Origin of the sequence: Amycolatopsis sp. NPDC005232 (assembly GCF_040607795.1) — a bacterium.
GTDB lineage: Bacteria > Actinomycetota > Actinomycetes > Mycobacteriales > Pseudonocardiaceae > Amycolatopsis.
In genome coordinates, this window is the sequence record NZ_JBEXHL010000005.1 from 57,672 (window position 1) to 115,342 (window position 57,671).

Sequence of the window (57,671 nt, forward strand, 5' to 3'; positions counted from 1 at the left end):
TCAGGAGAGCTCGAGCAGGAGCGTAGCCACGACCATCACGGCCGCCGTCGCGCCGTGGACGGAGAACGCGATCGCCCGGCTTCCCTTGTGGCGCAGGATGATCAGCATGTCGCCCACGGGGATGAACGCCTCGGCGAGCAGGATCCAGCCGAGGACGTGCGGGCCGCCCGCGAGCATCGCCGCGCCCACCACCAGCCCGGACGCGATGTCGCGCACGCCCTTGATGTGGAAGAACGCCGTCGTGCCGGTCGGGATCGTGGCGAGGCCGAAGCCGGCGGCGGTCTTCTCCGGAGCCAGCAGGTAGCTCAGTCCCACGTAGATGATGCCGATCGCGACGATTCCGGCGATGACGTAGGCGGTGACGATCACAGGGCCCTCCAGTGAATCTAGCGGTGCTAGGAACACTGACAACGCTAACTTGTGGACGCTAGTTTGTCTAGCAGTGCTAGAGTCGCTGCTCGCGAACCAGCGACTGCGCAAGGAGCGCGATCGAGCGGACCGGGAACAGACGCCTTCGCGAAGCTGCTCGCGGTGATCGAACCGGTGGTGGGGGACCAGCATCGGGGAACGCTGGCCGAGGTGTTCTGGGGTGCTTTGCACGGCCTGGTCACCCTCGATCGCGGGCACCGGCTGAGCCCGGGTCACCGGGAAGAGCGGCTGGCCGTGCTGATGTCGCGCTTCGGCGGCTGAGCGGCCCGCCGGACCCGTTGCCGGACCCCAGCGAACAGCCCGGCAGAGCCGCCTCACCGGCCGTGCCGGGCGGCGGGCAGAATGAACGCCGATCACGCAGAGCAGGACGAACGCGAGGAGAGTTTCGGTGACGGGAGCCCTACGTGGTGTGGTCGCGCTGGACGGCCCGTCGGGAACCGGCAAGACCACGGTCGCGCGCAAGCTCGCCGACCGGCTCGGTGCGGGCTACCTCGACACGGGCGCGATGTACCGGCTCGTGACCCTCGCTGTGCTGCGCGCGGGCACCGACCCGGCCGACACCGACGCCGTCGGCCACCTCGCCCACGACGTGCACTTCAGCATCGGCACCAGTCCCGAGCGCCCCGAGGTCCGCCTCGGCGACGAGGACGTGGCCGCCGACATCCGCGGGCCCGAGGTCACGCAGGCCGTGTCGGCCGTCTCCGCGGTGCCGCAGGTGCGCGAGCTGCTCGTGTCGCGGCAGCGCCGGATCATCGCCGACGTGCTCGCCGACACCGGCGGCATCGTCGTGGAAGGCCGCGACATCGGCACGGTCGTGGCGCCCGAGTCGCCGCTCAAGGTCTACCTCACCGCGTCGGCCGACGTCCGCGCCGCGCGCCGCAGCGGGCAGGACAGCGCCGCCGGGCGCGACACGAGCGTCGAGGCGGCGCGCGAGTCCGTCGAACGCCGGGACCGCCTCGACTCCACGCGGGCGACGTCGCCGCTGCGCGCGGCCGAGGACGCCGTGCCGGTCGACACCTCGGAGCTGTCCATCGACCAGGTGATCGTGGCGCTCGCCGAGCTGGCTTGCCGCCGCGGCCTGCTCGACGACTGCCCCGCCGAAGCCGAGGTCGAGGCGCGGGCATGACCGGTGGCGCTCTCCCCGAGGGTGCGATCGGCCTCCTGCACGACGCCGGTCGTGTCTTCGGGCGGTACCATCTGCGATCGGTCTTCCGGATCCGCGTGCACGGGCGCGACCGGATGCCCGACGCCGGCCCGGTCGTGGTGATCGCCAACCACAGCTCCATGATCGAGCCGCAGCTGATTTTCGGAATGCTGCCGCGGCGTTCGGCGTTCCTGGTCAAGGCCGAGATGTTCAAGGGCGCGGCGGGGTGGTTCCTGCGGGCGATCGGCCAGATCCCGGTCAAGCGGGGCGAGATCGACCGCACACCGCTGATGACGGCGGTCGGCGTGCTGAAGGCCGGCGGGGTCGTCGGCATCTTCCCCGAGGGCACCCGGGGCGCCGGCGACGTCGGCGTGGCCGAGAAGGGTGCGGCGTGGCTGGTGCGCGCCGCCGGGGCGACCGTGCTGCCGGTCGCAACGCGGGGCACGTTGAAGCCCGCGGGCGGGAAGCGGCGCTGGCGCCCGCGCGTGGACATCCTCGTGGGGGAGCCGTTCACGCCGAAGGTGGGCCCGGGCCGGACCGGCCTGGAAGAGGGCACCGAGGAGCTGCGCCTGCAGCTCGCGGGGCTCGTGAAGACTTTGGACGATTGGCGCGCCGAGAACCGAATCGGCTCGCCGTAGGTGAAGTGGGAACACGATGACAGGGTTTGACGGCGCCGCTGACGCCGGGTTCGAAGGTGCCGGAGAGATCGACGGCACCTGGTCCGACGAGACCGAGTTCGCCGCGCTCGACGCGCAGATCGAGGCCGAGGGCGCCGCCGAGCAGGCGAACCTCGCGCAGCCGGTGCTGGCCGTGGTGGGCAGGCCCAACGTGGGCAAGTCCACGCTGGTCAACCGCATCCTCGGCCGGCGCGAGGCCGTGGTGCAGGACGTGCCGGGCGTGACGCGCGACCGCGTCGCCTACGACGCCTACTGGGGCGGCCGGCGGTTCACGCTCGTCGACACCGGCGGCTGGGAGCCCGACGCGACCGGCCTGCAGGCCTCCGTGGCCGCGCAGGCGGAGATCGCGATGCAGACGGCCGACGCCGTGCTGCTCGTGCTCGACGCGTCCGTGGGCGCCACGACCACCGACGAGGCCGTGGCGCGCGTGCTGCGGCGCTCGAAGAAGCCGGTGCTGCTGGCCGCCAACAAGGTGGACGACGACCGGCTGCTCGCCGACACCGCGTCGTTGTGGCGCCTCGGCCTCGGCGAACCGTACCCGGTCAGCGCCCTGCACGGGCGCAGCTCGGGCGACCTGCTCGACGCGATCATCGAGGCCCTGCCCACCGCGCCGCGCGAAGCCGGCACCGTGAGCACCGGCCCGCGCCGCGTCGCGCTCGTCGGCAAGCCGAACGTGGGCAAGTCGAGCCTGCTCAACAAGCTCTCGGGCGAGCAGCGCTCGGTGGTCGACTCGGTCGCCGGCACCACCGTCGACCCGGTCGACTCTCTGGTCGACCTCGACGGCGAGATCTGGCGGTTCGTGGACACGGCGGGCCTGCGCAAGCGCGTGAACTCCGCCAACGGCGCCGAGTACTACGCCTCCCTGCGCACCAAGACGGCGATCGACGCGGCCGAGGTCGCGATCGTGATGCTCGACGCCGGCGAGCCGTTGTCCGAACAGGACCTGCGGGTGCTCACGATGGTCGTCGAGGCGGGCCGCTCGCTCGTGCTCGCCTTCAACAAGTGGGACCTCGTGGACGAGGACCGCCGCCACGCGATGGTGCGCGAGCTCGACCGCGGCCTGGTCCGCGTGCCGTGGGCGGAGAAGGTGAACATCTCCGCGCTCACCGGCCGGTCCGTGCGCAAGCTCGCGCCGGCGCTGCGGACGGCGCTGAAGTCGTGGGACCAGCGCGTGCCCACCGGCCAGCTCAACGGGTGGCTGTCGGACCTCATCGCCGCCACGCCGCCGCCGGTGCGCAGCGGTAAGCAGCCGAAGGTGCTCTTCGCCACGCAGGCCGGCATCCGCCCGCCGACGCTCGTGCTTTTCACCACCGGTTTCCTCGAGGCCGGTTACCGACGGTTCATCGAACGCAAGTTCCGCGAGCGGTTCGGCTTCGAGGGCAGTCCCGTCCGGGTGAACGTCCGCGTGCGCGAGAAGAAGGCGAAACCCAAGGTCGGGGGCAAGGCCGCGAAGACCCGCTGACCTCGTCGGACGCGGTTCGGACGTGCCGGGGGAGATCGCTTCCCCGGCGCGTTTTCGCGCTCTGTCACCGAATGCGGAACCGGTGACGTCCGACACTCGACCGTGACCCTTGCGCTATCTGACGTTCACCTCCGCGTATGGTGGATGGCTGCACCGGGCGCCTCATTCGGAGAGCCAGCCCGAATGACGCTCGCGGAAGGTGAGTGATGGGCTTGCTCGCCCACGGTACGATCCCTTACGGCCTTTTTTCGAAACCCGCGACTACGCGGCGTGACGGGGTGGCCCGGTGACCCTCACCGCCGACCACGCCCACACCACCGAACTCGCCCTCGCCGCCGACGAGGCAACCACCGCACTGGCCTGTGTCGCCGAGGTGACCCACGCTCCCTCCGACACCCCGATCGCCGACCGCGCCCTGTTCTGGTCCGGCCTCGGCGCCAGCGAGCGCACGCTGCTCCGGATCCTCACGGAGACGGCCGAGCAGCACCCCAACGCCGCCGCCATCGACGACGGCACCACCACCCTGACCTACCGCCGGCTGCTCGAGGAGATCGAGACCTACGGCCGCCGCCTGCGGGCACACGGCGTCGGCCTCGGAGACCGCGTCGGCGTCCGCGTCTCGTCCGGCACGGCCGAGCTCTACGTCGCGATCCTCGCCACCCTGTCCGTCGGCGCCGCCTACGTGCCGGTCGACGCGGACGACCCCGAAGAGCGCGCGGAGCTCGTGTTCGGCGAAGCCGGCGTGGCCGCGATCGTCACCGACGGCACCATCACCGTCGCCGGCACCCCGGGCGGCCTTGACGGCCGCCCCGGCCCGGCCGACGACGCGTGGATCATCTTCACCTCCGGGTCCACCGGCAAGCCCAAGGGCGTCGCCGTCACGCACGCGTCCGCCGCGGCCTTCGTCGACGCCGAGGCCGAGCTGTTCCTCACCGAGGAGCCCATCGGCCCCGGCGACCGCGTGCTCGCGGGCCTGAGCGTCGCGTTCGACGCCTCCTGCGAGGAGATGTGGCTCGCGTGGCGCCACGGCGCCTGCCTGGTGCCCGCGCCGCGCGCGCTGGTGCGCACCGGTGTGGACCTCGGCCCGTGGCTGGTCGCGCAGCGCATCACCGTCGTCTCCACCGTGCCGACGCTGGCCGCGCTGTGGCCCGCCGACGCGCTCGAGGACGTGCGCCTGCTCATCTTCGGCGGCGAAGCGTGCCCGCCGGAGCTGGCCGAGCGCGTGGCTGTGGAAGGCCGCGAAGTCTGGAACACCTACGGCCCCACCGAGGCCACCGTCGTCGCCTGCGCCGCGCAGATGACCGGCGAAGGCCCGGTGCGCATCGGCCTGCCCCTCGTGGGCTGGCAGCTGGCCGTGGTCAACGAGGCGGGCGACCCGGTCGCCATGGGCGAGACCGGTGAGCTCGTGATCGGCGGCGTCGGTCTCGCGCGCTACCTCGACGCGGAGAAGGACGCCCAGAAGTTCGCGCCGCTGCCCTCGCTGGGCTGGCAGCGCGCCTACCGCAGCGGGGACATGGTCCGCGCCGAGCACGAGGGCCTGCTGTTCCTCGGCCGGCTCGACGAGCAGGTGAAGCTCGGCGGCCGCCGCATCGAGCTGGGTGAGGTCGACGCCGCGCTGCAGTCGCTGCCCGGCGTGCAGGGCGCGGCCGCCGCGGTCCGCCGCACCAAGGCCGGCAACCAGGTCCTCGTCGGGTACGTCGTGCCGAGCGCCGGCGCCACCTTCGATGCGGACGACGCCGCCACGCGGCTGCGCGAGCAGCTGCCGGCCGCGCTGGTGCCGCTGCTCGCGGTGATCGACGACCTGCCCACGCGCACCTCGGGCAAGGTCGACCGCGCCGCGCTGCCGTGGCCGCTGTCCACTGTGGACGCCGGGGCCGCCGGCCTGTCCGCCACCGAGGCGTGGCTGGCCGAGGGCTGGTCGGAGATCCTCGGCGTGTCCGTGACGAACCCGAAAGCCGACTTCTTCACCCACGGCGGCGGCAGCCTCACCGCCGCGCAGCTCATCGCGCGCATCCGCACCCGCCACCCCGAGGTGTCGGTCAACGACATCTACCAGCACCCGAGGCTCGGGTCGCTGGCCACGATGCTCGACAAGCTCAGCGGCCAGGAGACCGAACGCCGCGACATTGCGCCGACGCCGCGCCGCGCGGGCGTGGTCCAGACGCTGCTGATGCTCCCGCTCATGGGTCTGGTCGGCCTGCGCTGGGCGTCGCTCGCCGCGGTGGCCTCCAACGTGCTGTCGCTGCTCGGGTTCTCCTGGGCGCCGACGCTGAACTGGGCGTGGCTCGTGCTGGCGTGGCTGGTGCTGTTCAGCCCCGCCGGCCGCATCGCGATCGCCGCGGGCGGTGCGCGCGTGCTGCTGTCGGGCGTGCGCCCGGGCAGCTACCCGCGTGGCGGCCGCGTGCACCTGCGCCTGTGGACGGCCGAGAAGCTCGCGGAGTTCAGCGGCGCGGACAGCGTCGCCGGTGCTTCGTGGATGACGACGTACGCCAAGGCACTCGGTGCCCGGGTGGCCAAGGATGTGGACCTGCACTCGCCGCCGCCGGTCACCGGCTTCCTGAAGCTGGGCCGCGGCGCCGCCGTGGAGCCCGAGGTGGACCTGACCGGCCACTGGGTCGACGGCGACCTCGTGCACATCGGCAAGATCCGGATCGGTGCTGAGGCCCGCGTCGGTTCGCGCAGCACGCTGTTCCCGGGCGCCCGCATCGGCAAGGGCGCGGAGATCGCCGCCGGTTCGACCGTGCGCGGTGCCGTGCCGGCCGGGCAGCGCTGGGCGGGTTCGCCGGCGGTCCGCTCGGGCAAGGACGCCAAGGACGCGCTGAAGTGGCCGGGCAGCCGCCCGCCGCGCTCGCGCTTCTGGGGGACCGTGTACGGCCTGACCTCGGTCGTACTCGGTTTCCTGCCGGGCATCGCGGCCCTGCCGGGCGTGGCCGTGCTCGGCTCGGCGATCTGGGGCGCGCCGACGTTGTCGGCCGCCGTGACGCAAGCGCTGATCTTCAGCCCGGTCGCCACCGTCGCCTACTTCCTCACCTACGCGCTGCTGGTGCTGTCCGGCGTGCGGCTGCTGGGCGTCGGCATGGTCGAGGGCTACCACCCGGTCCACGGCCGCGTCGCGTGGCAGGTGTGGGCCACCGAGCGCCTCATGGGGATGGCCCGCGAAGGCCTGTTCCCCTTGTACGCCAGCCTGTTCACGCCGGTGTGGCTGCGGCTGCTCGGCGCGAAGGTCGGCCGCAACGTCGAGGCGTCGACCGTGCTCGCGCTGCCGAAGATGACCAAGGTCGACAGCGGCGCGTTCCTCGCCGACGACACGATGGTCGCGACCTACGAGCTGGGGCACGGCTGGCTGCACGTCGCCCCGGCGCGCATCGGCAAGCAGGCGTTCCTCGGCAACTCCGGCATGACCGCGGCGGGCCGTTCGGTCCCGAAGCGCGGCCTCGTGGGCGTGCTGTCCTCGACGCCGCTGAAGGCCAAGAAGGGCTCGTCCTACCTCGGCATGCCGCCGCTCCCGGTCCGCCGGGCGGTCGGCGACGCCGACACCAGCCGCACCTACACCCCGGCGCTGCACCTCAAGGCCGCGCGGGCGTTCGTGGAGCTGCTGCGGATCGTGCCGGTGATGTGTGGGGTCGCCCTCACCGTGGGCGTCGCGTTCTCGCTGCTGGCGATCGCGTCGCTCTGGGGGTTCGGCATCGCCGCGCTGCTGGCCGGACCGGTGCTGCTGGCCGCCGGTGTCGTCGCCGCGCTCACCGCCACCGTGGTGAAGTGGCTGCTGGTCGGGAAGTTCCGCGCGATCGAGCACCCGTTGTGGAGCTCCTTCGTGTGGCGCAACGAGCTGGCCGACACCTTCGTCGAGACGCTCGCCGTGCCGTGGCTCATCGGTTCGGTCGGCGGCACGCCGCTGCTCACCGCCTGGCTGCGCACCATGGGCGTGAAGATCGGGCGCGGTGTGTGGTTGGAGACGTACTGGCTGCCGGAGTCGGACCTCGTCCGCCTCGGCGACGGCGCGACGATCAACCGCGGCTGCGTGGTGCAGACACACCTGTTCCACGACCGGATCATGAGCATGTCCCGGGTGGAGCTGGACGAAGGCGCCACGCTCGGCCCGCACGGCATCGTGCTGCCGGGCGCGAGCATCGGCGCGCGCACCACCGTGGGTCCGGGTTCGCTCGTCACGCGCGGCGACGCGGTGCCGGCCGACACGCGCTGGCTCGGCAACCCGATCTCGACCTGGCGTCGGTGAGCCCGGGACCGTTGCGGCGCGCCAAGATCCGCGCGATCCTGCTGGAAGACGATTACCTCACGGAAAGCGGGGTTGTGCTCGCGTGACCTCGAAGGCTGCCGCGCCGGCACCCGGCGCGGAAACCTCCGCAGACTCGTACCTCCCCGGTCACGGCAACGGCGGCTACCACGTCCGCCACTACGACCTGGACCTCGACTACCGCGTGGGGCCCAACCGGCTCAGCGGTACCGCGGTGCTCACCTGTGTGGCGACGCAGGCTCTGTCGCGGCTGACGCTCGACCTCGGCGAGTTCCGCGTCTCGCGGGTGTTCGTCGACGGCCGGCCGGCGAAGTTCGTCCGGCGCGGGCTGAAGCTCCAGGTGAAGCCCGTCCGGTCGATGGCGGCTGACACAGAGTTCCATGTCGAGGTCCGCTACCTCGGCAACCCGCGGCCGGTGCCGAGCCGCTGGGGCGACATCGGGTGGGACGAACTCACCGACGGCGCGCTCGTCGCGAGCCAGCCGATCGGCGCCCCGTCGTGGTTCCCGTGCAACGACCACCCGGCCGACAAGGCGACCTACCGCGTCACGGTGACGACCTCGTCGTCGTACCTGGTCGCGGTGACGGGGAACCTCGTGTCGCGCTACCAGTCGGCGAGCACCGCGACCTGGGTGTTCGAGCGGCCGGAGCCGACGGCGACGTACCTGATGAGCGTGCAGGTCGGGCGCTACGACGACATCGAGCTCGTGGCCGGGGCCGGCTCAGGCTGGTTCTCGCACCCCGAGGCGCGGGCGTCCCGGCTGCGCCTCGGGTTCGGGCGCGCCAGCAGCGTCGAGTCCGTGGTGTCGACCGTGCCGCAGCGGGCCGCGGTGCCGCCGCGGCTGCGCAAGGCGTTCGGGCGCGACTTCGGCCGCCAGGGCCGGATGATGGACGTGTTGCAGCGCCTCTTCGGGCCGTACCCGTTCGGCGAGTACGTGGTGGTCGTGACCGACGACGAGCTCGACGACCCGATCGAGGCGCAGGGGATGTCCATCTTCGGCGCCAACCACGTCGACGGCCGGCGCACCTACGAGCGCCTGGTCGTGCACGAGCTCGCGCACCAGTGGTTCGGCAACAGCCTCACCGTCGCCGACTGGCGCCACATCTGGCTCAACGAGGGCTTCGCGACATACGCGGAGTGGCTGTGGTCGGAGGAGTCCGGCGGTCAGTCGGCGGAGTCGCTGGCGCGGATGTGGCACGCGCGCATGAAGGTCAGGCCGGCCGACGTGCGCATCAGCGACCCGGGTGTGGGGCGGATGTTCGACGAGCGCGTGTACAAACGCGGCGCGCTCACGCTGCACGCCCTGCGCGGCGAGATCGGCGACCCGGCGTTCTTCGCGCTCGTCAAGGCGTGGACCTCGGAACACCGCCACGCCACGGTGAGCACCGAGGAGTTCGTCGCGTCGGCCGAGGCCTACGCGGCTCGCTCCCTGCGGCCGTTCTTCACAGCTTGGCTGGAGACACCTGCGCTGCCGGAGCTGTAACCCCGTTCCCGGCGCGAGCCGGGGCGGGCAGAATGGCGGCCTGACGAAGGGGGCGTCCATGACGTGGCCGCAGCAGCCCGGTCCGCCACGGCGAAGTGGCACCAGCGCGTGGGTGGTGTTCGGCGCGGTGGTGGTGGTCGTGGTCGCTTTCGGGGTGACCGCGTTCGTCGCCCCGGGGTTCCTTCGCCCGACGCGCACGGTGTCGGGAGTCGGACAGGTCGTGCCGGGCGCTTCCGTGGCGGCTCCGCCGTCTTCGGACGCCGCCGCGCCGTCGGCGGGCGACGCGCCCCCGGTCTCCATCCCGACCGCGCGCACGGCGGAACCGCATCGCCCGCAACCGCTGGCCGACCCGTCGAGCTGCAGCTACCCGGCCGACCCGAACGGGCCCGCAGCCAAATCCGCGACGCCGCCCGCCGACGGGCCGGAGCCCGCGAGCGGCACCGTCGGCGCGACCCTGGCCACGACGGCCGGGGACATCGGGCTGACGCTGGACCGCGCGCTCGCGCCGTGCACGGTGGCGAGTTTCGTGACGCTGGCCAAGGAGGGCTTCTACACGGGGACCAGCTGCCACCGGCTCGGTACGACCGATCTGCAGATGCTGCAGTGCGGCGACCCCGCCGGCGACGGCACGGGCGGGCCCGGGTACACGGTGCCGGACGAGTTCTTCCCGCAGCTGGCCTACGGCCGCGGCCTGGTCGCGTTGGCCAACACGGGCCAGCCCACCTCCGGCGGCAGCCAGTTCTTCCTGATGTTCGGCGACACGCCGATCCCGCCGACGTACACGGTGTTCGGCACTGTCTCCGACGCCGGGCTCACCGTTCTGGACAAGGTCGCGCGTGGTGGTGTGGACACTTCGTCGGCGGGCGCGTACGGCGACGGCACGGGACGGCCGCGGATCCCCGTCACCTTCACGGCGGTGTCGGTCCAAGGCTGAGCAGCGCGGGGTTGGCGGTCCGGAGCCGAGCACCCGGCGTCACCCCGGCCATCACGCGGACGGCGGCTGCGGCCCCGCTCGCCGGGACGGCAGGCTCTCCCGATGGCTTCCGTCAGGCGGCAACGGCATCTGAACCAGGCGCTCATGGGCATCCCGCGAAGGGCGGAGTCGTCGGACCGGGCCACGCTGACGCGGACTTTCGTGGCGGCCGGGTCGTTTTCGGCGATGCTGCACTCGACCGACCACCAAGTGCTCTACGGCCGCCGCGGCGCGGGCAAGACGCATGCGTTGCTGTACCTCAGTGATCTCGTGGACCGCACCGGCGACGTCGCGGTCTATGTCGACCTGCGCACGCTCGGCAGTGCCGGCGGGTTGTACTCGGACGGCGGAACGTCGGCGGCTGTCCGGGGGACGCAGCTGCTCGTGGACACGATCGAGGCGGTGCACGAGGAACTGCTGACCGTGGCTGTGGAGCGCGAGCTGGGCAACCCGGACACGCTGTTGCCGGCGCTCGACGCGCTCGCCGAGGCGGCCACGGCGGTCGAGGTGGTGGGGGAGGTGGAGCGCGAGACGCGGGCGAGTGCGTCGGAGGAAGCGGCCCTCGGCGTCGAGGTCGGCCTGCCGCCCGCGGCGCGGATCTCGCTGGGGCACAAGCGTTCCGCCGGCCGCGAGAGCCGGCTACGACGCACCGGTACGGAGCGCCACCACGTGGTGTTCGGCCCGCTGGGGCGCGCACTGCGCGCGGTGATCCGGGCGCTGGAAGGCCGGCGGCTGTGGTTGCTGCTCGACGAGTGGAGCGCGCTTCCGTTGCAGCTGCAGCCGTTGCTGGCTGACCTGCTGCGCCGCACGTTCCTGCCGACGGCCGGCGTCACCGTGAAGATCGCCGCCATCGAACGGCGGTCGCGGTTTCGCGAGCGGCTCGCCGACGGAGATCACCTCGGCATCGAGGTCGGCGCCGACGCCGCCTCGGCTGTGAGCCTCGACGACATCATGATCCTCGACGACGCCCGCACCCGCGCGCTGGAGTTCTTCGCGCAGCTGTTCCACAACCACGCCGCCGTCCGGCTGGTCGCCACACTCCCGGCGCCGCCGCCCGACGCCGAGGCGTTCGTCGCGGAAACCTTCCGCGGCACCGCGTTCGCCGAGCTCGTGCGAGCGGCCGAAGGCGTGCCGCGCGACGCGATCAACATCGCGGCCCTGGCCGCCCAGCACGCGCACGACCAGCCACTCGGGCTGCGCGAGGTCCGCCTCGCTGCCCGCGACTGGTACCTGCGCGACAAGCACAGCGCCATCAGCGCCGACGAGGCGGCCACGACATTGCTGCGCCTGCTCGTCGACGAGGTCGTCGGCCGGCGCCGCTCGCGCACCTTCCTGCTCGACCGCTCGCCGGGCCCGCGCCACGCCGTGATCGCCGACCTCTACGACGCGCGGCTGCTTCACGTCCTGCGCCGCGGGCTCGCCGATCCGCACCGGCCCGGCACGCTGTACGACGGCTTCGCCATCGACTACGGCTGTTATGTGGCTCTGCTGCTGGGCAAAGACGCCGCCCGCCGCCCGCACGCGCGCGGTTCGTGGCTCACGCTGCCGAAGGGCGTGCCGCCCGACGGGTTCAACCTCGCGCACGAAGCCGTGGATCTCGAGGCCCTGTAACGCGGTCCGCCCGCGAAGCCACCGAAGTGACCCGCGGGCGGACAGCGCGCACTGGGCTCAGGCGCGGGACAGCACCGTCTTCAACGCGGACAGCAGCGCCGTCGTCGCTTCGGGTTCCGCGGCGCCGGTCGAGTGGCGCCAGGCCACATAGCCGTCCGGGCGGACCAGCAGCACGCCGGCTTCGTCGATCTCGCTAGCGCGGGTCCAGTCACCGTAGGAGTCGCGGGCGCCCTCGGCGCCGACGGTCACCACGCGCAGGTCCAGGCCGAGCTCCGCGGCCGCCTTCTCCGCGGCGACGCGCCAGGACTCGCCCGACAGACCCGTGACGACGCTCCAGCGGCCGTGGCCCACGAGGTCCAAAGTGGACACGCGGCGGCCGTGCGAGCCGACGAGCCACACGTGCGGGATCTTCGCGCCCGGCGTGGTCGTGGCCTGGTGGAACAGCTCCGGGTCGCGGCCGGACACCGGGGCTGTGTCGCCCGAGCCGTCCGGGATCACGGCGGTCGAGGCGTAGCGCTGGTCCAGCTCCACACCGTGGGCGTTGAACTCGTAGTGCTTGAGCTCGATGGCCTTCTCCAGCTGGCGGCGCTTGCGCGCCCCGTCCTCGGTCGGCGCCTCGCACGCGGCCAGGCCGGCGGCGATGGCGTCGGCGTCGGTGTCGCCGGTGATGCCGAGCGTCTCGAAGATCGGGCCGAACTGGTCGCGGGAGAGGTTCGCGCGGTCCACGATCTGTTTGCCGACCGGCGCGCGCTCGGCCGAGTAGCTCTCCAGCAGCTCCTCGCCCGCTTCGCCGCGCACGACCATCGCGAGCTTCCACGCGAGGTTGTACGAGTCCTGGACGGACGTGTTCGAGCCGAGGCCGTTGGACGGCGGGTGCCGGTGCACGGCGTCGCCGGCGCAGAACACGCGGCCGCTGGAGTACTGCGTGGCGTAGCTGTGGTTGACCGTCCACAGTGAGGTCGAGGTGATCTCGACTTCCAGCTCCGGGTCGCCGATGAGGTCGCGCACGATCCGCGTCGCCTCTTCCGGGTCGACCTCCGGCGGCGCCTGCGCGATGTCGTAGCCCCACACGAGCAGCCACTTGTTCCACGGCCGCACCATGCGGACCAGGCCCATGCCGATGCCGCCCAGGTGCGCGCCCGGCCGCATGACCCAGTAGAGCACGCTCGGGCGGTGGGCCACGTACTTGCCGAGGTCGGCGGTGAACGTGATGTTCATGCTGCCGGCCTTGCCCGTCTCACCGGCGATCGGCAGCCCCGCCTGCTCCGCGACCCGGCTGCGCGCGCCGTCGGCGCCGATGAGGTACCGGGCCCGCAGCGTGAACTCGTCGCCGCGTACGCGGTCGAGGAAGCGCGCGGTGACGCCGTCGGCGTCCTGGGTGAAGTCGAGGAACTCCGTGTCCAGGCGCAGTTTCGCGCCGCGCTCGGCGGCGTTGGTCGCGAGGATCGGCTCCAGGTAGGTCTGGGGCAGGTCGATCATGTGGCACGGGCTCGCCGCGCCGTACTCGGTCGCCGAGCGGTCGCCGGTGCCCCAGCTCGCGATGCGGCCGATCTCGTTGCCGGCCAGCGACGTGCACAGCACGGTGTCGCCCATCAGCTCCGGCGGCGTGCCCTGCGCCAGAGCCTGCTCCTCGATGCCGAGGTCGCGCAGGACCTCCATGGCGCGCTGGTTGGTGATGTGGGCGCGCGGCGTGTTCGCCGTCCAGCCGTACTTGGTGGCCAGCACCGTGCGCACGCCGTAGGTGGCGAGCAGCAAGGCCGCGGTTCCCCCGGCCGGCCCGCTGCCGACCACGATGACGTCGGTGTCGTACTCGTTCATGGTGGGAGTCCTCGTCAGTGCGCGGGGGCGGGGGAGATGCGGAACGTGAAGTCGAGGCGGCGCCAGCCGTGCTCGGGCTCGCGGCCGTCGGGCGCGGCACCGGACTGCTCGGCGAAGTCGACGATCAGCCCGTCCTTGACACCGAACACCGTATCGGAGTCGAGGTAGTCGCCGCCCCGGACGAACAGCTGCGTCACGAGCGTGCGGAAGCCCGGCTTGGCGATCATGAAGTGCACGTGGGGCGCGCGGTACGGGTGGCGCTCGACCGCGTCGAGCATGTGCCCGACCGGGCCGTCGGCCGGGATCGGGTAGGCCGAGGGCACGATGGTCCAGAACTTGAGCCGGCCTTCGGCGTCGGTGCGGAAGCGGGCGCGCAGGACCGGGCCGTCGACGTCGGGGAGCTGCACGTCGTAGAAGCCGTCCTCATTGGACTGCCACACGTCGACGATGGCGTCGGCGACGGGGGCGCCGTGCGTGTCGGTGACGGTGACGTCGGTCCACAGGGGAGTGCCGGGCAGCCCGTCGGCGAGGTCGGCGCCTTGCGCGGTCTCGGGCGGGCCCTGGACGTAGAACGGCCCGAGTACCGCCGACGGGGTGGTGTCGGGGGTGCGGGAGTTGGTGAGGACGTCGACCACACTGGACACGCCGAGGGTGTCGGACAGCAGGATGAACTCCTGGCGCTTGTCGTCGGAGATCTGGCCGGTGCGGGTCAGGAACCCGATGGCGTACTCCCACTCCTCCTGGGTGAGGTCGGTGCGGACCACGTAGGAGTGCAGGGTGCGGACGAGTTCCTGGAGGAGTTCGCGCAGGCGGGTGTCCGGCGTGGCGGCGAAGCTCTCCACGACCTCCGTCGTCAGGCTGCGCAGGTCGGGCTTGCTGCCTTCGGCGGGTGCGGGGCGGGTGCCGGCCCAGGCCTGGCGCAGCAGGTCTTCGATGCCGTCGCGGGTGACGTCGCGCGGGTTCGGATACGGCTTGGCCGTGGCGATCTCGGCGGCTGTGGCGATGTCGTTCTCGGTGAACCCGAGCTCGCCCAGTGAGTGCGGGACGGGCAGGCTCGCGATGAGGTCGTAGACGCCGGTCGCGGCGTCGGGTGTGCCGAGCACTTCGGCGATGCGGCGCATCGCGTCGGGGGCGCCGGTGGTGTTGTAGGCCATGGCGTAGGGCAGGACCACGGTGTGGGTTTCGGAGTGCGGCAAGTTGAAGCTGCCGCCGAGGGTGTGGCACAGCTTGTGGTGCAGGGCCATGCCGACCGAACCGAGGCAGGTGCCGGCCAGCCAGGCGGCGCGCAGGGCTTCGCTGCGGGCGTCCACATCGGACGGGTCGGCGGCGATGCGGGGGAGCGCGGAGGCGAGCAGCCGGATCGCTTCGAGGGCGAACTGGTCGACGATCGGGTTGGCGTCGGGCGAGTAGAGGGCCTCGACGGCGTGGGCCATGGCGTTGATGCCGCTGGTGAGCGACACCTGCACGGGCAGTTTCAGGGTGAGGTCCACGTCGTAGACGACGACCTCGGGCTGCACCTTGGGTGTGGTTTGCGTGGTCTTGCGTCCGTCGGCCGTTTCGCCGAGCACCGGGGTCATCTCCGAGCCGGCGTAGGTCGTGGGCACGATGATCTGCGGCAGATCCGTACGCAACGCGATCGCCTTCGCCAGACCGGTCGTCGAGCCGCCGCCGATGGCGAGGACGCAGTCGACGTCGTTCTCGGTCACGACCTTGATCGCGCGCTCGGTCACGTCCACCGGTGTGTGCATCGCGGCTTCGTCGAAGCGGGCGGCGAGCAGCGAGCCGAGCGAGTCGGCGACGCGGTCCGCAGGCCCGGCCAGCGGCGGGCTGCCCAGCAGCAGGACGCGGGTCGCGCCGAGGCGGCGCACCTCGTCGGGCAGCGAGGCGAGGGTGCCGCTGCCGAAGACGACCCGGGCCGGGTTCGCGGTGTAGCTGAACATCGTTGGTCCTTCCACGCGGGTGCTTCGAGTATCCGGATGTCGCCGCCCGGTTTCCTGCACGTTCCTGCCGCGCAGGCAGCACGAAACGTGCGCGTCACCCCGAGGGGCGCTTATCCCTCGCGCCGCAGGGCCGCCGGAGTGGTGCCGAGCTGCGTACGCAATACCCGCGTGAGGTGCTCCTGGTGCGAGAAGCCGCAGCCGGCCGCGATGTCGGCGATCGGGTCGCTGGAGGTGCGCAGCAGCAGCCGGGCCTGCTCGACGCGCAGCTTCAGCAGGTACTGGTGCGGCGGCAGGCCGGTGCGGGCCTTGAAGCGGCGGGCGAACCGGCTCACGCTCAGCCCGGTCACGGCCGCCAGCTCGGGCAGGCCCAGCGGTTCCGCGAGCCGCTCGGCCATCAGGTCGCGCACGCGGTCGAACTGCCGGTCCGACAGCGCGGCGGGCGCCGCCGGGACCGGCTCGGCGGTGGTGCCCCCGGCACGGTGGCGGCGGGCGAGGTGGGTGGCCACGAGGGCGCACAGCTGGTCGGCGTACGTGCGAGCACTCGGCTCCCAGTCGCGGACCACGCCGTCGAGGGAGAGCAGGAGCTGCTCCAGCAGCGGGTCGACGGTGCCGAGCTCCTCCGAGAGCCGGATCGGCGTGTCGGTGCCCGCGGCCTCCTGCACGGCCGAGTCGGCGACGTACACGTGCAGCGTGTCGAGCTCGCCGCCCAGCTCCACGGACAGGTCCGCGTGCGAAGGCTGCAGGAACAGGCCACCGGCCGGCACACGCCGGCTCTGCTCTCCCGGCGCACCGACCCGGCGGCGGACCGTCACGGGACCGGCCAGGTGCAGGATGAGCTGGTGGGTCGGGGCCGCGGCGAACAGGCCGCGGTGGGGCCGTTCGTGCTGCTTCGACAGGTAGAGGTGCTCCCAGCCGAGACCGGCGCTGGTGCGTTCGGGGCGGATCCAGGGCAGCGCGAGGATGCCGTTGGTGTCGGCGGCCGAAAGCTCACCCACCCGCGTCCTCCTCGTCACGCCGTCTCCGAACACCACGAGTGTAGGCGCCTGCGTGGCTGCACCGGACGCGCGAAGGCCCGCCGGGCAGCTCGGGTTCCCGGAGTGGTCGCGACACCCCGGTTCAGGGGATGCAATGAGCGTTCGTCGCCAGGCGGCCGTCCTCGCAAAACGCTCGGCTGGGACACCCCAGCCGAGCGCTTGGCCTGGCTTCTGACCGAAGCCAGTGGACAAGTTGCCCCGACCCTTCGAATCCGCCCAGGTAGGCGGGCCCTCACGGCAAGCGGGGCGGCTCAGAGCGGGTTGAACTGCCCGAGCGGAGCGGTGCAGAACGGCCCGCCGACGAACTCCGCGGCCGCGCCCGTCGGGGCGGGCTTGTCGGCGAGCTGCCCGGCGTAGATCTCGGCGTTGTCAAGGGACTTGTAGCCCAGCGCCTCGGCCTCGGCGAGCGAGTAGACGCGCCGGGTGTTGTCCGAGACGCCCCAGACCAACCGGTAGCCGGGCGAAGGCGCGCTCAGGCAGGCCTCGAACAGGCGCGCGCCGTCGTCGGGGGAGAGCCACGTGGTCAGCCCGCGCGGGCCGAGCGGCAGCGGCGTCTCGAAGCACGAGCCGATGCGGATCACGATCACGTCCATGTCGAACCGCGACGCGTACAGGCTGCCCAGCGACTCGATGGCCGCCTTGCTCACGCCGTAGTAGGTGTCCGGCCGCGGGCTCGAGTCGGCGGGCAGGCCGGCGGCACCGGCGTCGGCGTTGCGGCGGAAGCCCACCGCGTGGTTGCTCGACGCGAGGACCACCCGCTTGACCCCGGCTTCGCGGGCGGCCTCGAGCACGGTGTGGGTGCCGTTGATGTTGACGTCGAGCGTGGCTTCCCACGTGTTCTCGCGGCTGTGGCCGCCGAGGTGGATCAGGGCGTCGGCACCGGAGCAGGCCGCCGCCATCGCCTCGCGGTCGGTGACCGAGCCGGTCACGATCTCGACGGCTTCGCCCGCCTCGGCCGGAGCCTGCTCGGCCAGGTCGAGCAGCCGCAGCACCCGGCCGGGCTTGCGCAGCCGCGGGCGCATCAGGGTGCCGACGATGCCTGCCGATCCGGTGATCAGCACGCGCTGGTCTGCCATGGGGTTCCTCTCGAAACGCTTCGCAACAGGGGAATGGCGGCGGTCAGCGGATGCCGGCCCGGCGCAGCTGCTGCCCGAGCTCGGCGGTCGTCTCGGCCAGGAGCTCGCCGACGCGCTGGACGTCGGCGTCGGTGACCTGGCCGACCGGCATCGAGCAGCTCATCGCGTCGGTGCCCGGGATGCGGTACGGGATCACGGCGGCGACGCACCGGACGCCGAGCGTGCCTTCCTCGATCTCGGCGGCGTAGCCGACCTCGCGGGTGCGCGCGAGGTCGGCGTGCAGCTGCTCGCGAGTGGTGATCGTGTGCGGCGTGAGCGGCGGGAGCTTCGCCGGCATCAGCTCTTCGATCTCGTCGTGTGTCAGCTCGGCGAGCAGCGCCTTGCCCAGCGCCGTGGCGTGGGTGGGCAGCGTGCGGCCGACGCGGGAGACGAGGTGCGTCGAGTGCTGCGACTCGCGGGTCTCGAGGTACACGACCTCGGTGCCGTTGCGGCGCGCGAAGTGCGCGGTGAACCCGGTCTTCTCGCGGATGCGCTCCAGCGCCTCGGTGGCGAACGGGACGATCGCGTCGCGGTCGAGGTAGGCGGTGCCGCAGATCAGCGCGCGCACGCCGAGGCGGTAGCGCGCGGTGTTCGCGTCGGCTTCGAGCCAGCCGGCTTCCAGCAGCGTGCGCAGCAGGCCGTGGAGACTGGAACGCGGGAAGCCGGTGCGTGCGTGCAGGTCGGACAGCGACAGCCACACGTCGTTGGCCGCGAACGTCTCGATGAGGTCGATGGCGCGCCGCGCGGACTTCACGCCCGCGCTCTCCGCGCCGGGCGTCGCGATCCGCTCCGCGGTGGCCGGCTTCTGCGCCATGTGCGTCCTCCAACCGGGCCGTTGACTTGTGACTCCGGCCATATTAGCGTCCCGAACAGCATTCTTATGGATGAACATAATCAGCATAACAGACTCCATTCAAGAATGTGAACACCGGGGCGGTCTCAAGCGAGGAGACGGCGGCGGTGGGATCGTCGAACCCGTGGCCGGGCACGCCACCCGGACGCCCCGACGAGGACGGAAAGAGCAGAAACTGATGGCACAGCCCAAGATCGAGCTGGACGGCCTGCTGGCGTTCCCGCTGACGCCGTTCACCGAGGACCTCGAGGTGAACCTCGACGGGTTCGCGGAGAACGTGGAGAGCCACGTGGCCGCAGGCGCGGGCGCGTTGTTCGTCGCGTGCGGCACGGGCGAGTTCTCCTCGCTCTCGCCCGACGAGGTCGCGGCGCTGCTGGCGCGGGCGCGCGAGGTCGTGGCCGGGCGCGTGCCCGTGTGGATCGGGGCCGGTGGCGGTGCGGCCGCCGCGCGCGCGGGTGTGGCCGCGGCTCAGGCCGGGGGCGCCGACGGTGTGCTGTTGCTGCCGCCGTACCTGGTTTCCGGGCCGCAGGCGGGGTTGGTCGACTTCGTGCGGTTCGCCGTGGGCGACACGTCGGTGCCGGTGATCGTGTACCACCGCGGCACCGGGGTGTTCACGGCTCCGTCGGCCGCACGGCTGCTCGACATCCCGTCGATCGTCGGGCTCAAGGACGGGTACGGCGACGCGGAAGTGATGACGCGCATCGTCACCACGATCCGGTCGCTGGGCACGCAGCGGTCCGAGGACTTCTTGTTCTTCAACGGGTTACCGACGGCGGAGGTGTCGGCGAAGGCGTACGCGGCGATCGGCGTGGCGCGATATTCCTCGGCGGTGCACTGTTTCGCGCCGGAGATCGCGCACCGGTTCCACCGCGCGCTGGCCGAGGGCGACACGGACGTGATGGACACGTTGCTGGCCGGGTTCTACCTGCCGCTGGTGGCGTTGCGAGATGAGACGCCGGGGTTCGCGGTGTCGCTGGTCAAGGCCGCCGCCCGGCTGCGCGGCGACAAGGTCGGCACGGTCCGGCCGCCGCTGGTGGAGCCGACGACCGAGCAGATCGACCGGCTCGGTGGAATCGTGGAACGCGGGTTCGAGGTGCTCAAGGGGATCGAGGGCCGATGAACATCCGGGATGTGGTGCTCACGCCCGTCGCGTTCGCGGATCCTCCGTTGTTGAACGTGATGGGGGTGCACGAGACTTTCGCGTTGCGCAGCGTGGTGCAGGTGGTGTGCGACGACGGTGTGGTCGGGCTCGGTGAGTCCTACGGTGACGCGGCGTTTCTGGGTGAGGTGCGCAAGGTCGTGCCGGAGCTGGCCGGGCACGATGTGTTCGATCTGCCGGGGTTGAAGCGGATCGTGACGCGGGTGCTGGCCGGGACGGTGCTGACCGACGAGCACGGGCTGATCGGCGGGTTCTCCATCCGCAAGACGATCGCCAGCGTGTATTCGCTGTTCGAGGTCGCGTGCCTGGACGCGCAGGGCCAGGTGCTCGGTCGTCCGGTCGTCGATCTGCTGGGCGGGAAGGCCCGTGATGCGGTGGATTTCTCGGCGTACCTGTTCTACAAGTACGGCGCTCACGTCGGGGCCGAGGTGGATTCCTGGGGCGAGGTGATCACGCCGGAAGCGCTCGTGGGCGAGGCCCGGCGGATGGTCGAGCAGTACGGGTTCCGGTCGATCAAGCTCAAGGGCGGCGTGTTCAAGCCTGAGGAAGAGGTCGAGGGCATCCGGGCGTTGGCAGAGGCGTTCCCGGGTCACCCGTTGCGGATCGACCCGAACGCCGCGTGGACCGTCGAGACGAGCATCCGGGTCGCGGCCGAGCTCGACGGTGTCCTGGAGTACCTCGAAGACCCGACGCCGGGCATCGAGGGCATGGCGCGGGTCGCGGCCGAGGCGAGCATGCCGTTGGCGACCAACATGTGCGTGGTCAACTTCGGCGACATCGAGCCCGCGTTCCGGGCCCGGGCGATCGGGGTGCTGTTGTCCGATCACCACTTCTGGGGCGGGATGCGCGACACCCAGGCGTTGTCGGTGCTGTGCGAGAGTTTCGGGGTCGGGCTGTCGATGCACTCCAACAGCCACCTCGGCATCAGCCTGGCCGCGATGGTCCACGTCGCCGCCGCGACGCCGCACCTGACGTATGCGTGCGACACGCATTGGCCGTGGAAGACGGCCGATGTGATCGTGCCCGGGGTGCTGGAGTTCGTCGAGGGCGCGGTGGCGGTGCCGGACAAGCCGGGGCTGGGCATCGAGCTGGACCAGGACGCGCTGGCCCGCGCGCACGAGGACTACGTCCGTTGTGGACTGACGAAACGGGACGACGTGACCTACATGCGCTCCTACGTGCCGGACTTCGAACCCAACACGGCCCGGTGGTGACCCCGTGAAGGTGACCGGATACGCCTACTGCTGGGACGTCCTCGGCGACCCCGGTTTCGTGGAGCGCGTGCAGGACCTGGAGGTGGACGAGGTCGCCGTGGCGCTGACCTACCACAGCGCCCGGGCCGCCACGCCGTACTCCGCCGAGCGCACCTCGGTGATCGCTCGCACGGCGGCGAGCTACCGGCCCGTGCGTGAAGAAGCGTGGCAGGGCCGGGAACTGCGTCCGTCCACTCCGGACTGGGTCGCGCAGCCCGACAGCGGCGGTGACGCCGTGCGCCTGCTCAATGCCGCGGGGATTCCGGCCGCCGCCTGGATCGTGCTCACGCACAATTCCCGGCTGGGCACGGCTTTCCCGCAGTACACCGTGCGCAACTGCTTCGGCGAGTCCTACCCGTGGGCACTGTGCCCGGCCCAGCCTGCCGTGCGCGAGTACGCGGCCACGCTGATCGCCGAGGCCGTGGCGGGGCTGAAGCTCTCGTCGGTGATCCTCGAGGCGTGCGGCCCGCTCGGCACGGTGCACCAGCACCAGCACGAGAAGACCGACGGAGTGTGGGCGCCCGCCGTGGCGCGCCTGCTGTCGATCTGCTGCTGCGATGCCTGCGCCGAAGGCTGGACCGGCCTCGACGCCGCCGAGGTGCGCGAGACGCTGCGCACGGAGGTCCGCCGGCTGCTCGACACGGCCGACCTCACCGTCACCGAGGACCGGCTGCCCGTGGCGCTCAAGGACACCGTGCTCGCCGGGCGCCACCGCGCCACCGACGCGTTGCGGGCCGCGGTGCTCGCCGAGCTGGAACCGGGCATGCGGATCGTGCTGCACGGCGCGCTCGACCCGTGGGTCACCGGTGCGCTGCCGGGCCTCACGCCGAGCGCGGCCGAGGACGCCGCCGTGGTCGTGCTGCAGAACTGGGCGCCGGGCCAGGGCAGCGTCGACGCCGTGGCCGCGGCCCGGCGGGCGCTGCCGGAGGACGTGGCGGTGGGCAGCTACATCACCGCCGTCGCCGCGAGCCCCGTGCCCGACATCGAGGCGTACGTCACCGAGCTCGGCAAGGCCGGCGCGGCCGAGCTGCACCTCTACCATCTGGGCTTGGCGGGTCCCGGCCGGTGGCCGGACCTGCACGCGGCCACGGCGGCCGCACGCAGCCTGCCCTGAACCGTGCTTGAACCTGAGCGATTCACCGAGGAGACACGTTCCACCATGAGCCGAGAAACCTCCGAACCGGAGCTCGAGCGCACCCTCACCGCCGCGGCCGCGGCCGCCCGCCCGTTCGCGGCGAGCACGCCCGCCGAGCGCGCCGGCTGGCTCGAAGCCGCCGCCGACGCTCTTGACGCCGAAGCCGAGGAGCTGATCGCCCTCGCCCACACCGAGACCCACCTGCCCGCTGCGCCGCGCCTGAAGGGCGAGCTCGCCCGCACCACGTTCCAGCTGCGCCTGTTCGGCCAGGTCCTGCGCGACGGCGCGTTCCTCGGGGCCACCGTCGACCACGCCGACGCCGAGTGGCCCATGGGCCCGCGCCCCGACATCCGCCGGGTACTCGTGCCGATCGGCCCGACGCTGGTGTTCGCGGCCAGCAACTTCCCGTTCGCGTTCAGCGTCGCGGGCGGCGACACCGCCTCCGCGCTGGCCGCAGGCTGCCCGGTGATCCTCAAGGCGCACCCGGGTCACGAGGAGCTGTCCACGCGCACGGGCGAGATCGTCGTCGGCGCGCTCGCCGCCGCCGGTGCGCCCGCGGGCGCGTTCGCCGTGATCCACGGGTTCGACCAGGGCGTGACCGCGCTCAAGGACCCGCGCGTCCAGGCCGCGTCGTTCACCGGCTCCGTGCCGGGCGGGCGCGCGCTGTTCGACATCGCCGTCTCGCGGCCCACGCCGATCCCGTTCTACGGCGAGCTCGGCAGCGTGAACCCGGTCGTCGTCACGCCGGGCGCGGTCGCCCAGCGCGGTGAGGCCGTGGCCAGGGCGTACGCGGGGTCGTTCAGCCTCGGTGCCGGCCAGTTCTGCACGAAGCCGGGCCTGCTGTTCCTGCCCGAAGGTCACGGTCTCGACGACGTGCTGCGCGAGGCCGTCGGCGCCGTCGCGGGCCAGCCGATGCTCAACGAGCGCATCGCGCAGGGCTTCGCGCACAAGCTCTCCGAGCTGCGCCAGGCCCCGGGTGTGACCACGGTCGTCGACGGCACGCACCAGGGCGAGTCGTTCACCCCGAGCCTGCTTTCGACCACGGCCAAGGAGTTCCTGGCCGGCGGGGAAGCGGTGCGGGAGGAGCATTTCGGTCCCGCGTCGCTGATCGTCACCTACAGCGACGCCGACGAGCTCATCAGCGTGCTCGACTCGCTGGAGCCCGGCCTGACCGCGACGGTGCAGGGCGAGGACGACGAGGCCGACTACGTCCGCCCGCTGCTGCCTTCGCTGACCCGCCTCGCCGGGCGGCTGCTGTGGAACGACTGGCCCACCGGCGTCACGGTGAGCTGGGCGCAGCAGCACGGCGGCCCGTATCCGGCCACCACCGCGCCCACCACGACGTCGGTCGGCACCGCCGCCATCGAGCGGTTCCTGCGCCCGGTCGCGTGGCAGGGCTTCCCCGACGCGCTGCTGCCCGAGCCGCTGCAGGAGCGGAACCCGTGGCAGCTGCCGAGGCGTACGGACGGAGCGCGCTGACCGTTTTCCCGCTGCACAACCACAACTGAATTCCCCGTCCCCGAAAATCCCGCAAGCCAAGGACGTCTTGATCCTGGGAGGCATTGTCATGCCCGTAAACCGGAGAACTGCCCTGCGCGGCGGCGCCGTCGCGGCCGCCTCGGTGGCCCTGACCGCCGCCGCGCACCCGGCATTCGCGGCGGGTTCGGTGTCCGCTGCGAACGCCGCGGCCACCGACCCGTTGAAAGCGATCGTGGCGGGTTACCGCGAAATGCAGACCGGGATCAACCGGCCGTCACCGGAACGCACGGCCGCGCTGAAGAACCTCGGCCGCGTCGCGAAGGCCTACAACGACACGATGACCGTCACCGGCGGTCCACTGTGGACTGACCTGCCGCTCGGGCCGGGCAGCGACTACACCACGTCGATGTACGCGCGGCTGCGGGCCATCGCGGTCGACTGGGGCACGCCGGGCAGCACGCTCTCGGGTGACCCGCAGGTGCTCGACCGCATCAAGAAGGCGCTCGAGCTGATCTACGCGAGCCAGTACAACCCGCAGGTCGGCGAGATCGGCAACTGGTACACCTACGAGATCGGCGTGCCGTACTACGTGCTGCACACGCTCGTCACGGTCGCCGACGAGCTGACGGCCGACGAGCTCGCGCGCTACGTCAGCCCGATCAAGCGGTTCGTGGGCAACCCCAACGTGCGGGCGAACAGCCCGAGCACCGTCGAGACCGGCGCCAACCGGGCCGACAAGGCCCTGATCTCGATCGTCTCCGGCGCGCTCATCGGCGACACCATGTGGATCAAGACGGGCATCGACGCGCTCACCGACGTCGCCGGCGGCGGCGCGGCGAGCCTCGTGGCCAAGCTGGACAAGGCGGGCAGCGACGGCTTCCATGTGGACGGCTCGTTCATCCAGCACGACACCATCCCGTACCCCGGGCATTACGGCATCGTGCTGCTGACCGCGCTCTCCGGCGCGATCCACGTGACCGAAGGCACCGAGTACGCGTTGCCCGAGGACCTCAAGCAGAAGATCTACGCGCTGGTGCCCGACACGTTCGCCCCGTTCGTCTACGCGGGCGCGCTGATGGAGCCGGTGCGCGGGCGAATGCTCTCGCGCCAGGGCGAGACCGGCCACGACATCGGCCACCAGCTCACCGTCGCCACGCTCGTGCTGGCGCGCGCGGCCACCGGCGCGGCCAAGGCCGAGCTGTCGGGCCTCGCGGCGAAGTGGATCTCCGAAGGCACGTACGCGCCGTTCCTGGAGATCCCAGACCCGGAGCGGTTCGCACCGGGCCCGGACCTCGTGGCGACGCCGGGCATCGAGTTCGCGCAGGAGATGCTCGCGACCCACGTGCGGCCGACGCCGATCACGGCCACGCACCGGATCTTCGGCCAGCAGGACCGGATGTTGCACGTGACCGAGGGCTGGTCGAGCTCGCTCGCCGTGGGGTCCACGCGGATCTCGCGCTACGAGTCGATCAACGGCATGAACCAGCACGGCTGGTACGTCGGCGACGGCGTGCTGTACCTGTTCCTGCCGAAGGCCAAGGGGCACTACTCCGACGCCTACTGGCCGACCGTCGACCCACTGCTGCTGCCGGGCGCCACCACGAAAGCCGGCCCGACAGGTGCGCTGCAGTCCACGCCGATGTCGACCAAGGCCCACGTCGGCGGCGTCCGGTGGGACGCGCGCCACGGTGCGTACGCTTTCGACTTCGTATCGCTGGACGGCACGCTGACCGCGAAGAAGTCGTGGTTCTTCACGCCGGCGGGCGTCGTCTGCCTCGGCGCGGGGATCACCGACACGTCGGGGCAGCAGGTGCGGACCACGATCGAGAACCGCAGCCTGGGGGAGAACGGCCGGGGCACGCTGCTGGCCGACGCGCGGCTCGTCTCGTCGGCGCTGGGCCGCACGACGTCGCTGCGCAACCCGCACTGGCTGCACCTCGACGGTGCCGCCGGGAACGTCGCCGGCTACGTGCTGCTCGACAAGGCCGACGTGACCGCACTGCGCGAGGACCGCACCGGCGCGTGGCGCGACATCGACACAGGCGCGAACACCAAGGGCACGACCGATCCGTACACGCGGCGTTACCAGAAGCTCGTGATCGAGCACGGAGTGAAGCCGTCGGACGCGAAGTACGCGTACGCGGTGTTGCCCGCGGCCTCGGTGGTGAGCACCGTCGCTTCGGTGCTCGCGTGGCGAGTGCGGGCGAACACAGCCGCCGTTCAGGCGATTCGGCTGTGGGACAACACACTGCTCGCAAACTTCTACAAGGCGGATACTGTAGATGAGGTGACTGTCTCAGGTCCGGCTTCCGTGGCCCTGGGGCGCAGCGGCTCGGGCTGGCAGCTCGCCGTCTCCGATCCCACGCAGTCGCAGGACAGCGTGCGGGTGACGGTGCGGCGCCAGACCGTGGAGGTCCCGCTGAAGGGCACCTTCGGCGCGACGCAGGTCGTGAACCTGCCGCGCTGACTCTCGGTTTCCCTGCCGGGCCGGTGATTCCCCGCCCGGCCCGGCAGGGCCCCACGTCCGAACCTCGTTCGGCCCGGGCCCGGCCGAAAGGGCATTCCGACGGTACGATCTCGGGAACACGCTCGAGCCGGGGAGAGTGATCACGATCGCCACGCACGTCGACGTCCTCGTAGTGGGTGCGGGGTTGTCCGGGATCGGGGCGGCGTGCCGCCTCCAGCTACGGACTCCCGGCAAGACGTACGCGATCCTGGAGGCCCGCGACTCGATCGGCGGGACCTGGGACCTCTTCCGTTACCCGGGCATCCGGTCCGACTCGGACATGTTCACGCTCGGTTACCCGTTCCGGCCGTGGAAGGACCCGAAGGCCATCGCCGACGGCCCGTCGATCCTCAGCTACATCCGCGCCACGGCCGAGGCCCACGGCGTCGAGCGTCACATCCGCTTCGGGCACCGCGTGGTGTCCGCTTCGTGGTCCTCGGCCGAAGCGCGCTGGACGGTCGAGGCGGAGCACGACGGCGAGCCGGTCACGTTCACCTGCTCGTTCCTGTACCTGTGCAGCGGCTACTACAGCTACGACAGCGGCCACGTCGTCGACTTCCCGGGCCGCGAGGACTTCGCCGGTGAGATCGTGCACCCGCAGCACTGGCGCGCGGACCTGGACTACGCGGGCAAGAACGTCGTGGTGATCGGCAGCGGCGCCACCGCCGTGACGCTGGTGCCGGCGATGGCGTCCGAAGCGGCTTCGGTGACCATGCTGCAGCGCTCGCCGAGCTACGTCGTCGCGCGCCCCGGGGCCGACGCGCTCGCCGACCGCCTGCGGGCCGTGTTGCCGGAGAACCTGGCGCACCGGCTGGTGCGCGGCAAGAACGTGGTGATGGGCACGCTGTTCTTCCAGCTCATGCGCCGCCTGCCCGAGCGCGCGGCCGCGGTGCTGCGCGACGGCGTGGCGAAGCAGCTGCCGCCGTCCATTCCCGTCGACCCGCACTTCGTGCCCGCCTACAACCCGTGGGACCAGCGCCTGTGCCTGGTGCCCGACGCCGACCTGTTCCGCGCACTGCGCAGCGGCAAGGCCGACGTGGTCACCGACCACATCACCCGCTTCACCCCGGACGGCATCCAGCTGGAGTCGGGACGTGAGCTGCCCGCCGACGTCATCGTCACCGCGACCGGCCTGCGCATGGTCGCGTTCGGCCAGGTCGCGCTGACCGTCGACGGCCGGGCCATCAACCCGGGCGAGCAACTCGTCTACAAGGGCATGATGTTCGGCGGCATCCCCAACCTGGCGTGGTGCGTGGGCTACACCAACAACTCGTGGACCCTGCGCGCCGACCTCGCTTCGCAGTACGTCTGCCGGCTGATCTCGCACATGGACCGCCACGGCTACGTCGCCTGCGCCCCCGACCCGGGCCGCGCCCCGACCACGGGCCTGCGCCCGGTCGTCGACCTGATGTCGGGCTACATCAAACGCGCCACCTCGACTCTGCCGAAACAAGGCGACCGCCGCCCGTGGGTGATGCGCCAGAACTACCTGCTGGACCTGGCCGACATGCGTCTCAACCGCCTCGACGACGGTGTCATGGCCTTCCGTCGGGCGGACGAACGAATCCCGACGCCGGCCTGAGCGCACACTGAGCACACGCTGAGCACACGAAAAAAGGGCGCCACCCACCTGAGGTGGATGGCGCCCGACGCTGTGCAGCTCAGCCCTGGCGAGCCTTGTTCCGCGGGTTGTCGCGGTTGATCACGAGGATCTTGCCGTGCCTGCGGATGACCTGGGCCCCCTGCTGGCGAGCCAGCGACCTGACCGACGCGCGAACCTTCATGGTTACCCGTCCTCTCTTCGAAGTCTCGTTCTGTCTTCTTCAACCAGATGACCGGTCGGTTTAATCCCGAGCCTCAATCCACGGTCGCGGTGGCGGCGCTCACCCAGCGGCCGAGGTCCTCGCGGCGCAGCGCCGCGGCCATCAGCTCGGGGAACAGGTCCGGGGTGCACGCGAAGGCCGGCACGCCGAGCTCGGCCAGCGCGGCGGCGTTCTCGTGGTCGTAGAACGGCGCGCCGGAGTCCGACAGCGCCAGCAGGGTCACGACCTGCACGCCCGAGCCGACCAGTTCGCCGACGCGGCGCAGCAGCTCGTCTCGCACGCCGCCCTCGTAGAGGTCGCTGATGAGCACCAGCAGCGTCTGCTCGGGGCGTTCGACGAGGCCTTGGCAGTAGGTGATGGCGCGGTTGATGTCGGTGCCGCCGCCGAGCTGGGTGCCGAAGAGGAGCTCGACGGGGTCGTCGAGGTGCTCGGTGAGGTCCACCACGGCCGTGTCGAAGGCGACGAACTTCGTGCTCAGCGCCCGCATCGACGCCAGCACGGCACCGAACAGGCCCGAGTACACCACCGACTCCGCCATCGACCCCGACTGGTCCACGGCGAGGATCACTTCGCGCTGCACGCTGAGCTGGCGCCGGCCGAAGCCGACCAGCCGCTCGGGCACGATGGTCTTCAGCTCGGGGGAGTAGTGCTTCAGGTTCGTGCGCACGGTGCGGGCCCAGTCGATGTCCGCAGCGCGCGGGCGCTGCGTGCGGGCGGCGCGGTCGAGCGCGCCCCGGATCGCGGCGCGCGTGGGTTCGGCCAGCCGCTCCTCGAGTTGGGCCACCACGGTGCGTACGACCGAGCGCGCCGTCTCCTTCGTCTCCTCGGGCAGCACGCCGTTGAGCGACAGCAGTGTGCCGACCAGGTGCACGTCGGGCTCGACCGCGCTCAGCAGCTCCGGCTCCATCAGCATGCGGGTGAGGCCGAGCCGGTCGACGGCGTCGCGCTGCATCACCTGCACGACCGAACCCGGGAAGTACCGCCGGATGTCGCCGAGCCAGCGGGCGACGCGCGGCGCCGAGGAGTTGAGGGTCGCGCCGCGGCGGTCACCCGAGCGGACGGGCTCGTCGCGCCGGTCGTAGAGGGCTGCGAGCACGGCGTCGAGGCCGCTGTCCTCTTCGGACAGTGAGCGGCCGGTGCCGTCCTCGCCGCCGCCGAGCACGAGGCGCCAGCGGCGCAGACGATCGGGGTCCGGGGTGGTCATGACGCTGCTCCGAGAAGGGTCGCGAGCACGGGCAGGGCACTGCGGGCGCGGATCTCGTCCAGCTCGTCGGCCGCGAGGCGAGCCGCGGGGGCGCCGCCGGAGAGGGTGGCGGCGCGTTGGCCGATGGCGCGTTTCTCCGGTCCCGCGAAGGCGCCGAAAGTGCGGCGCAGCAAGGGAAGCACCTCGGTGAACACGTCGGACGGGATGGTGCCCAGCCAGGTGTCGACGACCCGCAGCATGCGCTCGTCGTGAACCAGCAGGAGCGCGCCGCCGGCGAAGAAGCCCTCGACGTAGGCCGCACCCGCGGCCGGCTCGACACCCGGGGTGAGCGCGCGGCCGAGGCGCAGCTCGACCTCCGCGCTGTCGAACAGGTCGGCGTCGTGCAGCAGCCGCACGATGCGGCCGGCCAGCAACGGCGGCAGGGAGTCGCGGCCGGCGAGCTTGCGCAGCGCGGTGAGCCAGCGTTCGCGCGCCGCGTCGCCCAGGAGGGTGGTGGCTTCGTGGACGTTGTCGACCAGGTCGCAGAACTTCCGGGCCGCGTCGTCGTCGATGCCGTGGACGGCCGGCGGCAGCCCGGCGCACACGCGGGTGAGCAGGCGGTCCGCGACCTCCCGCAGCTGTGCGGTGTCGGTTCCGCGCACATCGCCGTAGCGGGTGGACCGGGCCAGCGGAGGCAGCGAGGTCATGAGGTCGGCGACGTCGGTGTCTGCCGCCGCGCGGACGTCGAGTGCGGTGAGCACCTCCGGCAGCGCGTCGCCGAGACCGCCGAGCAGGCAGCCCTCGACGGCCGTGGTGATGTCGGCGAGCGGCGGCTTGCCGGCCATGGCCTCGCGCACGCGGGCGGACGCCGCCGAGGCGACGGTGGTGCCGTGCACGGCGGCCGCGACCAGGTCGACCTCGAAGCCCGGCTCCCAGCACAGCGTCCACGTCTCGCGAAAGGTGCCCTTGCTGCGCGTCGCCGAGATTTCCGGGCTGCCCCAAGGGATGTCGAGCAGCCTCAGCCGGTGCAGCAGCCGCGATCGGTCGAGGCCGCCGGGCGTGCGCAGGTCGAGATCCAGCTCGCGCGCGGTCGGCTCGCGTTTGAGCCGCAGCCGGCGCGCGGTTGCGATCAGGTCGGCCGCGAGCGGCGCCTGCGGCACGCTTTCGGGGACTTCGCCGAGGCGTTCGCCGACCACGAGCTTGCGCGTGACGAGGTCCGCCTGCACGTCGTCGCCCGAGCACAGCACCGAGCGCGTGGCCGCGTCGACTTCCGCCAGCCCCGCCGAGGACCGGCCGCGCAGCGCCGCCAGCGTTTCGGCCAGCCGGACCGCCTCGATCACGTGCGCCGTCGAGACCGGCAGGTCCTCCTCGCGCAGCACCCCGGCCACGGCGGTGAGCCAGCGGGCGGTCACGTCGTCGGCCGTGGTGAACAGGTGGTGGTACCAGCCGGGCGAGTGCACGCCCGCGCCGTAGCCGCTCGCCGTGGCTAGCCGGCCGTGGGTCCACGGCACCCACGTGCACACGACCTTGCGCTTCGGCAGTCCTTTCAGGACGGTCTGGTCGTGGCTCGCCGGCGGCAGCGGATCGGCCAGTGCCGGCACGTGCCACGCGCCGCACACCACGGCGATGCGCTCGAAGCCTTCCTTGCGCGTCTTGCGCAGCACGCCGCGCATGTACGCCTCGCGGCGCTGTTCGTGGAGGTCCGCCGGGCGTTCGTCCTCCCGCAGCGCGGTCATCGCCTCCGCGATCACCTCGAACGGCGAGTCCCCGCCGCGGCGCGACTCCACGACGTCGTCCCACCACCGCTCGGGGTCGTCGTACCCGCCCGCGGCCGCCAGCTCGGCGAGCGGGTCGGTGCGCGGCACGCGGTCCTCGTCGCCGAGCGCGAACTGGTGCGTCGCCGGGAGGTCGCAGAACCGCACCGGCACCCCGGCTTCCGCGGCGTAGCGCAGGGCCTGCCACTCGGGGCTGAACACCGCGAACGGCCAGAACGCCGCGCGCGACACGTCGTCGGCCGCGTACGCGAGCAACGCGACGGGCGGCCGCATGTCCTCGTCGGCCGCCAGGTCCACGAGCTGGTCGGCTTCGGGCGGGCCCTCGATGAGCACCATGTCGGGCTCCAGCTCGGCGAGCCTCGCGGCCACCGCCCGAGCCGAACCCGGCCCGTGGTGCCGGATCCCGAGCAGGTGCGTGGTCATCCGCTGATCTCCTGGCCCGCGCGGTAGAAGTCGGCCCAGCCGTCGCGTTCGCGGACCACGGTCTCGAGGTACTCGATCCAGATCGCGCGGTCGGCGACCGGGTCCTTCACCACGGCGCCGTGGATGCCGGCGGCGACGTCCTGCGCCCGCAGCACGCCGTCGCCGAAGTGCGCGGCGAGCGCGAGCCCGCCGGTGAGCACGCTGATCGCCTCGGCCGTCGACAGCGTGCCCGACGGGGTCTTGACCGCGGTGCGCCCGTCTTCGGTGCGGCCGGCGCGCAGCTCGCGGAACACCGTGACGACACGGCGGATCTCGGTCAGCTCGGCGGCTTCGGCCGGCAGCGCGAGCGAGGCGCCCAGCTGCGCGACCCGGCGGCTGACGATCTCCACCTCGGCCTCGGCGGTGTCGGGCAGCGGCAGCACCACCGTGTTGAACCGGCGGCGCAACGCGCTCGACAGCTCGTTCACGCCCTTGTCGCGGTTGTTCGCGGTCGCGACGAGCGTGAAGCCGGGGCGTGCCTGCACTTCGGTGCCGAGTTCGGGCACGGGCAGGGTTTTCTCCGACAGGACGGTGATCAGCGAGTCCTGCACGTCGGCCGGGATGCGGGTGAGCTCCTCGAGGCGGGCCACCTTGCCGTCGCGCATCGCGCGCAGGATGGGACTCTCCACGAGCGCGTGCTCGCTCGGGCCCTCGGCGATCAGGCGCGCGTAGTTCCAGCCGTAGCGGATCTGCTCTTCGGCCGTGCCCGCCGTGCCCTGCACGAGCAGCGTGGAGTCGCCGCTGACGGCGGCGGCGAGGTGCTCCGACACCCAGGTCTTGGCGGTGCCCGGCACGCCGAGCAACAGCAACGCGCGGTCGGTGGCGAGCGTGGCGACGGCGACCTCGATCAGACGGCGCGGGCCGACGTACTTCGGGCTGATCTCGGTGCCGTCCGGCAGGGTGCCGCCCAGCAGGTACGTGACCACGGCCCACGGCGAGAGCAGCCACGACGGCGGCTTCGCACGGTCGTCGGCCGCGGCCAGCGCGGCCAGTTCACCGGCGTACTCCTGCTCGGCGTGGGGCCGGAGGACTGCGGACGTCATGAGAGCTCCTCGTGCATTTCGCGGCGGAAAGTCAGGGTTTCGGCCACAGCGCGCCGCCACGGGGCGGCTTCGCCGGGCTGGGGGATCAGGGACAGGCGGTGGCGCAGGCAAGCCGGCGGCACGGCCTTGGCGATGAGGGCCGCGGCGTGGGCCACGAGCCGGTGGTCCTGCTGCGCGGCGACCCAGTCGAGCAGCACCCGGCCCAGCTCCTCGGGCCACGGTTGCGGCAGGTCGAGGATCAGCCGCGTGAGCGTTTCGACCTTCAGGCCGCGCGCCAGCTTCGCGATGGTGGCTGCCTGCTTCTCCGGCGTGAGTACGCCGACGAGCGCCGCCGTGGCCCGGCCGCCGGGTTCGGCTTCGACGAGCGCCTGCGCCCACGCTTCGTCGCGCTGTCGGATCGCGGCCGTAGCCCAGCTTTCGCGCACCACGGCGAGTGGGCAGCCCTCCACGAGCATGCCCACGAGGTCACCCGGGGTGCCGAACTCCGCCCAGAACGCCAGGGGAGTGGCGGCGATGATCGCCCGCAGCCGCGCGGTGTCCTGCCCAGGCCCGTGGGGCACGCGGACGCCGTCGCGCACCAGCGAGTCGTCCGGCCTCGGCAGCGTGACCTGCAGGACGTCGGCCCGCAGCGACCGGCTGCGCACGGTGACGCACTCCTGCAGCCGCGCCGCCATCCGTTTGCCGAGCCCGGTGTCGGGCAGCCCGCCGAGCAGCCGCACGGCCGTGTCGCGCACCGCCGCCGCGCGGTCGGAGAGGGCCGCGTCGAGGAACGGCTCGTCGTCCTGGGTGAGGTGGCGGCCCAGCACCGTGAGGAACACCGAGCGCAGGTCGGCCGGCTCGGTGCGCCACGTTGTCGTGAGCGCCGCGCGCGCCGCCGCGGGATCCTGCGTGAGCGCCCGTTCGAACCACGCCTGGCGTCGCGCGGGAGTGCCGAACTGCCAGGCGTCGTCGCTGTCGTCCTCGACCTCGGCGACCAGGAACGCCCAGTCGGTGTTGCGCTCGCCCAGCCACGCCCCGACCGGCCCCGCCACCTCCGCGAGCGGCGCCCGCAACGACACTCGCGCCCGCGCCGCGTCCGCCAGCGCCGGCAGCAGCTCCGGCCCCACCCGCAACCCCCGCCCGGCCGCCGTGTGCAGCCACTCCTCGAGCAGCTCGGGCCGGTTCGCGTGCAGCAACCGCGCCAGCCGCTCCCGCGCGAGCGGCGAGACGAACCGCCGCCCGTCGGGCTTGGCCGGCTCTTCGCGGCGCGCGCCGGCCACGGGAAGGCGGCCCGCACGGCGGTAGTTGGTGAGCAACGCCGCAACGGCGAGGACGGCGTCTGCCTGGTCTTCGGCCTTGCCCGCGACCTCCCGCACCTCGGCCGGCAGCCCACTCACGTCGAGACTCCGGCGGCGCGTGCCCAGCAGCGCCGTGCCGACGAGGTCTTCCCACGCCTTCACCGGCCCACCACCGCCTCGCCTTTTCCGCCGGCATACAACGGCAGACGACCCGCACCTCGCCCGGCGGCGGCGGTCGGCGAGGAGGAAAGGCCGGTCGCCGCTGCGGAGCGCGGGTGCGGCTGCGGGAGGTGCGCTCTCGAGCCGGTGCCCGGCCGGGTTGGCCGGACTGGGCGGACCGGGCGTTGCCCGGCTGCGACTGCCGGACGGCTCCCGGCCTCGGTCGAGAACATGGCTGCGAGGTGCACTGCCGGCCTGCGCTGCTTGGTTGGGCGCGCAGGCAACAGCCCGCCGGTCGGGTCGTTCGGGCGAAGCCTTGGCGCGGCGGGGTTCGCGTGGCGCGAAGGCCGCGCCGCCGGCACAGCGGACCGGCGTGGGTGCGGTCGTGGCGCGGGCTGATGTGCTTGCGGTGCCAAGGTTTTCGGTCTCTCCCACAGTGTCGTAGTCACAGGCGCACCACGCCGTTCGGGTGCCAGCACGTGAGGGGGCGCAGGCCGGCCGGGGTCAGTTCGGCCGCGAGGGTCACCGGGTGTTCCGCGGCCAGGGCCAGCAGGGGCCACGGGTCGACGCCCGGCAGCAAGGGCAGGGCGGCACCGTCCACATCGGACAGGGCCCAGCCGCCGTCGTGGCGGGCGGGGGTGAGGTCGGACAGGAGCACGGGCCAGCGGTCGAGCCACGGGTCCACGGCGAGGGCCTCGGCGAACGCAGCCAAGGCGTCGGCGACGGTGTCGCCGCGGGGGACCGGGGTCGGAACGGCCTCGGTGCGGTCGGCGACGAGCGCGCGCAAAGGCAGCGCGCCCGGGTGGAAGGCGAGCTCGCCGGGGACGACGTAGCCCGGGGGCAGCGAGCTGTCCAACGGGCGCCCGGGCGGGGCGAAGGACAGGACCAGCGCCACGCGCCCCGAATGGCGGCCGCGCAGCCAGGTGCGGCGGGTGCGGAGGTTGTCCTGTTCGTCGTCGACCGCGCCGGTCACGAGCCACTGGTCGGCGACGCGTTCGCCCGACTCCAGCACCTGCGCGGTGCCCGCCGAGAACCCCAGGCGCGTGCGCACGGTTTCGGCCAGCGCCGAAGGCAGCTCGTCCAGGCGAAGCGCCGCGCCCGCCAGCACGTACAGCAGCGACAGCTCGGCCAGCAGATCACCCGGCCAGTCGCGGCCGCGTCCGACCAGCCCGGCCGCGCGCCGCAGGCCACCGGCCAGGCCCGGTGCCTGGGCGTCGATCATCCGCGCGGCCACCGCGCGCAGCTGCTCAGCACCGCCTCCGAAACCGCCGCCGCTTTCGAAACCACCGCCCTCGAACGCACTGCGTTCGAAACTCGCGAAGCCGGCGCCAACACGGTCGGTCAGCCAGCCACGCAGCTCCGCCGCGCCCGCGGTGACCCGCGCGAGCCGCTCCTGCGCCCGTTTGGCGGCGGCTTCCAGGTCCTTCGGCGCGTCCGGTTTGCGTTCCGCCCGCGAGGCCCGCGCCTCTCGTTCGGCAAGCCACGTGGCGACATCGGGCTCCTCGGCAGCGGACGGCACCTGCTCCGCCGACCACAGCAGCAGCAACCCCAGCGCGTGCTTGCACGGGAACTTCCGCGACGGGCACGTGCACTTGAACGCCGGCCCCGCCAGCTCGACCACCGTGCGGTACGGCTTCGCGCCACTGCCCTTGCACGAACCCCACACCGCGCGCGCCGAAGCGCCCGCACCCGACCACTTCGCCGGCACCGCGAGCCCGCGCCCGGCCTTGGCCGACGCCGGGTCCGGCGCGAGCCCGGCGACTTGCTCGGGACTCCAGCGCGCTGCCACCTGTTCGGCCACGTTTCCCTTGCCGCTCCGTGTTTCCGACCCCCGTGAGGGGCTGACCGGAGAAGCATCTCATCCGCCACCGACAGTTTCCGACACCTGCCGGGCCGCGATGAAAAACGCCGGACCGCCCAACAGCGATCCGGCGTTTCAGCGTGCCAAACGAGCAAACAGGGTCAGGACTTGACCGCACCCCGCCAGCGCACGGTCGGGCGCATGCGCTCGTCGTTCACGCGGTGCTTGTTCGAACCGACGATGTCGAACATCGACTCGATCAGCGTGTCCGACAGCAGGTGTGGCTGCAGGCCGAGCTCGACGAGCCCGGTGTGCTTCACGTTGTAGTAGTGCTCGGGCTGCTCGACGCGCGGGTTCTCGAGGTTCTCGATCTGCACCGGGCCGGGGAAGCAGTTCGCGACGATGTCGGCGATCTGCGCCACCGAGTAGCTCTCGGTCATCTGGTTGAACACGCGGAATTCACCGCGGTCGGCCGGGTTCTCCACGGCCAGGCGGATGCACTCCACGGTGTCGCGCACGTCGATCAGGCCGCGGGTCTGGCCGCCCTTGCCGTAGACGGTCAGCGGCTGGCCCAGCACCGCCTGGATCACGAAGCGGTTCAGCACGGTGCCGAACACCGCGTCGTAGTCGAACCGGGTCGCCAGGCGCGGGTCGAGCGCGGTCTGCGCCGTCTGCTGGCCGTACACGACACCCTGGTTGAGGTCGGTGGCGCGCAGGTCCCAGATGCGGCAAGCGAACTCGATGTTGTGGGAGTCGTGCACCTTCGACAGGTGGTAGAAGGAGCCCGGCTTCTTCGGGTAGAGCATGCGGTCCTTGCGGCCGTTGTGCTCGACCTCGAGCCAGCCCTCTTCGATGTCGATGTTGGGCGTGCCGTACTCGCCCATGGTGCCGAGCTTCACCAGGTGGATGTCCGGGTTGATCTCGGCGATCGCGTAGAGCAGGTTCAGGTTGCCGACGACATTGTTCTGCTGCGTGTAGACGGCGTGTTCGCGGTCGATCATCGAGTACGGCGCGGACCGCTGCTCGGCGAAGTGGACGATCGAATCGGGAGCGAAGTCGCGCACGGCCGAATAGGTGAACTCGGCGTCGCACAGGTCGCCTTCGAACAGGGCGATCTTCTTGCCCGAAACCTCCTCCCACGCCGCGATGCGCGTGGGCAGGTCTTCGATCGAGACGAGACTGTCGGCTTCGAGCTCCACGTCGTACTTGCGCCGGGCGTAGTTGTCCAGAACAGCCACTTCGTGGCCTTTGTCCGACAAGTGCAATGCCGTGGGCCAGCCGAGATAGCCGTCGCCGCCGAGAACCAGCACTCGCATTGAAGAAGCCTTTCCGTATCGTTTACGCGACAAGCACGCTGATTCCTCTTTGTACATGACGCCTTGAACACGTCCGAACCTATCGACCGGGTGCTGATGATCACCTGGCAGACAGCTGTGAATCTACTGTGCGTCGGGGGGCCGGACGGCAGGCGGATCGGCCCGAGGGGAGACTGGGGGACATGACGACGGTAACCAACCCGGTGGAGCCTCGCACGACAGAGGATTCACCCCGGCCCCGGCGTCGCCTCGCCGGACGGTTCTTCCGCGCGGCCACCAGTTCGGTCGCGGCGACTTTGCTCAGCCAGGCGGCGTTGCTCACGGTGCTCGCGATGGGCGGTGCTCCGTGGCTGGCCAGCGCGTTCGCGTTCGCCGCGGGCGCGGTGCTGAACTTCTTCCTCACCCGCCGCTGGGTCTGGGGTCGCCGCGGCAAGCCGGCCCTCGGGCACGAGCTGCTGCCCTACGTCGTCGTCATCTCGCTCGGCGGGTTCGCCTCCGTGGGGCTCACCACGCTCACCGGTCACCTGCTCGCGCCGCTGAACCTGCCGCATGCCTGGTGGGTCGTTTTCATCGACGGCGCGTACGTGCTCAGTTACGCACTGGTTTTCGTGGTGAAGTTCACGATGCTCGACCGCTTCGTGTTCGCCCGCGGCGCAGCACGTACCCCCGCCACCACGTCCCCGTCATGACCCGCGCGTAGTTCGCGCCGTAGACGACGCTGCCGCCCTTCTTGCTCTTGCCGGCCTTGCGCAGCCGCATGCTCATCGGCCGTTCGAGCACCCGGGCGTCGCGCGCGGTGACTCCCAGCAACAGTTCCGAAGACTGGTACTGCGGCTCGTTGAGCGGAACAGCGCACGCGAGCTCCGCGCGCATGGACCGGAAACCGAACGACGTGTCGGTGATCTTCCGCCACGTCAGCGCCGAGGCCAGCCACGCGAACACGCGCACGCCGAGCCAGCGCATGCGGCTGTCGGCCTCTTCGTGGCCCAGCCGCCGCGATCCCGTGACGAAGTCGGCGGTGTCGTCGAGCAGTGGTGCGACCAGTTCCGCCATTTCGCTGTTGTCGTACTGGCCGTCGCCGTCGGTCGTCACCACGTAGCGCGCGCCGCGTTCGGCCGCGAGGTGGTAACCGAGGCGCAAAGCCGCGCCCTGGCCCCGGTTCGTCGGCGCGACGCACACGTAGGCGCCGTGTTTCTCGGCGATGGCGGCGGTGTCGTCGCTGCCGCCATCGACGACCACGAGCACGTCGACCGGCAGGCCGAGGCACTCGTCGGGCATCTTCTCGAGAACCTGGCCGATTCCGCCGGCCTCGTTGTACGCGGCGATCACCACGGTCAGCTCCGAAAGCTTCGCGCCCGGGTGCCTGTCGTCGAAATCCTTGACCGCGCCCACATCCACGGCGTCCGGGTACGCGGCGAGGCGTCGCCGGCTCGCTGCCGTGAGCGTGGTGAAGCCCAATGCGCCCGCGACGGGCAGCAGCACGAGCGCCGGCAGCTGGTAGCGCCAGGAGAACTCGAACACCGCCGACGCGAACAGGAGGAACAGCCCGGACCCCGCGGCGAGCAGCGCGCCGCTGCGGGCCTTGTCGCGCGGTTTCTTGCGGCGCAGCAAGGTGAGCAGGCCGAGCAGGGCGAAGAACCCGAGCACGGCGCCGGGTACGAAGCCGCCGTTGATCTGGTAGTCGCGCAGGAAAGTCGCGATCGGCTCGTTCACGCTCGGGTTCACGCCGTCGTACTGCTGCGTGATCATCGCGATGTCGGCCGGTTCGTTCCACTCCGGGTACGTCTGCTGGAACTGCCAGCGGTCGATCGGCACGTCGTTGATCGCCGTGCTGCGCGTGAACCGGAAGCTCTTCGAGAAGTCGCTCAGGATCGCCTTCGTGACGTCCCACCACTGGGCCTTGAGCACGTCGATCGAGAACTCGTGCGCCAGCACGGTGCGGTCGGCGCCCGGGGGCAGCGGGCCCGGCCACGCCGGGTCGAGGTCGGCGTGTGTGTAGTTGTCCACCAGGCGGGTGGACACGTCTTCGGTGGGGCAGAACACCTGGATCTCGGGCGCCAGGTGCAGGTTCGCGCAGTCGGCGACGGCGGCGGTGCGCCCGTAGAGCATGCTGCCCGAAGGCCCGGTCAGCCCCCACTTTCCGGTCTGTGCCTTGACTTCCGCGGCGTAGGGCACGATCACGACGAGCATCGCCAGCACGCCGATGCCGGCGTTGCGCCAGCCGCGCCACGTCCGCCACGCGCTGCCTGCGCTGAGCACGTACAGCAGGAACGGCACCGCGAGCGCGACGCCGATCAGCCGCACCAGCACGGCGAACCCGACCACGAGACCCGCGAGCGCGATCCGCCGCCAGTTCGGCGCGCCCTTCGCCAGCAGGAGCCACAACAGCCCCAGCAGCAACGCTTCGAACAGCACCTCGGACATGATGTTCTGCTCGATCTGCAGCTGGTAAGCGTCCAGCAGCAGCGGCGCCGTCGCGAGCGCCGAGACCCAGCGGCGCGCGCCGAGCCGGCGGGCCAGCGCGTAGATCCCCACCGCGATCGCCAGTCCGCCCACGTGCTGCACGGCCGCGACCCACGACAGCCCGCCGACCGCCAGCAGTGGCCGCAGGATCAGGTCGTAGCCGATCGGGTTGAGCTGGTCGGCGCGCAGCGCGTGCAGGTTGTCGAGGTACCGGTACGAGTCGATGTACAGCAGCGCCGGCCGGTAGGCCACCCACGTGAGCACGCGCAGGACCGTGCCCGCGACGAGCAGGAGGAGCAGGAAGGCGTGGCGGCGGAGGAACAGGCTCACGGGGTCGCTTTCAGGTCCAGTTCCGAGAAGTACTTCCAAGCGGTGGTGAGGCCGTCGGCGAGCGAGATCGCCGGGGTGAAGCCGATCGTCTCGGCGCTGGCGGACACGTCGACGACGACCGCCGGCATCTCGCCCTTCGGCGCGGCCACGTGCTCCACGGGCAGCTCGGCACCCGTCACGTCGCGCACGGTCTGCACCATCTCCAGCACCGACACCGAATGCCCGGCGCCGACGATCGCCCGGCCGGAGTAACCGCTTTCGAGCGCGAGCGCGATGGCGCGCACCACGTCGTCCACGTGCACGAGGTCGCGGCGCTGCTCGCCCGTGCCGTACACGCGCACGCCCTCGCCCGCCATCGCGGCGCGCATCATGCGCGGCACGAAGCTGTCCTTGTGCGACATGCCGGGGCCGTAGACGTTGGTGAACCGCAAGGCGCACGTCGACATGCCGTACGCGCCGGAGTAGCCCGACAGCAGCATCTCGCACGCGGCTTTCGTGGCGCCGTAGGGCGTGAGCGGCCGAGTGGGCAGGTCCACGGTGATGGTCGAGGTGCCGACGTCGCCGATCACGGCGTTGGTGGAAGCGAGCACGAAGGTCTGCACCCGGCGTTCGCGTGCGAGCTCCAGCAGCCCGTGGGTCACGGCGACGTTCTCGGTGAACGTGTCGTCGGGCAGTTCCACCGACTTCAGCACCGACGTGAGCGCCGCGAGGTGGACGATGGCGCCCGTACCCGCGGTGACGGCGGCTTCGCGGGTCTCCGCGTCGCGAAGATCGCCGGTGACCACGCGCACGCCCTCGTCTTCGGTGACGTACGGGACCCGGTCCACGACGGTGACGGGGTAGCCGCGATCACGCAGCTCGCGCACGGCCGCGCGGCCGATGAAGCCGCTGCCACCGGTGACGACGACGGGTGTCCTTTCAGGACCGTTCTCCAGCACCATGGCGCACAACCTACCTCCGCAGCCTGTGAGCCAGGACAGCGGACGAGCGCGCCCGGGCCGATCGGTCCCGGATGTCCGGTAGGTCCGCCCGCGCCCGGCGCCCGCGTGTGGCCACCCCCAGTGACCACACACGGACGCCCGTCTCGTTTTCGCGACATCCCGTGCGTCGGAGTGTAGCGTTGACAGGACGGTTGATGTCAAGTTTTCGTGACAGCTATGCTTCATGTCGTCACGAGCGGAGGACGGTTGGGGGACTGATGACCGGGACGCCGGACACTGGGGACGCAGGGGACACGGCGAGCGGTCCCGACGAGGAGACCAGCTTCGCCGAACGGCTCGCGCACTTGATCTCGACGGTGCACCCGCCGGACCGCAAGCCCTACTCCTACCGCGAGATCGCGCAGGGGGTCGCCGAGCTCACCGGGGTGAGCATGTCGGCCACCCATGTGCAGCAGCTCGCCGTCGGGGCGCGGCGCGACCCGAAGCGCTCGCACATCCAGGCGCTGGCGCGGTTCTTCGGCGTGCCCGTCACCTACTTCTTCGACGACGACGTGGCCGAGCGCGTCGACGGGCAGATCGCCGACGTCGTCGCTTGGCGCGACACCGGCGCCCGCGACCTCGCGCAGCGAGCGATGCGCCTTTCCGAACGCGACCGCGACACCGTGTCGGCGCTCGTGGACCAGCTCAACAGCTACGACGCCGGGCGCGAGCGCTCCCGCCGCGGGCGCAAACCCGAGTAGCTATGCTGATCATCGCCGGGGCGCCGCGGTGCACCCGGCTGGTCCAGCCGCCGAGCGCACCGGGAGGGGTCATCGACCCGAGCCTGAGGGCGCGCGCTCGCACCCGAGTGCGTGAGCTGCTGCGCGACGTGCCGCCGCCTCGCCCGTGGTCGATGAACGCGTGGGTCGACGAGCTGGAACGCCGCCGCGGCCGCGACATCGACCTGGTGGCGGTGGAGTACGAGCCGGGCCGGCCCTCGGGCGCCTGGCAGCGGCGCGCGGACTACGACCTCATCGCCTACACCGCCGGCACCTCGCCGTTGCACCAGGACCACATCATCGCCCATGAGCTCGCGCACCTGCTGTGCGAGCACCGCGGGTCCTGCGTGATGTCCGACGCCGAGGCCGTGGCGCTGGCGCCCGACCTCAGTGTCCACACGCTGTCGCACCTGCTCACGCGCGTGACGACCGACGTCGACGAGTACGAGGCCGAGCTCATCGCCGTGCTGCTGATGAGCGCGGCGACGGCCGAGGACGAACCGCTCAGGCCCGGTGCGTCCGGGCGCTCGGCCGATCGCGCGCGGCGGCTCGCGTCGCTGCTCGGATAGCGGCCGGATGATCGACGCGCTGTTCTTCGGGGTCGGGCTCGTCGCCGTGGCCGCCGGGATCTGGCGCGCCGTGCGGGCGCGGCGCACCGGCGCGGGCGCCGGGCTGGCCACGAGCCTGATCGCACTCGGTCTCGCGTTGTTCTTGCTGGCCGACAGCGCGCAGGCGATCGAAAGCCGGATCTACCCGAGCCTCGGGCGGCTGCTGTCGAACCTCGCGACGATGGTGGCCGCGTACGGCATCGAGGTCACCGTCGCCGAGATCGGTGGTGTGGCAGGGAAACCACGCCGCAGCCGGCTCGCCGCGCTCGTGGTCGCGCTGGTCGTGCTCGTGGTGGCGTTCTTCTCGACCCGCGGGCTGCCGGTGGGTATCGGCCTGTTCGACGAGCTGTACCGGACCAATCCGACGCTGGTCGCCTACATCGTGGTCTACACGGTCTACCTCGGGTTCGCGGTGGTGGACATCGCGATCGTGTCGGCGGGCGCGGTCCGCGCGGGCGCCGGCGCGTTGCGGGCCGGACTCGGGCTGATGCTCGTGGCGTGCGTGTTCGCGCTGGCCTACCTCGCGGGCAAGATCGTCGATCTCGTCGCCGACGTGGCCGCCGAGCACCCGGTCGTGGTGGTCTGCCGGGGCGCGTTCTCGACGGTCGACTGCGCGCTGGCCGTGGGCTTCCCGGCGATCTCGGTGCTGCTCATCGTGGTCGGCCTGACCGTGCCGGCGATCCCCGCGGCCAGGCGCGCGGTGCGCGACGCGCGGACGCGGGCCGCGCTGCGCCCGCTGCGCGAGCACCTCGCCGAGCGGTTCCCCGACGTCGTGCGCCTCGGCCGCGCGGGCGCGACCGGGCGCGAGCGGCTGCTGACGGTGCTGAGCGAGATCAACGACGGCCTGCTGCTCGCCGGCATCCCGCCGGCGGCTCCGCCCGAAGCGGCGGCCGACCTGCTGCGGGAGGGCGGCGGCGACGCCGTGGAGGGTCCGGCGGGCGACGTCGAGGGCGACACCGCGTTCGCCGCCGACGTGGCGCGGCTGCGGGCTATCGCGCGGGCGCTGCGAGCGGAGCGGTCAGCCGGAGCTGCCAGCCCCGTTCGGTGAGTACGACCAGGTGCAGCGCCTCGGCGCGAGCGGTCAGCGGCAGGAGCTGCTCCACGCGCCGCGTCACCTCGGTGTTCTGCTCGTCGCTGCCGCCCATCGCGACCGTGAGGTGGGCCGGCGGGTGCGGGCCGAAGCGGCCGCCGTACGGCTGGACGCCGGGCCAGCGGTCGCACGCGGCGTCGGCGAGCGGCTGCAGCGCCGGGGCCGCCGCGGCGACGAACCCGGGGGCGACCACCACCTCGCCCAGCGCGACGTCCATCGCCTCATGGGCGGCCGCCAGCGCGGTCACGGCGGCGTCGACGTCGTCCGTGAGCTCGGCGGCGGGCAGGAACGGGTAGAGCGCCGTGACGTGCGGGGGCAGGCCGGGCCGCACGAGCGTGGGGCTGACCGCGAGGGCGGCCTCGAGCAGGCCGGCCGCGGCGGGGAGCTCGACGACGAGGGCACTGGTTCCGGGATCGGGCACGAAGTGATCTTCCCGCACCCGCGCCCTATCGAGAAATTGAGGCTTACCTACGTTCTCGGGTGTACCCGAATGGGAACCCTAAGTCTTCCCCAAGTTTTCCGCTGCATTGTGGGCCGGGCCCTACACTCGGTGAATGAAGATCGTCCTATGGACCGCATTGTGCGGATTGTGTGCCCTCGTCGGCCACGTGCTCCTGGGCGTCGTGGCTGTTTCCCTGCTCCTGGCCTGTGTTCCCGTGCGCCGGGAAGTCGGCCGGGGAGCCGAAGAAAGAGAATTGATCACCACCCGCGGCTGATATTCGCCGAGTCGCCGCGCAATTGCAATTCAGCGGTAATAACCGTCCACGGGCAGGCGGGCTTCGTCGAACAACGCGGGGCCCTGCAGTTCGAAACTCGCGCCCGGCGCGGGCGGCTTGAGGGTGGCCAGCTGCTGCGTGGACAGCGCGAAGACCACCCGGCCGAGTCCTGATCGTTCGATGGCGCCCGTGCACATCCCGCACGGCTGGCAGCTCGTGTACATCGTCGTCAGCGCGGCCTTCTCGGGGCTGAGCTCGCGCGCGGCCCAGCGCGCGAGCTTCAGCTCGGGGTGCGCGGTGATGTCCTGGTCCGTGAGCGACGTGTTCCACTCCTCGACGAGCACCTTGCCGTCGGCGGTGGCGAGCAGCGAGCCGAACGGCGGGTTCCCGCTGGCCCGCGCCGTGGCGGCGAGCTCGATCGCACGGCGGAGCAGGGCCTCGGTCATCGTGGTCCCCTTTCGAGGGAGTGCTGCTTCCAGGCGTCCGCGACGGCCGCGAGCGCCCGCCAGGCCGCCGAGGGCCGCCGGGTCTCTTCAGGGTCGCCCGAGAACGGGTCGAACACCACGTCTTCGGCGCCGAGTCGCCGAAGTTCCTCCAGATCGCCCACGACCTGCTCCAGCGTGCCCTCGCCCGCGAGCCGGTCGGCAGGAGGCGCGTCGGTGAGCCGCAGAACGATCCGCGGCGCGAACCCGGGCACCGGTCTGCCCTCGGCGCCGGCGAGGTCCCGCAGCCGGCCGAGCGCGTCGCGCACCCACGGCAGCCGGAAGCGCAGCGGGTGCCACGCGTCGCCGAAGCGCACCGAACGGCGCAGGGCGGCGTCACTGCCGCCACCGATCCACAGAGGCACCCGGCCCGCGCGGTAGTCGTCCTCGTCGGCCCACGCGGCGCGGATGGTCGCCAGGTGCGCGTCGGTCAGCGCGCCGCGACGTTCGAACGGCACACCGAGCGCCGCGTACTCCTCGCGCGCCCAGCCGACGCCCACGCCGAGCACGAACCGGCCGCCGCTGAGATCCGCCAGGTTCGCGACCATGCGCGCGGTGAGCAGCGGGTGCCGGTAGGGGAGGATCAGCACGGTGGTGCCCAGCCGCACGTTCGCCGTCGCGCCCGCCAGCCACGACAACGTCGTGAACGGCTCGTAGAACGGCGCGGGGTACTGCGCCGCGACGTCGGGCGTGATGGCGACGTGGTCGGACACCATCAGCAGGTCGTAGCCGAGCCCTTCGCCGGTCTGCGCCCACGCGCGCAGCACACCGGGGTCGGCGCCGGGGCCGAAGTTCGGGATGTTCACACCGAGTCGCACGCCACCAACGCTATCGGCGCGGACCCGACCGGTGAAGGGAATCCGTCCGGCATATCGGCCCGATGGCCGTGGATCTGCCGGTAGATTGCGGGAATGGCCGAGACTCTCGACGACACCGACTGGGCAATCCTGGCCGAGCTGCAGCAGGACGGCCGGCTCGCGCTCACCGAGCTGGGCAAACGCGTGAGCCTCAGCGCCTCGGCGGCCACCGAACGGGTCCGGCGGCTCGAGGCGCTCGGAGTGATCACCGGCTACCGCGCCGAGGTCGACCTCGGCAAGGTCGGGTTGGGCGTGCTGGCCGTGGTGCGGCTGAAGTTCCCCGGCAACCGCCACGAGCCGCTGCACCGGCTGCTGGCCGAACGCGCCGAGCTGCTCGAGTGCCTGCGCACCACCGGCGACGACTGCTACACGCTCAAGGTCGCCGCCACGTCCATGGCGCACCTCGAGCAGCTCATGGGGGAGCTGGCTCGGTTCGGCAGCACGACCACGAACGTCGTGTACAGCCAGACGCTGCCGTACCGGGGGCCGCGCAAACCCGCCTGAGGAAATTTCCCGCCGATTTGTCGAAGCGCGCCCGCCCCCTCCGACGCGTCCGTGAAGGGGCGCACCGAGCGCCCCTCCGAGCGAAGGAGACGACATGGGCACGGAGATCGACGTCCGGTGGGAAGGCGTGCTGGCGGGGACGCCGGAGCAGGTGTGGGACGCGTTCACCGCGCACACCGGCGGCTGGCTGTGGGAGATCGCCTACGAGCCGCGCCCTGGCGGGGCCGAGCGCGGCCTGACGCCGACCGGCGGCACCGTCGTCGAGTGGGACCCGGCGCGGCGGTTCGTGACGCGCGCCGACTCCGCCGACGGATGGTTCAACCAGCTCGACTACGACCTCGAGCCCCGCGGCGCCGGCACGCTGCTGCGCTACCGGCACCGCTCGTTGCTCGGCGAGGACCACGACGTGCAGCTCGACTCGTGCCTGCACCACACGAAGTTCTATTACCACTCGCTCACCGAGTACGTCCGCCACTTCGCGGGCCGCGACGCGACGTACGTGTCGGCAGGCGCGCCGGAGTCCTCGGCCGACGGCGGGTTCGCGGCGGTGTGCGACGCGCTCGGCGTGGGTGACGCGGCTGTCGGCGACCGGGTCGTGGCCGCGGGACCGACGCGGATCGAGGGCGTCGTCGACTACCGCACCGACCGCTTCCTCGGCATCCGCACGGCCGGCGCGCTCTACCGCGTCTACGGCCGCGACGCGTGGGGCTGGCCGGTCGCCGTCGCGGCCCACGTCTTCGGCGGCCCGGCGGACCCGGAAGTGGCCTGGATCACCTGGCTGGCCGGTGTTTTCCCCGCGGGAAAGGACGAGTAGCCCGGGTCGCCGAGTGTTCACCCGCGCGTCGTTGATGGCGGCGCTCGGCCTCGCCTAGCGTCGTGCCGTCTTCGACCTATGCGGAGGAACGCATGTCCACTGGGGATCTCAGCCGGCGTAACTTGTTGCGAGTGAGTGGTGTCGTGGCGGCCGGAGCGGCGATGGGCATGCTGCCCGGCGTCGCGTTCGCGGCTCCCGCGCCGGGCACGGCGCAGCAGACCAAGACGGTCACGGGCACGTTCAAGCCCGACGTGCCGGACTGGTACTACCTGCCCGTCGACGTGCCCCGCGGGGTCAAGCAGATCGATGTCGTCTACTCCTACGACCGGCCGGCCGTGCCCGCCGGCGTGCGCGGAAACGCCTGTGACATCGGCATGTTCGGCCCCGAGGGCCACGACCTCGGCAACACCCGCGGCTTCCGCGGCTGGTCCGGCGGGTTCCGCGACCGCTTCTCGATCAGCGCTTCCGACGCCACGCCCGGTTACGTCGCCGGCCCGATCAAGCAGGGCCGCTGGCACGTGATCCTCGGCCCGTACACCGTGGCGCCGCAGGGCATGAACTACCGCGTGGACATCACGCTGACGTTCGGCGCAGACGACAAGCCGTTCAAGCCGAACCCCGCGCCGGAGACGGCTCCGGCGCGCCAGCGCGGCAAGTCCTGGTACCGCGGCGACTGCCACCTGCACACCGTCCACTCAGACGGCAGGCGCACGCCGGACCAGCTCGTCGCCGACGCCCGCGCGGCCGGGCTCGACTTCATCGTCTCCACCGACCACAACACCAAGAGCTCGCAGCTGATCTGGGGCGACTACGCCACCGACGACCTGCTGATCCTCAACGGCGAAGAGGTCACCACGCGCTCGGGCCACTGGCCCGCGATCGGCCTGCCCGCCGGCACCTGGATCGACTGGCGCTACCGCGCGTCCGACGCGGCGGACTTCCGGCACTTCACCGACCAGGTGCACCGCGCGGGCGGCCTGGTCACCGCGGCGCACCCGTTCGCGAACTGCTTCGGCTGCACGTACGAGTTCGCCTACGAGATCGCCGACCTCGTCGAGGTCTGGAACGGGCCCTGGACGGCCGACGACGAGGCCAGCGTCACGCACTGGGACGGCCTGCTGCGCGGCGGCCGCTGGATCCCCGCGATCGGCGACTCCGACGCGCACAACCCGGACCAGATCGTGGCCCTGCCGCACACCGTGGTGAAAGCGAACAGCCTCCGCCGCGCCGACCTGCTGGCCGGCCTCAAGGCGGGCCAGACGTGGCTGGCCGAGTCGAAGGACGTGAACCTCGAGTTCGGCGTGTCCGGCGGCGGGCGCAGCGCGGGCATCGGCGAGCGGCTCACGGCCGGCACCGGCACCGCGGTCACGGTGACCGCGACGGTCAGCGGCGCGCCGGGCACCACCGTCACGTTCCTCGACCAGCTCGGCCCCGAGCACGTCGAGACGGTGCCCGCGAGCGGCACGGCGACCGCGACGTGGACCACCTACCCGCGTTATAGCCGCTGGGTGCGCGTCGAGGTGCGGCGTCCGTCGGGCGGCCCGAACACCACCACGCCGAACGCGATGGTCGCCATGTCCAACCCGATCTTCCTGGGCGCTGCCGACGGCAAGTGATCCCGGCCCGTCCTCCTTCACCCACACACGGGCCCTACCGGTCCTCCGGGCAGAATTGTCCGAACAGGTCTCGGAGAAGGGTGGGGGAGGACGGGTGCGCGGGTGCGGGGTCAAGGCGGCGATCGCTGCGGTCGTCGTGGTCCTCGTGGCCGTGGTCGTCGTGGTGGTGGTGCTGTCACGGGGCAGCGACGTCGCGACACCCGGGTGCACGGTCACGTTGCCGCAGGAGCCGGGTCAGCAGGATCCGACGCAGTACACGCTGCAGCCCGAGCAGATGAGCAACGCGGCGACGATCGCCGCGGTGGCCTCGAAGGAGGGGCTGCCCTCGCACGCCGTCACGGTCGCGCTGGCCACCGCGTTGCAGGAGTCGAAGCTGCGCAACCTCAGCGGCGGTGACCGCGACTCGGTCGGCCTGTTCCAGCAGCGCCCGAGCCAGGGCTGGGGCACGCCGGCGCAGCTGCAGGACCCGGTCTACGCGGCCACGGCGTTCTACGAGAAGCTCGCCAAGCTCTCGGGCTGGGAGTCGATGCCCATCACCGAGGCGGCGCAGGCGGTGCAGCGCTCCGCCGCACCCGACGCCTACGCCCAGTGGGAACCCGTCGCGCGCGCCGCGGCGAGCGCGCTGACCGGCCAGATCCCGGCCGCGCTGACCTGCCGCAACATCACCGTCGGCCCCGCCACCGCCGACCTCGTGAAGACCGCCAGCGCCGAGCTGGGCACGGCCCGCCTCAGCGGCGCCCACCCGGCCGCCCAGGGCTGGGCGATCAGCACCTGGCTGGTCGCCCGCGCCGCCACGGTGGGCGTCGACAGGGTCACCTTCGCCGGCCAAGCCTGGACGGCCGAGTCGGGTGCGTGGACGGCCGACCCGTCCGTCGGGCAGAACCTGACGCTGCACCAGGTGCCGGCGGCGCCGCCCAGTTCACGCTGACCGTCCACTTCGGACTTCGGCTCGGCCGGTGAGCGAGCCACCCGCGTTCGACCTTCTCCTCAAGCGAGGGGTGCCGTTCCGGTAGCACCACGATCGGCTCGGTGTACACCGCGTATGCGCGGATTCGCGTGCGATCCCGGAACCGTGGGCGCGCGAACCCGAAGATCGCCGATGTGGCGACAACCGTCGGGCCGTCTCCCGGCAACTGGGGCGAGCCGGGGTCCATTGATACGTAACAATCGGACTGGTCCAGTCGGAGGCATCCTCTCATCTCCGGGTTTACTCGTCATTGACTCCACCTTCGAGGGCATAGTAGCGTCACCGCGCCAGGTTCATGAAACCTTTCAATCCGGAGGTCGCGATGCTGCGGCAGGGGTGGGGGCACGTGCCCGTTCTGGAGGTCCGTGAAGTGAACCGGAGCGAGTGCGTCGAGTCGGGCAGGGCTGTCAGGCGCCGCAAGACAGGCTGAGACAAGGTGAACCCAAGCGTGCGCGACGGAATGTCGCACCGCTGCGAGGCCGGTCGCGCCCCGAAGCCGTAGCCGCACTCCGGCTTCGGAGTGTCTTTCTCGAATCCGTACCGTCCTGCTCAAGTCTGGCCGGATTCCTTGTATCCCAGGCAAAACCATGGTTTTGCCCGCTGAGTTGAAACGTTTTATACCCGAACCCGGGCCACTCTCCGCCAGCCGTCCCCCAGGAGCTGTTGTGCGTTACAGATCCCGTCCCAGGCTCATCTCCCGCCGTCTTTCCGCCCTGGCTTGCCTGACCTCGCTGTTCAGCGCAGGCGCCGTCGTGCCCGCCTCCGCCGGAAGCCACCTCTTCACCGCCACCGATCTCCGCTCGGACCACCTCGACCGTCCGCTGGGGACGGACGACACGGCCCCCGCGCTGAGCTGGCAGACCGTCGCCCGGGACCAGACCGCCTACGAAGTCCAGGCCGCCACCTCGGAAGCGAGACTGGCTCACCCCGACCTCTGGGACACCGGCCGCGTCGGCGGCACCACGAACGAACTCGCCTACGCTGGCCGGGCCCTGGGCAGCCGTCAGCGCGTGTACTGGCGAGTTCGCGTCTGGTCCGGCCGGACGCCGTCGGCGTGGAGCACCCCCACCTGGTTCGAAACCGGCCTCACCGAACCGAGCGACTGGTCTGCCGGCTGGGTGGGGAACAGCCAGTGGCAGCTCGGCACCAAGCCCACCCAGCCGGTGGTGGTCACCCTCCCCGCGCAAACCGCCCGATACGTGAAGCTCGACGTCACAAAGCTCGGCCTGCCGCTGGCCGAACAGCCGCTGGACAGCCAGAACCGCATGGTCACCACCGGCACCACCCGCCGCTTCCCGGACCTGACTTACCGGCTGCAGCTGGCCGAGCTGCAAGTGCGCGATTCGGCGAACGCGAGCGTGAACTTCGCCGACGGACGCCAGAAGTACGTGACCGCGTCGGAGACCGAGACCGTGCGCAAGGAGTGGGAACCCGGGCTGATCGCCGACGGCCTGACCACGTCCAACCCCGAGGACGCCGGGAACGCCGGCTACCAGAGCGCGGGGCACAGCAGTGCGGACGCCGACGTCTGGCTCACTGTGGACCTCGGTGCCGCACACACCTTCGACCAAGTCGTGCTGTATCCGCGCACCGACACCCTCACCGCCGACGGCAAGACACCGAACTTCCCGGTCGACTACACCGTGCAGACCGCCACCGATGCGGCCGGACCGTTCACCGTCGCCAAGACCATGACGGGGCAGCCCGCCCCCGCTACCTGGTTGCCGCCCGCGCTGCCGGTGTTCGCGAAGGACTTCTCCGTGCACGGCCGGGTCACCAGCGCCCGGCTGTACGTGAGCGGCCTCGGCGTCTACGTGCCCAGCCTCAACGGCGCCCGCGTCGGTGACGCCGTGCTGGAGCCGGGCAACAGCGACTACGCCGACCACGTCACCTATGCCACCTACGACGTCACGAAGCAGCTGCGCAGCGGTGCGAACACGATCGGCATCACCGTCGGCAACGGCACCGCGGACTCGCTGCACACCTCCGGCCGGTACCGGAAGTTCGCCCGCACGGCGAGCGACCCGCAGGTGATCGCGCAGCTGGAGCTCACCTTGGCCGACGGAACCGTGCAGCGGATCGGCACCGACTCCAGCTGGCGCACCACGCTCGGCGCCACCACCGCGTCCTACTGGTACGGCGGCGAGGACTACGACGCCCGCCGCGAGATCCCGGGCTGGGACAAGCCCGGCGCCGACCGCCGCGGCTGGTCCCCGGTGGTGCCCGCGACGAGCACGGCGAAGCTGACCGGCCGTCAGACCGAGCCCGTCCGCGTGGCGGAACAGCTGCCCGGCAAGGAGATCTCGCGCCCGGCCCCCGGCGTGCGCGTCTACGACGTCGGCCGCAACATCGCCGGCCTGCCCCAGATGACGCTAACCGCGCCGGCGGGCACGGCCGTGCGGGTGTACCCGGCCGAAGCGTTGCGCGACGGGCAGGTGGACCAGTCCATCAGCAACGTCGGCGCGCCGATCTGGGACAGCTTCACGAGCAAGGGCGGAAAGCAGACCTGGCACCCCGACTTCACCTACCACGGCTTCCGCTATCTCGAGGTGGTCGGCGTGCCCGACGACGCGACGCTCTCGGTCACCGGCCTGCGCGTGATGGCGGACAACACCTCCGCCGGTGACTTCGACTCCTCGAACGCGACCCTCGACGGCATCCACCGGCTCACCCGGGCCGCCCTCGAGAACAACATGCAGAGCATCCTCACCGACTGCCCGAGCCGCGAGAAGCTCGGCTGGCTGGAGCAGGACCACCTCGCGTTCGACACGATCGTCCGCAGCTACGACGTTGAGGCCTACCTCGGCAAGATCGTCGGCGACATGGCCGACGGGCAGGAAGCGAGCGGCCTGGTGCCCAGCACCGTGCCGGACTACGTGACGCTCGCCGGCGCCTACCGCGACGACCCGAACTGGGGCGGCGCGATCGTCCAGGTGCCGCTCAAGGCCTACCAAACCTACGGCGACCAGGGGCTGCTCGCCCAGTACTACCCCGCGATGCAGCGCTACCTCGGCTACTTGCAGGGCCAGTCCACGCGGTGGATCGACGGCGTGTACGACTACGGCCTCGGCGACTGGATCACCACCGAGTCCCCGGCGATGCCGCGCCCGATCGTCGGCACCTTCGGCGTCTGGGCGGTCGCGGACGGCCTTTCGCAGGTCGCGACGGCCCTCGGCCGCAGCGCCGACGCCGCGGCCTACCGCGCGCAGGCCAACGCGATGGCCAAGGCCGTGTGGGCCAAGTACTACGACCCCGCGACCGGCCTGTTCGGCGGCGGCGGTCAGGGCGCCACGGCGCTCGCGCTCGACATGGGCGCGGTTCCCGCGGACCTGCGGGCCGCCCAGACCGGGCACCTGGTGGACACCATCGAGGCGGCCGGCTGGCACCTGGTGATGGGAGAGATTTCCTTCCCGTCCGTCCTGCGCGTGCTGTCGCGGGCCGGCCGCGACGACGTCGTGTACCGGATCGCCACGCAGACCACCAGTCCCAGCCTGGGCCACCAGGTGCAGGCCGGACTGACCGCGCTCGGTGAGACCTGGGACGGTGGCAGCGGCCAGTCGCAGGACCACTTCATGCTCGGCGCGATGGACGGCTGGCTCACCACGCGGCTGACCGGCATCGGACAGGCGGCCGGCTCGACCGGCTTCCGGGACCTGGTGATCGATCCGGCGGTGGTGGGCGACCTGACGTCCGCGTCCGGCAGCTACGAAAGCACGTACGGCCGGATCAGCACGGCGTGGACGAAGTCCGACCGCGAGTACCGGCTGGCCGTCACCGTGCCGCCGGGCAGCACGGCCGAGGTGCACGTGCCGCTGTTCCGCGACGCCCGCGGCCACTACGCGACGCCCACCGGTGCCCGGCTCACGCGGATCGACGGCGACGACGCGGTTTTCCGGGTCGGCTCGGGCTCCTACACCTTCCATTCCTCCATTCCTCGCGGCTGAAGGGAAACCCATGCGCAGGACAGTGACGTCCCTCCTGCTCGCGGCGGCCACGGCACTCGGCGCGGTCACCGCGGGAGCCCAGGCCACTGCCGGGCACGACCCCGGCCCGGCCGCGACGACGAACCTCGCCCGCTTCGACCCGGCCGCCTTCGCGAACCCGCCGAAGGACAGCCGCCCGGCGATCTACTGGTACTGGAACAACACCATCACCAGCGACATCACCGATCGGCAGATGGCCGAGATGCGCGCCAAAGGCGTGTACGAAGCGGTGATCTTCCCGCTCGGCGGTGACTCGATGAAGCCGGTCTTCCTCAGCGAGGACTGGTTCACGCTCGTCGGGCACGTGCTGCGCGAGGCGCAGCGCACCGGCATGAAGATGTGGCTGTTCAACGACAACAACTTCCCGAGCGGCCGCGGCGCGAACTACGTCGTGAACGGCGGCACCCTCGGCGGCCGCACCATCGCCGCTCGCCCGGACCTGCGGCTGAAGGGCCTGCTGCGCTCGACGCGGATCGTCGACGGGCCTTCGACGTTGCCGCTCGCCCGGACATCGGGGCTCAGCGTGGACACCGGCAAGCTGGTCGTCGACCCGGCCACCAAGCCGGGCGCGGCCCCGCTCACGCCCGGCGCCGGCTGGACAGACTACACCGTGAGCGGCAAGGTCACGCTGACCGCCGGCGGCGTCCAGCTGGCAGTGCGCTCGGACGGCACCCACGGCTACCTCGTGGACGTGGACTCGAAGGGCGCGGCCAGTGTGTACAAAGTGGATGGTCCGAACCGGACGCGGCTGACCACCGGCGTCAACACGCCGGGCTTCACGCCGACCCACGTGCAGACGGTGAGCGTCACCGTCAGCGGGAACACGATCACGCCGAAGATCAACAACACCGTGCAGCCCGCGGCCACCGACGCGAGCTTCCCGACCGGCGCCGCGGCGGTCTCGGCCGAGGGCACCCAGCGCTCGCTGTGGGACGACCTGACCGTCACCGGGCCGGACGGCGCCAAGCTGTGGTCCTCGACCTTCGACGACGCCACCGCACTCGCGGACTTCCCGCAGGACCGCGTCGACCTCGCCGGTGTCACGGCGGCGGCCGCGCGGCCGGTGGGCACGAACGCCGCGGTGGAGCTCAAGGGCACGACCTGGCAGGTGCCGGCGGGCCGCTGGCAGGTCGACGTGTACTCGCAGGTCCTCCTGCAGGACGATTCCAGCGGCTACACCCGCGGGTACCTCGACCTGCTCGACCCGAACGCGACGGACGCTTTCCTGAGCATCGCACCCGAGGAGTACGCGCGCCGCTTCCCGTGGGCGATGGGCACGGTCGTGCCCGGGTTCTGGGACGACGAGCCGTTCATCGCCTCCGCGCAGCCGCACCCGTTCAAGCGCCTGCCGTCCTCCCCCGGACTCGCGGACGCCGTCCGCGCGGCCGGTGGCACCCCCGGCGTCGCCTACACCGCGGCGGCGGACGGCCTCGGCGCGGTCGCCGACCAGGCCGCCGGGACGTACTGGCGCGCGGTGGACAACCTGTTCTCCACCAACTACTACAAGCGCGAGGCCGACTGGATGGCCGCGCACCACCTGAAGCTGATCTCCAACCCGCTGCTCGACGAGCAGAGCCCGCAGCAGCGGATGAACTCCACCGGTGACCTGTCGAAGGACAACCAGTGGGCGCAGGTCCCCGGCAGCGACATGATCACCACCGACTACACCGCGGGGCAGCAGACCACCCTGGGCCGCAACGCTTCTTCCGCCGCGCACCAGAACGGGGCGCCGCGGACGCTGATGGAGACCTTCGGCAACGCGGGCTGGCAGGTGGCGCCGGACTACATGCACGCGACCGTCGGCGCGTTGGCCACCCGCGGCGTCAACCTCACCTTCCTGCACGCGATGTACACCGACGAGACCTCGGTGACGTTCGCGCCGCCGTTCGGGCCACGCAGCACGTTCTGGGAGGACATGCCCGACGTCGACGCCTGGATCGGCCGGGTGATGGAACTGGGCCGCGGCGAGAACCTCGCCCGGACCGCGCTCGTGCAGCCACAGCGGGCCGCCGAGCAGACGCGGGTGTCCGACGCGGGCCACCGGCTCGACGCCGACTTCTCCGCGACGGCGTACGCGCTGGAGCGCGGGCAGGTCGACTTCGACCTGCTGAGCGACTCGTCGCTCTCAGGTGACCCGGCGGCGCGCTTCCAGGCCGTTTCGCACGGCGGAACGCTGCAGGTCGGCCAGGCGGACTACCAGCTCGCGGTGCTGCCACGCACGCCGGTGCTCGACCTCGCGACCGCGCGCACCCTGGCGAAGTTCGTGCAGACCGGCGGGCACGTCGTGGCGGTCGGCCCGCTGCCGACGCGAGAGGCGACCGGCCGCGACGCCGACCTGGCGCGCGAGCTGGGGACCCTGTTCGGCAACGCGGGTTCCTCGTGGACCCGGCGCGGAGCCGGCGCGGTCGCGCTCGTCACCGACGTGACCACGATCGCGGGCCTGGCGCAGAACGCCGGTTTCGGTGCGGCCCGGCTGCAGCCCGCGGCGGACGCCGTGCGGGTCGAGCGCACCGGCCGCGACGCGGACACGGCGTTCCTGCTGAACAACGAGAGCGACGCGGTCGTCACCACCACCGTGACCTTCCCCGTCGACGGCACGCCCGAGATCTGGGACCCGCGGACGGGAACGACCGAGGTCGCGACGGCCTACACGACGGGCCGGACCACCACCGGCGTCCCGGTCACGCTCCAGCCGTACGAGACGCTGGGCGTGGTGTTCCGCAAGGGTGTCCACGACACCGCGCACCTGACCGACGCCACCCTGCCCGCCGGCTCGGTTTCCCTGACCGGGCACGAAATCCAGGCCGCCGTCACCGCGACGGCGCCTGGCACCTACCGGCTCACCGGGCAGGCGAAAGGCCGCACCTACCGCGGCACCGTGAAGGTCACCGATCCGCTGACGCCGATCGCGCTGAACGGGCCGTGGACCGTCCGCCTGGAACAGGACGGCGCCGTCGCAACCGAACGCCCGCTCGGCTCCTGGACCACCTTCGCACCGACCTTCTCCGGCAGCGCCGTCTACACCACGACGGTGACGCTGTCGGCGGCCGAGCTCCAGCGGCGCAAGCTGGTGCTCGACCTCGGTGAGGTGCACGACCTCGCCACGGCGACCGTGAACGGCACCGCGCTGTCGACCGCGCTCTGGCATCCGTACACAGTGGACGCCACGAAGGCGCTGCACGTCGGTGTCAACACGATCAGCGTCCGCGTCACCAACACCCTGGCCAACGTGCGCAACAAGATCCTGCCGTCGGGCCTCGTCGGCCCGGTCGTGCTGCGCCCGCAGGCCGCTGTCACCGCCCGGCTGGAGGCCACCCGATGACTGTCAGCAGACGCACGGTGCTCACGATCGGCGCCGCACTCGGCGCGGGCGCCACCCTGTCGTGGGTTCCGCCCGCTCTCGCCGCACCCGGTAAGCCGTTCGCCAAGCAGTTCGCCAAGCCGGACACTTCGACGGCCGCCAAGTTCCGCTGGTGGTGGCCGCACGGCCTGGTCGACCTCGGCGAGATCGCCCGTGAGGTGGACGAGATCGCCGACGCCGGGTTCGGCGGCGTCGAGATCCAGGACGTCCACCACAGCGTGCAGACCGTGATGGATCCGGAGCACCACGGCTGGGGCACGCCCGCGTGGCTCGCGGCGGTGGAGACGGCCCTGCGCCGGGCGAAGGCCCGCGGCCTGACCGTCGACCTCGCGATGGGCCCGTGCTGGCCGACCGCGGTGCCGACCATCACGCCCGACGACGTCGCGGCGAGCAAGGAGCTGGCCCACGGCGTCGTCACCGTCGACGGCAGCTACAGCGGACCGCCGCCGGCCGCGGTGGTGCCGGCGGAGAGCGCCGTGGGCAAGCAGGAGCTGATTGCCGTCCAAGCCGCGCAGGTGATCGGCTCGCCCACGGCGGCCACGGTGACGCTGGACCCGGCGTCGGTGCGGACGGTGGAAGTCCACAACGCACAGATCAGCTGGACCGCGCCGGAGGGCACCTGGGTGCTGCTCGCGTACTGGGCCCGCGGCTCGGCGCAGCAGCCCGAGGCGGGCCCGCACACGACGCCGCTCGCCTACGTCGTCGACCACTTCAGCGCCGCGGGCACGCAGGTGGTGCTCGACGAGTGGAACTCGACGATCCTCACCCCCGCCATCCGGAGCCTGCTGAAGGACGTCGGCGGCGACCTGTTCGAGGACTCGCTGGAGATCGAGACCGACGCGACCATCTGGACGCCGGAATTCCTGACGGAGTTCCGCAAGCGCGCGGGCTACGACCTGCTGCCGTACCTGCCGGTGGTCGTGCAACGCAAGGGCAAGTTCCCGTTCGCGTTCGACTCGGACACCTCGAACCACGTGCGCGACGACTACAACCAGGTGCTCTCGGACCTCTACCAC

44 protein-coding genes (1 of these 44 only partly in view) are annotated in these 57,671 nt (G+C 71.8%); 26 read left to right on the plus strand and 18 right to left on the minus strand.

Features of this window, described 5'->3' with window-relative positions:
- Complete coding sequence (locus ABZU76_RS11720) at positions 1 to 369, minus strand: DUF4267 domain-containing protein (RefSeq protein ID WP_220241896.1); 369 nt, start codon at positions 367 to 369, stop codon at positions 1 to 3.
- A gap of 162 nt (positions 370 to 531) precedes the next feature.
- Here ABZU76_RS11720 and ABZU76_RS11725 point away from each other — a divergent pair, with 162 nt between their 5' ends.
- The 8 genes from ABZU76_RS11725 to ABZU76_RS11760 all read left to right on the plus strand — a co-directional run bounded on the left by ABZU76_RS11725 (position 532) and on the right by ABZU76_RS11760 (position 12,034).
- On the plus strand, positions 532 to 690 hold the full coding sequence (locus tag ABZU76_RS11725) for a hypothetical protein (RefSeq protein WP_354867733.1): 159 nt from the start codon (positions 532 to 534) through the stop codon (positions 688 to 690).
- Positions 691 to 838: 148 nt separating this feature from the next.
- Positions 839 to 1,555, plus strand: coding sequence for a (d)CMP kinase (cmk, locus tag ABZU76_RS11730; protein WP_354868412.1), 717 nt, complete (start codon positions 839 to 841; stop codon positions 1,553 to 1,555).
- Positions 1,552 to 2,211, plus strand: a complete 660-nt coding sequence (locus ABZU76_RS11735; RefSeq protein ID WP_354867736.1) for a lysophospholipid acyltransferase family protein — start codon at positions 1,552 to 1,554, stop codon at positions 2,209 to 2,211. Before cmk ends, ABZU76_RS11735 begins: the two co-directional genes overlap by 4 nt.
- A gap of 16 nt (positions 2,212 to 2,227) precedes the next feature.
- Positions 2,228 to 3,712 carry a ribosome biogenesis GTPase Der gene (gene der / locus ABZU76_RS11740; protein WP_220241894.1) on the plus strand — a complete coding sequence of 495 codons (1,485 nt, stop codon included), beginning with the start codon at positions 2,228 to 2,230 and terminating at the stop codon, positions 3,710 to 3,712.
- Between the two features lie 355 nt (positions 3,713 to 4,067).
- Positions 4,068 to 7,949: a Pls/PosA family non-ribosomal peptide synthetase gene (locus tag ABZU76_RS11745; RefSeq protein ID WP_354868414.1), complete on the plus strand. Its 3,882-nt coding sequence runs from the start codon at positions 4,068 to 4,070 to the stop codon at positions 7,947 to 7,949.
- 82 nt (positions 7,950 to 8,031) lie between these two features.
- Positions 8,032 to 9,450, plus strand: coding sequence for a M1 family metallopeptidase (locus ABZU76_RS11750; protein WP_354867739.1), 1,419 nt, complete (start codon positions 8,032 to 8,034; stop codon positions 9,448 to 9,450).
- A 58-nt stretch (positions 9,451 to 9,508) separates the two neighbouring features.
- A complete protein-coding gene (locus ABZU76_RS11755; protein ID WP_354867741.1) occupies positions 9,509 to 10,384 on the plus strand; it encodes a peptidylprolyl isomerase in 876 nt (291 codons plus the stop codon).
- Between the two features lie 102 nt (positions 10,385 to 10,486).
- A complete protein-coding gene (locus ABZU76_RS11760) occupies positions 10,487 to 12,034 on the plus strand; it encodes a hypothetical protein (protein ID WP_354867744.1) in 1,548 nt (515 codons plus the stop codon).
- A 57-nt stretch (positions 12,035 to 12,091) separates the two neighbouring features.
- Here the strand turns inward: ABZU76_RS11760 and ABZU76_RS11765 are convergent, their stop codons facing one another.
- From ABZU76_RS11765 to ABZU76_RS11785, 5 genes are all read right to left on the minus strand, one after another.
- Entirely contained in the window at positions 12,092 to 13,852 is a 1,761-nt protein-coding gene (locus ABZU76_RS11765; protein ID WP_354867746.1) for an FAD-dependent monooxygenase, read from the minus strand.
- Positions 13,853 to 13,866: 14 nt separating this feature from the next.
- Positions 13,867 to 15,792, minus strand: coding sequence for a maleylacetate reductase and hydroxyquinol 1,2-dioxygenase domain-containing protein (locus ABZU76_RS11770; protein ID WP_354867748.1), 1,926 nt, complete (start codon positions 15,790 to 15,792; stop codon positions 13,867 to 13,869).
- Between the two features lie 110 nt (positions 15,793 to 15,902).
- Positions 15,903 to 16,787, minus strand: coding sequence for an AraC family transcriptional regulator (locus tag ABZU76_RS11775; RefSeq protein WP_354867750.1), 885 nt, complete (start codon positions 16,785 to 16,787; stop codon positions 15,903 to 15,905).
- 290 nt (positions 16,788 to 17,077) lie between these two features.
- Positions 17,078 to 17,902 carry an NAD(P)-dependent oxidoreductase gene (locus tag ABZU76_RS11780; RefSeq protein ID WP_354867751.1) on the minus strand — a complete coding sequence of 275 codons (825 nt, stop codon included), beginning with the start codon at positions 17,900 to 17,902 and terminating at the stop codon, positions 17,078 to 17,080.
- A gap of 43 nt (positions 17,903 to 17,945) precedes the next feature.
- A complete protein-coding gene (locus ABZU76_RS11785) occupies positions 17,946 to 18,755 on the minus strand; it encodes an IclR family transcriptional regulator (protein WP_220241887.1) in 810 nt (269 codons plus the stop codon).
- Positions 18,756 to 18,972: 217 nt separating this feature from the next.
- On the opposite strand from ABZU76_RS11785, the gene ABZU76_RS11790 reads away from it, so the two are divergent.
- The 6 genes from ABZU76_RS11790 to ABZU76_RS11815 all read left to right on the plus strand — a co-directional run bounded on the left by ABZU76_RS11790 (position 18,973) and on the right by ABZU76_RS11815 (position 27,908).
- Positions 18,973 to 19,914, plus strand: a complete 942-nt coding sequence (locus tag ABZU76_RS11790; RefSeq protein ID WP_354867754.1) for a 5-dehydro-4-deoxyglucarate dehydratase — start codon at positions 18,973 to 18,975, stop codon at positions 19,912 to 19,914.
- On the plus strand, positions 19,911 to 21,167 hold the full coding sequence (locus ABZU76_RS11795; RefSeq protein WP_354867757.1) for a glucarate dehydratase family protein: 1,257 nt from the start codon (positions 19,911 to 19,913) through the stop codon (positions 21,165 to 21,167). Before ABZU76_RS11790 ends, ABZU76_RS11795 begins: the two co-directional genes overlap by 4 nt.
- Before the next feature lie 4 nt (positions 21,168 to 21,171).
- Positions 21,172 to 22,320 carry a hypothetical protein gene (locus ABZU76_RS11800; RefSeq protein ID WP_354867759.1) on the plus strand — a complete coding sequence of 383 codons (1,149 nt, stop codon included), beginning with the start codon at positions 21,172 to 21,174 and terminating at the stop codon, positions 22,318 to 22,320.
- Positions 22,321 to 22,323: 3 nt separating this feature from the next.
- Positions 22,324 to 23,820 (plus strand): aldehyde dehydrogenase (NADP(+)), encoded by a 1,497-nt coding sequence (locus tag ABZU76_RS11805; protein WP_354867761.1) that lies wholly within the window; start codon positions 22,324 to 22,326, stop codon positions 23,818 to 23,820.
- Positions 23,821 to 23,908: 88 nt separating this feature from the next.
- Positions 23,909 to 26,287 (plus strand): polysaccharide lyase 8 family protein, encoded by a 2,379-nt coding sequence (locus ABZU76_RS11810; RefSeq protein ID WP_354867763.1) that lies wholly within the window; start codon positions 23,909 to 23,911, stop codon positions 26,285 to 26,287.
- Positions 26,288 to 26,432: 145 nt separating this feature from the next.
- On the plus strand, positions 26,433 to 27,908 hold the full coding sequence (locus tag ABZU76_RS11815) for an NAD(P)/FAD-dependent oxidoreductase (RefSeq protein WP_354868417.1): 1,476 nt from the start codon (positions 26,433 to 26,435) through the stop codon (positions 27,906 to 27,908).
- 79 nt (positions 27,909 to 27,987) lie between these two features.
- Here ABZU76_RS11815 and rpmJ read toward each other — a convergent pair whose 3' ends face one another.
- The 7 genes from rpmJ to ABZU76_RS11850 form a co-directional block, all read right to left on the minus strand.
- Positions 27,988 to 28,110, minus strand: a complete 123-nt coding sequence (rpmJ, locus tag ABZU76_RS11820) for a 50S ribosomal protein L36 (protein ID WP_220241881.1) — start codon at positions 28,108 to 28,110, stop codon at positions 27,988 to 27,990.
- Positions 28,111 to 28,183: 73 nt separating this feature from the next.
- Positions 28,184 to 29,353 carry a VWA domain-containing protein gene (locus tag ABZU76_RS11825; RefSeq protein WP_354867765.1) on the minus strand — a complete coding sequence of 390 codons (1,170 nt, stop codon included), beginning with the start codon at positions 29,351 to 29,353 and terminating at the stop codon, positions 28,184 to 28,186.
- Complete coding sequence (locus tag ABZU76_RS11830) at positions 29,350 to 31,530, minus strand: DUF5682 family protein (protein WP_354867768.1); 2,181 nt, start codon at positions 31,528 to 31,530, stop codon at positions 29,350 to 29,352. The genes ABZU76_RS11825 and ABZU76_RS11830 overlap by 4 nt, the downstream gene beginning before the upstream one ends.
- The gene (locus ABZU76_RS11835; protein WP_354867770.1) at positions 31,527 to 32,612 is read right to left on the minus strand and encodes an AAA family ATPase; all 1,086 of its coding nucleotides are present in this window, start codon (positions 32,610 to 32,612) and stop codon (positions 31,527 to 31,529) included. The genes ABZU76_RS11830 and ABZU76_RS11835 overlap by 4 nt, the downstream gene beginning before the upstream one ends.
- Entirely contained in the window at positions 32,609 to 34,051 is a 1,443-nt protein-coding gene (locus tag ABZU76_RS11840) for a DUF5691 domain-containing protein (protein ID WP_354867773.1), read from the minus strand. The genes ABZU76_RS11835 and ABZU76_RS11840 overlap by 4 nt, the downstream gene beginning before the upstream one ends.
- 442 nt (positions 34,052 to 34,493) lie before the next feature.
- Positions 34,494 to 35,849, minus strand: a complete 1,356-nt coding sequence (locus tag ABZU76_RS11845; protein ID WP_354867776.1) for an SWIM zinc finger family protein — start codon at positions 35,847 to 35,849, stop codon at positions 34,494 to 34,496.
- A 161-nt stretch (positions 35,850 to 36,010) separates the two neighbouring features.
- Positions 36,011 to 37,165: an NAD-dependent epimerase/dehydratase family protein gene (locus ABZU76_RS11850; protein ID WP_354867778.1), complete on the minus strand. Its 1,155-nt coding sequence runs from the start codon at positions 37,163 to 37,165 to the stop codon at positions 36,011 to 36,013.
- Between the two features lie 182 nt (positions 37,166 to 37,347).
- Between ABZU76_RS11850 and ABZU76_RS11855 the strand changes: the two genes are divergently transcribed.
- On the plus strand, positions 37,348 to 37,854 hold the full coding sequence (locus ABZU76_RS11855) for a GtrA family protein (protein WP_354867780.1): 507 nt from the start codon (positions 37,348 to 37,350) through the stop codon (positions 37,852 to 37,854).
- Here ABZU76_RS11855 and ABZU76_RS11860 read toward each other — a convergent pair.
- Together ABZU76_RS11860 and ABZU76_RS11865 are read right to left on the minus strand one after the other, a co-directional pair.
- On the minus strand, positions 37,784 to 39,958 hold the full coding sequence (locus tag ABZU76_RS11860) for a glycosyltransferase (RefSeq protein WP_354867782.1): 2,175 nt from the start codon (positions 39,956 to 39,958) through the stop codon (positions 37,784 to 37,786). The genes ABZU76_RS11855 and ABZU76_RS11860 overlap by 71 nt on opposite strands.
- The gene (locus tag ABZU76_RS11865; RefSeq protein WP_354867784.1) at positions 39,955 to 40,899 is read right to left on the minus strand and encodes an NAD-dependent epimerase/dehydratase family protein; all 945 of its coding nucleotides are present in this window, start codon (positions 40,897 to 40,899) and stop codon (positions 39,955 to 39,957) included. Before ABZU76_RS11865 ends, ABZU76_RS11860 begins: the two co-directional genes overlap by 4 nt.
- A 257-nt stretch (positions 40,900 to 41,156) precedes the next feature.
- Here ABZU76_RS11865 and ABZU76_RS11870 point away from each other — a divergent pair, with 257 nt between their 5' ends.
- The 3 genes from ABZU76_RS11870 to ABZU76_RS11880 are packed head-to-tail and all read left to right on the plus strand — an operon-like array spanning position 41,157 to position 43,313.
- A complete protein-coding gene (locus ABZU76_RS11870; protein WP_354867786.1) occupies positions 41,157 to 41,639 on the plus strand; it encodes a helix-turn-helix transcriptional regulator in 483 nt (160 codons plus the stop codon).
- Positions 41,640 to 41,641: 2 nt separating this feature from the next.
- Positions 41,642 to 42,226 carry a hypothetical protein gene (locus ABZU76_RS11875; RefSeq protein ID WP_354867788.1) on the plus strand — a complete coding sequence of 195 codons (585 nt, stop codon included), beginning with the start codon at positions 41,642 to 41,644 and terminating at the stop codon, positions 42,224 to 42,226.
- 7 nt (positions 42,227 to 42,233) lie between these two features.
- A complete protein-coding gene (locus ABZU76_RS11880) occupies positions 42,234 to 43,313 on the plus strand; it encodes a hypothetical protein (protein ID WP_354867790.1) in 1,080 nt (359 codons plus the stop codon).
- On the opposite strand, the gene ABZU76_RS11885 is transcribed toward ABZU76_RS11880, so the two are convergent.
- Positions 43,255 to 43,776, minus strand: a complete 522-nt coding sequence (locus ABZU76_RS11885; RefSeq protein WP_354867792.1) for a 2'-5' RNA ligase family protein — start codon at positions 43,774 to 43,776, stop codon at positions 43,255 to 43,257. The genes ABZU76_RS11880 and ABZU76_RS11885 overlap by 59 nt on opposite strands.
- Before the next feature lie 133 nt (positions 43,777 to 43,909).
- Here ABZU76_RS11885 and ABZU76_RS11890 point away from each other — a divergent pair, with 133 nt between their 5' ends.
- Positions 43,910 to 44,071, plus strand: a complete 162-nt coding sequence (locus ABZU76_RS11890) for a hypothetical protein (protein WP_354867794.1) — start codon at positions 43,910 to 43,912, stop codon at positions 44,069 to 44,071.
- A 29-nt stretch (positions 44,072 to 44,100) separates the two neighbouring features.
- Here ABZU76_RS11890 and ABZU76_RS11895 read toward each other — a convergent pair whose 3' ends face one another.
- Complete coding sequence (locus tag ABZU76_RS11895; protein ID WP_354867796.1) at positions 44,101 to 44,517, minus strand: nucleoside deaminase; 417 nt, start codon at positions 44,515 to 44,517, stop codon at positions 44,101 to 44,103.
- Entirely contained in the window at positions 44,514 to 45,371 is an 858-nt protein-coding gene (locus tag ABZU76_RS11900) for an LLM class flavin-dependent oxidoreductase (protein ID WP_354867798.1), read from the minus strand. The genes ABZU76_RS11895 and ABZU76_RS11900 overlap by 4 nt, the downstream gene beginning before the upstream one ends.
- Before the next feature lie 93 nt (positions 45,372 to 45,464).
- On the opposite strand from ABZU76_RS11900, the gene ABZU76_RS11905 reads away from it, so the two are divergent.
- The 7 genes from ABZU76_RS11905 to ABZU76_RS11935 all read left to right on the plus strand — a co-directional run.
- Positions 45,465 to 45,914, plus strand: a complete 450-nt coding sequence (locus tag ABZU76_RS11905) for an Lrp/AsnC family transcriptional regulator (protein ID WP_354867800.1) — start codon at positions 45,465 to 45,467, stop codon at positions 45,912 to 45,914.
- Between the two features lie 94 nt (positions 45,915 to 46,008).
- A complete protein-coding gene (locus tag ABZU76_RS11910; RefSeq protein ID WP_354867802.1) occupies positions 46,009 to 46,728 on the plus strand; it encodes an SRPBCC domain-containing protein in 720 nt (239 codons plus the stop codon).
- Between the two features lie 92 nt (positions 46,729 to 46,820).
- Entirely contained in the window at positions 46,821 to 48,344 is a 1,524-nt protein-coding gene (locus ABZU76_RS11915; RefSeq protein WP_354867805.1) for a CehA/McbA family metallohydrolase, read from the plus strand.
- A gap of 94 nt (positions 48,345 to 48,438) precedes the next feature.
- Positions 48,439 to 49,272: a hypothetical protein gene (locus ABZU76_RS11920; protein ID WP_354867807.1), complete on the plus strand. Its 834-nt coding sequence runs from the start codon at positions 48,439 to 48,441 to the stop codon at positions 49,270 to 49,272.
- Positions 49,273 to 49,976: 704 nt separating this feature from the next.
- Complete coding sequence (locus tag ABZU76_RS11925) at positions 49,977 to 53,255, plus strand: family 78 glycoside hydrolase catalytic domain (protein WP_354867810.1); 3,279 nt, start codon at positions 49,977 to 49,979, stop codon at positions 53,253 to 53,255.
- A gap of 10 nt (positions 53,256 to 53,265) precedes the next feature.
- The gene (locus ABZU76_RS11930) at positions 53,266 to 56,616 is read left to right on the plus strand and encodes a glycosyl hydrolase (RefSeq protein WP_354867812.1); all 3,351 of its coding nucleotides are present in this window, start codon (positions 53,266 to 53,268) and stop codon (positions 56,614 to 56,616) included.
- Positions 56,613 to 57,671: the 5' portion of a glycosyl hydrolase gene (locus ABZU76_RS11935; protein ID WP_354867814.1), read on the plus strand. The gene runs 1,854 nt beyond the window's last position; 1,059 of the gene's 2,913 nt are visible here — the first part of the coding sequence; it begins with the start codon at positions 56,613 to 56,615; its stop codon lies beyond the right edge, outside the window. Before ABZU76_RS11930 ends, ABZU76_RS11935 begins: the two co-directional genes overlap by 4 nt.

Bases quoted from the DNA above. Each gene is read 5' to 3' on its own strand.
- ABZU76_RS11895 (WP_354867796.1), bottom strand. From the start codon at position 44,517: ATGACCGAGGCCCTGCTCCGCCGTGCGATCGAGCTCGCCGCCACGGCG.
- ABZU76_RS11835 (WP_354867770.1), bottom strand. From the start codon at position 32,612: ATGACGTCCGCAGTCCTCCGGCCCCACGCCGAGCAGGAGTACGCCGGT.
- ABZU76_RS11795 (WP_354867757.1), top strand. From the start codon at position 19,911: ATGAACATCCGGGATGTGGTGCTCACGCCCGTCGCGTTCGCGGATCCT.
- ABZU76_RS11930 (WP_354867812.1), top strand. From the start codon at position 53,266: ATGCGCAGGACAGTGACGTCCCTCCTGCTCGCGGCGGCCACGGCACTC.
- ABZU76_RS11765 (WP_354867746.1), bottom strand. From the start codon at position 13,852: ATGAACGAGTACGACACCGACGTCATCGTGGTCGGCAGCGGGCCGGCC.
- ABZU76_RS11910 (WP_354867802.1), top strand. From the start codon at position 46,009: ATGGGCACGGAGATCGACGTCCGGTGGGAAGGCGTGCTGGCGGGGACG.
- rpmJ (WP_220241881.1), bottom strand. From the start codon at position 28,110: ATGAAGGTTCGCGCGTCGGTCAGGTCGCTGGCTCGCCAGCAGGGGGCC.
- ABZU76_RS11760 (WP_354867744.1), top strand. From the start codon at position 10,487: ATGGCTTCCGTCAGGCGGCAACGGCATCTGAACCAGGCGCTCATGGGC.
- ABZU76_RS11850 (WP_354867778.1), bottom strand. From the start codon at position 37,165: ATGCGAGTGCTGGTTCTCGGCGGCGACGGCTATCTCGGCTGGCCCACG.
- ABZU76_RS11755 (WP_354867741.1), top strand. From the start codon at position 9,509: ATGACGTGGCCGCAGCAGCCCGGTCCGCCACGGCGAAGTGGCACCAGC.
- ABZU76_RS11890 (WP_354867794.1), top strand. From the start codon at position 43,910: ATGAAGATCGTCCTATGGACCGCATTGTGCGGATTGTGTGCCCTCGTC.
- ABZU76_RS11915 (WP_354867805.1), top strand. From the start codon at position 46,821: ATGTCCACTGGGGATCTCAGCCGGCGTAACTTGTTGCGAGTGAGTGGT.
- ABZU76_RS11875 (WP_354867788.1), top strand. From the start codon at position 41,642: ATGCTGATCATCGCCGGGGCGCCGCGGTGCACCCGGCTGGTCCAGCCG.
- ABZU76_RS11830 (WP_354867768.1), bottom strand. From the start codon at position 31,530: ATGACCACGCACCTGCTCGGGATCCGGCACCACGGGCCGGGTTCGGCT.
- ABZU76_RS11870 (WP_354867786.1), top strand. From the start codon at position 41,157: ATGACCGGGACGCCGGACACTGGGGACGCAGGGGACACGGCGAGCGGT.
- der (WP_220241894.1), top strand. From the start codon at position 2,228: ATGACAGGGTTTGACGGCGCCGCTGACGCCGGGTTCGAAGGTGCCGGA.
- ABZU76_RS11790 (WP_354867754.1), top strand. From the start codon at position 18,973: ATGGCACAGCCCAAGATCGAGCTGGACGGCCTGCTGGCGTTCCCGCTG.
- ABZU76_RS11780 (WP_354867751.1), bottom strand. From the start codon at position 17,902: ATGGCAGACCAGCGCGTGCTGATCACCGGATCGGCAGGCATCGTCGGC.
- ABZU76_RS11865 (WP_354867784.1), bottom strand. From the start codon at position 40,899: ATGGTGCTGGAGAACGGTCCTGAAAGGACACCCGTCGTCGTCACCGGT.
- ABZU76_RS11785 (WP_220241887.1), bottom strand. From the start codon at position 18,755: ATGGCGCAGAAGCCGGCCACCGCGGAGCGGATCGCGACGCCCGGCGCG.
- ABZU76_RS11855 (WP_354867780.1), top strand. From the start codon at position 37,348: ATGACGACGGTAACCAACCCGGTGGAGCCTCGCACGACAGAGGATTCA.
- ABZU76_RS11810 (WP_354867763.1), top strand. From the start codon at position 23,909: ATGCCCGTAAACCGGAGAACTGCCCTGCGCGGCGGCGCCGTCGCGGCC.
- ABZU76_RS11880 (WP_354867790.1), top strand. From the start codon at position 42,234: ATGATCGACGCGCTGTTCTTCGGGGTCGGGCTCGTCGCCGTGGCCGCC.
- ABZU76_RS11905 (WP_354867800.1), top strand. From the start codon at position 45,465: ATGGCCGAGACTCTCGACGACACCGACTGGGCAATCCTGGCCGAGCTG.
- ABZU76_RS11770 (WP_354867748.1), bottom strand. From the start codon at position 15,792: ATGTTCAGCTACACCGCGAACCCGGCCCGGGTCGTCTTCGGCAGCGGC.
- ABZU76_RS11825 (WP_354867765.1), bottom strand. From the start codon at position 29,353: ATGACCACCCCGGACCCCGATCGTCTGCGCCGCTGGCGCCTCGTGCTC.
- ABZU76_RS11735 (WP_354867736.1), top strand. From the start codon at position 1,552: ATGACCGGTGGCGCTCTCCCCGAGGGTGCGATCGGCCTCCTGCACGAC.